General features: G+C 71.7%; 46 protein-coding genes and 2 pseudogenes (2 of these 48 cut by a window edge). 19 read left to right on the top strand and 29 right to left on the bottom strand.

From position 1 onward, the window contains the following. The 4 genes from QOZ89_RS12020 to QOZ89_RS12005 all read left to right on the top strand — a co-directional run. Window positions 1–1,269 carry the 3' portion of a WD40 repeat domain-containing protein gene (locus QOZ89_RS12020; protein WP_312623779.1) on the top strand. It extends 402 nt beyond the left edge of the window, so the window shows 1,269 of its 1,671 coding nt (coding positions 403–1,671); the start codon falls outside the window, past its left edge; its stop codon occupies window positions 1,267–1,269. A gap of 251 nt (window positions 1,270–1,520) precedes the next feature. Further along, window positions 1,521–2,495: an AfsR/SARP family transcriptional regulator gene (locus QOZ89_RS12015; RefSeq protein WP_071046559.1), complete on the top strand. Its 975-nt coding sequence runs from the start codon at window positions 1,521–1,523 to the stop codon at window positions 2,493–2,495. A 57-nt stretch (window positions 2,496–2,552) separates the two neighbouring features. Beyond that, complete coding sequence (locus QOZ89_RS12010; protein ID WP_312623778.1) at window positions 2,553–3,371, top strand: AzlC family ABC transporter permease; 819 nt, start codon at window positions 2,553–2,555, stop codon at window positions 3,369–3,371. Continuing rightward, a complete protein-coding gene (locus QOZ89_RS12005) occupies window positions 3,368–3,682 on the top strand; it encodes an AzlD domain-containing protein (protein ID WP_312623777.1) in 315 nt (104 codons plus the stop codon). The genes QOZ89_RS12010 and QOZ89_RS12005 overlap by 4 nt, the downstream gene beginning before the upstream one ends. 62 nt (window positions 3,683–3,744) lie before the next feature. Here the strand turns inward: QOZ89_RS12005 and QOZ89_RS12000 are convergent, their stop codons facing one another. Then, window positions 3,745–5,415 (bottom strand): AMP-binding protein, encoded by a 1,671-nt coding sequence (locus QOZ89_RS12000; protein ID WP_312623776.1) that lies wholly within the window; start codon window positions 5,413–5,415, stop codon window positions 3,745–3,747. 221 nt (window positions 5,416–5,636) lie between these two features. On the opposite strand from QOZ89_RS12000, the gene QOZ89_RS11995 reads away from it, so the two are divergent. Next, window positions 5,637–6,443 carry a methyltransferase domain-containing protein gene (locus tag QOZ89_RS11995; RefSeq protein ID WP_071046556.1) on the top strand — a complete coding sequence of 269 codons (807 nt, stop codon included), beginning with the start codon at window positions 5,637–5,639 and terminating at the stop codon, window positions 6,441–6,443. 88 nt (window positions 6,444–6,531) lie between these two features. Here the strand turns inward: QOZ89_RS11995 and QOZ89_RS11990 are convergent, their stop codons facing one another. The 7 genes from QOZ89_RS11990 to QOZ89_RS11960 all read right to left on the bottom strand — a co-directional run bounded on the left by QOZ89_RS11990 (window position 6,532) and on the right by QOZ89_RS11960 (window position 16,105). Further along, a complete protein-coding gene (locus QOZ89_RS11990; protein WP_241841458.1) occupies window positions 6,532–7,710 on the bottom strand; it encodes an alpha-hydroxy acid oxidase in 1,179 nt (392 codons plus the stop codon). Window positions 7,711–8,069: 359 nt separating this feature from the next. Continuing rightward, window positions 8,070–10,805, bottom strand: coding sequence for an AMP-binding protein (locus tag QOZ89_RS11985; RefSeq protein WP_083418057.1), 2,736 nt, complete (start codon window positions 10,803–10,805; stop codon window positions 8,070–8,072). A gap of 799 nt (window positions 10,806–11,604) precedes the next feature. After that, window positions 11,605–12,447, bottom strand: a complete 843-nt coding sequence (locus QOZ89_RS11980) for an SDR family NAD(P)-dependent oxidoreductase (protein ID WP_312623774.1) — start codon at window positions 12,445–12,447, stop codon at window positions 11,605–11,607. A 104-nt stretch (window positions 12,448–12,551) separates the two neighbouring features. Further along, window positions 12,552–13,361 (bottom strand): NAD(P)-dependent oxidoreductase, encoded by an 810-nt coding sequence (locus QOZ89_RS11975; protein ID WP_071046552.1) that lies wholly within the window; start codon window positions 13,359–13,361, stop codon window positions 12,552–12,554. Between the two features lie 73 nt (window positions 13,362–13,434). Then, complete coding sequence (locus QOZ89_RS11970) at window positions 13,435–14,277, bottom strand: NAD(P)-dependent oxidoreductase (protein ID WP_312623773.1); 843 nt, start codon at window positions 14,275–14,277, stop codon at window positions 13,435–13,437. A 43-nt stretch (window positions 14,278–14,320) separates the two neighbouring features. Beyond that, complete coding sequence (locus QOZ89_RS11965; RefSeq protein ID WP_071046550.1) at window positions 14,321–14,869, bottom strand: nuclear transport factor 2 family protein; 549 nt, start codon at window positions 14,867–14,869, stop codon at window positions 14,321–14,323. Window positions 14,870–15,049: 180 nt separating this feature from the next. Beyond that, window positions 15,050–16,105, bottom strand: coding sequence for a zinc-binding dehydrogenase (locus QOZ89_RS11960; protein ID WP_312623772.1), 1,056 nt, complete (start codon window positions 16,103–16,105; stop codon window positions 15,050–15,052). Between the two features lie 165 nt (window positions 16,106–16,270). On the opposite strand from QOZ89_RS11960, the gene QOZ89_RS11955 reads away from it, so the two are divergent. The 3 genes from QOZ89_RS11955 to QOZ89_RS11945 all read left to right on the top strand — a co-directional run bounded on the left by QOZ89_RS11955 (window position 16,271) and on the right by QOZ89_RS11945 (window position 17,852). Then, entirely contained in the window at window positions 16,271–16,909 is a 639-nt protein-coding gene (locus QOZ89_RS11955; RefSeq protein WP_071046548.1) for a TetR/AcrR family transcriptional regulator, read from the top strand. 158 nt (window positions 16,910–17,067) lie between these two features. Beyond that, window positions 17,068–17,724: a recombinase zinc ribbon domain-containing protein gene (locus tag QOZ89_RS11950; protein ID WP_071046547.1), complete on the top strand. Its 657-nt coding sequence runs from the start codon at window positions 17,068–17,070 to the stop codon at window positions 17,722–17,724. Continuing rightward, complete coding sequence (locus QOZ89_RS11945; protein ID WP_274536487.1) at window positions 17,721–17,852, top strand: hypothetical protein; 132 nt, start codon at window positions 17,721–17,723, stop codon at window positions 17,850–17,852. The genes QOZ89_RS11950 and QOZ89_RS11945 overlap by 4 nt, the downstream gene beginning before the upstream one ends. Before the next feature lie 432 nt (window positions 17,853–18,284). On the opposite strand, the pseudogene QOZ89_RS11940 reads toward QOZ89_RS11945, so the two are convergent. Both QOZ89_RS11940 and QOZ89_RS11935 read right to left on the bottom strand, forming a co-directional pair. After that, window positions 18,285–19,679, bottom strand: a pseudogene (locus QOZ89_RS11940) (replication initiator). A 455-nt stretch (window positions 19,680–20,134) separates the two neighbouring features. Beyond that, window positions 20,135–20,839 carry a hypothetical protein gene (locus QOZ89_RS11935; protein WP_312623770.1) on the bottom strand — a complete coding sequence of 235 codons (705 nt, stop codon included), beginning with the start codon at window positions 20,837–20,839 and terminating at the stop codon, window positions 20,135–20,137. Between the two features lie 11 nt (window positions 20,840–20,850). Between QOZ89_RS11935 and QOZ89_RS11930 the strand changes: the two genes are divergently transcribed. Then, the gene (locus QOZ89_RS11930; RefSeq protein ID WP_083418083.1) at window positions 20,851–22,236 is read left to right on the top strand and encodes an NsdA family TPR-like regulatory protein; all 1,386 of its coding nucleotides are present in this window, start codon (window positions 20,851–20,853) and stop codon (window positions 22,234–22,236) included. Window positions 22,237–22,616: 380 nt separating this feature from the next. Continuing rightward, window positions 22,617–23,207 carry a DUF4760 domain-containing protein gene (locus QOZ89_RS11925; protein ID WP_312623768.1) on the top strand — a complete coding sequence of 197 codons (591 nt, stop codon included), beginning with the start codon at window positions 22,617–22,619 and terminating at the stop codon, window positions 23,205–23,207. Between the two features lie 469 nt (window positions 23,208–23,676). Here the strand turns inward: QOZ89_RS11925 and QOZ89_RS11920 are convergent, their stop codons facing one another. From QOZ89_RS11920 to QOZ89_RS47290, 6 genes and pseudogenes are all read right to left on the bottom strand, one after another. After that, the gene (locus tag QOZ89_RS11920; protein ID WP_491723650.1) at window positions 23,677–24,705 is read right to left on the bottom strand and encodes a DUF6414 family protein; all 1,029 of its coding nucleotides are present in this window, start codon (window positions 24,703–24,705) and stop codon (window positions 23,677–23,679) included. Between the two features lie 658 nt (window positions 24,706–25,363). Further along, window positions 25,364–25,753 (bottom strand): hypothetical protein, encoded by a 390-nt coding sequence (locus tag QOZ89_RS11915; RefSeq protein ID WP_312623766.1) that lies wholly within the window; start codon window positions 25,751–25,753, stop codon window positions 25,364–25,366. Between the two features lie 4 nt (window positions 25,754–25,757). Beyond that, complete coding sequence (locus tag QOZ89_RS11910) at window positions 25,758–26,249, bottom strand: hypothetical protein (protein WP_312623765.1); 492 nt, start codon at window positions 26,247–26,249, stop codon at window positions 25,758–25,760. Between the two features lie 6 nt (window positions 26,250–26,255). Further along, a pseudogene (locus tag QOZ89_RS47295) lies at window positions 26,256–26,495 on the bottom strand (effector-associated domain EAD1-containing protein); the annotation flags it as partial. After that, complete coding sequence (locus tag QOZ89_RS11905; RefSeq protein ID WP_157910424.1) at window positions 26,492–27,331, bottom strand: trypsin-like serine peptidase; 840 nt, start codon at window positions 27,329–27,331, stop codon at window positions 26,492–26,494. The gene QOZ89_RS11905 and the pseudogene QOZ89_RS47295, both read right to left, overlap by 4 nt. Window positions 27,332–28,583: 1,252 nt before the next feature. Then, window positions 28,584–29,165 (bottom strand): GNAT family N-acetyltransferase, encoded by a 582-nt coding sequence (locus tag QOZ89_RS47290; RefSeq protein ID WP_397428725.1) that lies wholly within the window; start codon window positions 29,163–29,165, stop codon window positions 28,584–28,586. Window positions 29,166–30,187: 1,022 nt separating this feature from the next. Here QOZ89_RS47290 and tuf point away from each other — a divergent pair. Then, window positions 30,188–31,366: an elongation factor Tu gene (gene tuf, locus QOZ89_RS11900; RefSeq protein WP_071046648.1), complete on the top strand. Its 1,179-nt coding sequence runs from the start codon at window positions 30,188–30,190 to the stop codon at window positions 31,364–31,366. A 124-nt stretch (window positions 31,367–31,490) separates the two neighbouring features. Here tuf and QOZ89_RS11895 read toward each other — a convergent pair whose 3' ends face one another. After that, entirely contained in the window at window positions 31,491–31,904 is a 414-nt protein-coding gene (locus tag QOZ89_RS11895) for a hypothetical protein (RefSeq protein ID WP_071046654.1), read from the bottom strand. A 163-nt stretch (window positions 31,905–32,067) separates the two neighbouring features. Between QOZ89_RS11895 and nhaA the strand changes: the two genes are divergently transcribed. Next, window positions 32,068–33,387 (top strand): Na+/H+ antiporter NhaA, encoded by a 1,320-nt coding sequence (gene nhaA, locus QOZ89_RS11890; protein ID WP_071046647.1) that lies wholly within the window; start codon window positions 32,068–32,070, stop codon window positions 33,385–33,387. Between the two features lie 52 nt (window positions 33,388–33,439). On the opposite strand, the gene QOZ89_RS11885 is transcribed toward nhaA, so the two are convergent. After that, entirely contained in the window at window positions 33,440–34,276 is an 837-nt protein-coding gene (locus QOZ89_RS11885) for a hypothetical protein (RefSeq protein ID WP_083418085.1), read from the bottom strand. Between the two features lie 242 nt (window positions 34,277–34,518). Continuing rightward, on the bottom strand, window positions 34,519–34,767 hold the full coding sequence (locus QOZ89_RS11880) for a hypothetical protein (protein ID WP_071046646.1): 249 nt from the start codon (window positions 34,765–34,767) through the stop codon (window positions 34,519–34,521). A 172-nt stretch (window positions 34,768–34,939) separates the two neighbouring features. Between QOZ89_RS11880 and QOZ89_RS11875 the strand changes: the two genes are divergently transcribed. Both QOZ89_RS11875 and QOZ89_RS11870 read left to right on the top strand, forming a co-directional pair. Then, window positions 34,940–37,522 (top strand): histidine kinase, encoded by a 2,583-nt coding sequence (locus tag QOZ89_RS11875; RefSeq protein WP_131803729.1) that lies wholly within the window; start codon window positions 34,940–34,942, stop codon window positions 37,520–37,522. Next, complete coding sequence (locus QOZ89_RS11870; RefSeq protein ID WP_312623763.1) at window positions 37,513–38,223, top strand: LuxR C-terminal-related transcriptional regulator; 711 nt, start codon at window positions 37,513–37,515, stop codon at window positions 38,221–38,223. The genes QOZ89_RS11875 and QOZ89_RS11870 overlap by 10 nt, the downstream gene beginning before the upstream one ends. A 176-nt stretch (window positions 38,224–38,399) precedes the next feature. On the opposite strand, the gene QOZ89_RS11865 is transcribed toward QOZ89_RS11870, so the two are convergent. The 5 genes from QOZ89_RS11865 to QOZ89_RS11845 all read right to left on the bottom strand — a co-directional run bounded on the left by QOZ89_RS11865 (window position 38,400) and on the right by QOZ89_RS11845 (window position 44,635). Continuing rightward, on the bottom strand, window positions 38,400–38,705 hold the full coding sequence (locus QOZ89_RS11865) for a nucleoside triphosphate pyrophosphohydrolase family protein (protein WP_198543050.1): 306 nt from the start codon (window positions 38,703–38,705) through the stop codon (window positions 38,400–38,402). A 107-nt stretch (window positions 38,706–38,812) separates the two neighbouring features. After that, the gene (locus tag QOZ89_RS11860; protein WP_312623762.1) at window positions 38,813–40,465 is read right to left on the bottom strand and encodes an acetyl-CoA acetyltransferase; all 1,653 of its coding nucleotides are present in this window, start codon (window positions 40,463–40,465) and stop codon (window positions 38,813–38,815) included. Window positions 40,466–40,501: 36 nt separating this feature from the next. Further along, window positions 40,502–42,184, bottom strand: a complete 1,683-nt coding sequence (locus QOZ89_RS11855) for an acyl-CoA synthetase (protein ID WP_312623761.1) — start codon at window positions 42,182–42,184, stop codon at window positions 40,502–40,504. A gap of 147 nt (window positions 42,185–42,331) precedes the next feature. Next, window positions 42,332–43,144, bottom strand: coding sequence for a crotonase/enoyl-CoA hydratase family protein (locus QOZ89_RS11850; protein ID WP_071046641.1), 813 nt, complete (start codon window positions 43,142–43,144; stop codon window positions 42,332–42,334). Between the two features lie 300 nt (window positions 43,145–43,444). Continuing rightward, window positions 43,445–44,635: an acyl-CoA dehydrogenase family protein gene (locus tag QOZ89_RS11845; RefSeq protein ID WP_312623760.1), complete on the bottom strand. Its 1,191-nt coding sequence runs from the start codon at window positions 44,633–44,635 to the stop codon at window positions 43,445–43,447. Between the two features lie 211 nt (window positions 44,636–44,846). On the opposite strand from QOZ89_RS11845, the gene QOZ89_RS11840 reads away from it, so the two are divergent. Then, window positions 44,847–46,046, top strand: a complete 1,200-nt coding sequence (locus QOZ89_RS11840) for an acyl-CoA dehydrogenase family protein (protein ID WP_071046639.1) — start codon at window positions 44,847–44,849, stop codon at window positions 46,044–46,046. 96 nt (window positions 46,047–46,142) lie between these two features. Here the strand turns inward: QOZ89_RS11840 and QOZ89_RS11835 are convergent, their stop codons facing one another. Further along, window positions 46,143–46,850: an SDR family NAD(P)-dependent oxidoreductase gene (locus QOZ89_RS11835; protein WP_071046638.1), complete on the bottom strand. Its 708-nt coding sequence runs from the start codon at window positions 46,848–46,850 to the stop codon at window positions 46,143–46,145. A gap of 102 nt (window positions 46,851–46,952) precedes the next feature. Between QOZ89_RS11835 and QOZ89_RS11830 the strand changes: the two genes are divergently transcribed. Further along, on the top strand, window positions 46,953–47,792 hold the full coding sequence (locus QOZ89_RS11830; protein WP_071046637.1) for a helix-turn-helix transcriptional regulator: 840 nt from the start codon (window positions 46,953–46,955) through the stop codon (window positions 47,790–47,792). 140 nt (window positions 47,793–47,932) lie between these two features. Here the strand turns inward: QOZ89_RS11830 and shc are convergent, their stop codons facing one another. The 3 genes from shc to QOZ89_RS11815 form a co-directional block, all read right to left on the bottom strand. Next, complete coding sequence (gene shc, locus QOZ89_RS11825; RefSeq protein WP_312623759.1) at window positions 47,933–50,515, bottom strand: squalene--hopene cyclase; 2,583 nt, start codon at window positions 50,513–50,515, stop codon at window positions 47,933–47,935. 202 nt (window positions 50,516–50,717) lie between these two features. After that, complete coding sequence (locus tag QOZ89_RS11820; protein ID WP_071046635.1) at window positions 50,718–51,674, bottom strand: TetR/AcrR family transcriptional regulator; 957 nt, start codon at window positions 51,672–51,674, stop codon at window positions 50,718–50,720. 369 nt (window positions 51,675–52,043) lie between these two features. Then, entirely contained in the window at window positions 52,044–53,231 is a 1,188-nt protein-coding gene (locus QOZ89_RS11815) for a Kelch repeat-containing protein (RefSeq protein WP_071046634.1), read from the bottom strand. A 394-nt stretch (window positions 53,232–53,625) separates the two neighbouring features. Between QOZ89_RS11815 and QOZ89_RS11810 the strand changes: the two genes are divergently transcribed. Then, on the top strand, window positions 53,626–54,348 hold the full coding sequence (locus QOZ89_RS11810) for a DUF732 domain-containing protein (RefSeq protein ID WP_071046633.1): 723 nt from the start codon (window positions 53,626–53,628) through the stop codon (window positions 54,346–54,348). 28 nt (window positions 54,349–54,376) lie between these two features. Here the strand turns inward: QOZ89_RS11810 and QOZ89_RS11805 are convergent, their stop codons facing one another. Then, window positions 54,377–55,318: a hypothetical protein gene (locus QOZ89_RS11805; protein WP_071046632.1), complete on the bottom strand. Its 942-nt coding sequence runs from the start codon at window positions 55,316–55,318 to the stop codon at window positions 54,377–54,379. 686 nt (window positions 55,319–56,004) lie between these two features. On the opposite strand from QOZ89_RS11805, the gene QOZ89_RS11800 reads away from it, so the two are divergent. Both QOZ89_RS11800 and QOZ89_RS11795 read left to right on the top strand, forming a co-directional pair. Continuing rightward, on the top strand, window positions 56,005–57,423 hold the full coding sequence (locus QOZ89_RS11800) for a CoA transferase (protein ID WP_241841464.1): 1,419 nt from the start codon (window positions 56,005–56,007) through the stop codon (window positions 57,421–57,423). Beyond that, window positions 57,420–57,671: the beginning of a hotdog family protein gene (locus tag QOZ89_RS11795; RefSeq protein ID WP_312623756.1), read on the top strand. Its footprint extends 786 nt past the window's final position; only the first 252 of its 1,038 coding nucleotides appear in the window; the start codon lies at window positions 57,420–57,422; its stop codon lies off the right edge, out of view. Before QOZ89_RS11800 ends, QOZ89_RS11795 begins: the two co-directional genes overlap by 4 nt.

Below are 57,671 nucleotides of genomic sequence, written 5' to 3'. Positions count from 1 at the left end.
GGTCCCGAGCCCTGGCGGGGCCAGGCCGACCCCGCCAGGTACCCGGCGCCGGGTTATCCCGCGGCGCCGGGCTATCCGACAGCGCCGGGTTATCCGACGGCTACTGGATATCCCCCGGCGCCGGGGGAGCCCGCGGCGCGACCGTCCGAGGGACGGTCAGGCCGCTGGGGGTTCGGCCGCTGGGGGTTCGTCCTGCTCGTCCTCGCCGTGTGCGTGCTGCTCGGCGCCGCCGCGACTGGCATCACCATCCTCGCCACCCGCGACAAGAAGGGACCGACGACCGCGCAGGCTCTCATCGTCGCCCCGCCGGCCCTGGTCGCGCAGCTTCCCGCCGACCCGGACAAGTCCAGGGCGGTGTTCGGGCTCGCGTTCTCCGCCGACGGCAGGCGCCTGGCTGTCGCCGACGGCGGGGCGACAATCGACTACATCGGCCAGGCGGCGCTGCGCCAGTGGCAGGTGAAGGGCGGTGCCACCCCGGTCCAGATCGGCCGGTCGACGATCGCCCGCCCCGACTGGTGGGGCATCGCCGTCGCCCCCGACCTGAAGACGGTGGCGGTGGGCAGCTCCGACGCCGTCCTCCTGGACATCCGCGATCCCGCGCGGATGACCGCCCTCAGCGAGCCGTTCGGCCAGCATGCCGGCCTGGGGCACCTCGCGCGCTTCTCGCCCGACGGCGACGTCCTCGCGATCGCCGACCCCGACGGCACCCTGCGGCTGTGGGACGTCAGCGACGGCGCCGCCCCGAAGCCCACCGGGGGACCATTCGGCGGCGACGCGAAGGCGCTCGGCCTCGACTTCTCGCCCAACGGACGCACCCTCGCCGTGGCCGACTCGGACAGTCTGGTCCACCTGTGGGACATCTCCGACCGCGCCCACCCGGTGGCGCTCGGCCAGCCGCTGACCGGCCATGTGAGCGGGGTGTGGAGCGTCGCGTTCGCGCCCGACGGGAAGACCCTCGCGACCGCCGGCGGGGACCGGACCATCCGCCTCTGGGACGTCACCGACCTCGCCAGCCCGCGGCCACTCGGCCCGCCGCTCACCGGCCACGCCGACGGCGTGCTGTCCGTCGGGTTCTCGCCCGACGGCACGGTGCTCGCCAGCCACGGGTCGGACAACGTCGTGCACCTCTGGAACGTCGCCGATCCCGCCCACCCGTCGGCGCTCGGTAAGCCCCTGGCGGACCAGTGGGGCGCGAAGTTCTCGCCGGACGGGAACCTCCTCGCCACGGTCGGAACCGACAACTCCGTCCGCCTCTGGCGGCTGCGCTGACACCCGGGCCGCTCGACGCCTGCTGACCGGGCGCCGCGCCTGCTGACCGGGCGCCGCCGCCGGCGCGCTGACCGGGCGCTGGCTGGCGGCCTGGCCGGGCGCGCCGGCCGGCGCACTGACGCATATGCGACACCGCGGGTACAGGGGCTGTACTGGTCGCGGGCCGTCGGCTGGCCGGAGTCTTGAACTCGGATGGCGGACGACGGGCGCGGGAGCCAGCGGGGGACCTGCATCGAGGCGGAGGACGGGCGATGGCGACGACGGGGACGACCCCGCGCGACCTGGGCTTGGCGGCCGGGGAACGGACGGCCCCTGGGCGGGCCGTCGAGATCCGGCTGCTCGGGGAGTTCGGCGTCCTGGTAGCCGCGGCGCCCGTCGCCGGGCGGTCGGAGGTGGTCTCGGCGCCGCTCGAGCCACGGGCGGCCGTGGCCGCGCCGGGCGTCACCGCCCAGGAGGCCGCCCGGCGGGGCCGTCTCGTACTCGTGCCGGAGACGGCCTGGTGCCGGCGGCACGCGATGTCGCTGGTGAAGCTGCTGGCGCTCGCGCCGATGCGGCGGTTGCACCGGGAGGTGGTCCTCGACGCCCTGTGGCCCGAGCTGCCGCTCGCCGAGGTGGTGCCGCGGCTGCACAAGTGCGCCCACTACGCCCGCCGGGCCCTCGGCGGCGCCGGCGCGGTCGTGCTGCGGGGCAACGTCGTCGCCCTGTGCCCCGGCTGGGACGTGACCGTGGACGCCGAGGTGTTCCGACGCGCCGGCATGCGCGCGCTCGCCGGCCTCGCCCGCCCCGGTCCCGGCGTGGGCGGCCCCAGCGCGGCCGCCACTGTGGGCGGAGACACGGACTGGGCGGGCAGTATGTCCGGCCGGGTCGTGAGCCTCGACCGCTGGGTCGACAAGGCGTCGGCCGCGCGCGCGGCCGACGCCTACCGCGGGCCGCTGCTGCCCGAGGACGCCCACGAACCGTGGACCGAGCCGGACCGCGACCAGCTGCGGCAGCTCTACCTGCGCATGCTGCGGGCGGCCGGGCGCTGGGAGCGGCTGCTGCTCGAGGATCCGGCCGACGAACGCGCCCACCTGGCGATCATGCGGCGGCACGCGGCCCGCGGCGAGCGGGTCGAGGCGCTGCGCCAGTTCGACCGGCTGGCCGCGGTGCTGCACCGCGAGCTCGGCGCCACCCCCTGCGAGGACGCGCTGACCCTGCGAGCCGCCGTCCTCGGCGTGTCCGCCTGAGCGGACCGACGAGGAACCGAGCGGCCAGACCGGAACCTACGAGGAAAGGGCGGGAACGTGAACAGCGCCTGGTGCGGCAGGGAGGCCCGCGCCGAGGCCGGGGCCGGTGCGCGCGCGATGCTGCCGTGGCTGGCCGGCATCGGGCCGTTCGGATTCGTCATCGGGGTGAGCGCGGCCCGCGCCGGCATCCCGCCGCTCGCGGCCTGGCTCACCGGGCCGCTCATCTTCGCCGGCAGCGCCCAGGTGGCCGCGCTGGCGCTGCTCGGCGCCGGGGCTGCCGGCGCGGTCGTCGTCGTGACCGTGCTCGCGATCAACGCGCGGCTGGTGCTCTACTCGGCGGCGATGGCCCCGTACTGGCGCGGCTCACCGCGCTGGTGGCGGGCGCTGGCCGCCTACCTCATCGTCGAGCCGTCGCTCGCGGTCGGGCTCGACCGCTACCGCCGCTCGGCACCGGACGACCGACAGCCCGCCCACCTCTACTACCTGGGCGGCGGGCTGGTTCTCTGGGCCGGCTGGCTCGCAACGATCGCCCTGGGGCAGGTCGTGGGCACGCGGGTACCGGCCGGGCTGCACCTGGAGTTCGTCGTCCCACTGTTCCTCGTCGGGGACCTGGTGCCGCGGCTGTCCGTGCGAGCGGCGGGCTGGGCGGCGCTCGCGGCGGCGGCCGTCGCGCTCGCCGCCCGGCCGGCACCGGCGCAGACCGGCATCATGCTCGCGATCCTCGTCGGCGTCACGGTCGGCCTGCGTGCCTCCGGCGACGCCGACCCGGTTCCCGTTCCTGCCGCCGTTCCCGAGTCGCTTCCTGACTCCATTTCGGACCCGGTTTCCGACCCGGTTCCCGCGCCGGCAGGCGCCCGGTCAGGGGATGCACGATGATCGTCTGGCTTGTCATCGTGGCCGCCGGTCTCGGCAGCTACCTGCTGCGGATCAGCATGGTCGTCCTCCTCGGCCGGGTCGGGACCCCGGCGGTACTGGAGCGCTCCAAGCCGTTCGTCGTCCCGGTCGCGTTCGCGGCGCTCGCCGCGACGAGCCTCGCCGGTCAGGTCGAGGCGAACCTCGCGGGCCTGCTCCCGCCGCTCGCCGCCGTCGCCGCCGCGGCCCTGGCTGCCCAGCGCACCGGCCGCCCCTACGCCGCGATCCTCGCCGGCATGCCCGTGTTCTGGGCGCTGACCGCGCTTCTCGCCTAGGAGCCGTCGGGCCATCCGCAGCCCTGCCCTGACTCGCCGTGCGCTGTGACAGCGCGGGAAGGTCAGGTGGCCGGTTCGGCGGCGAGGGCGGCCTGGCGGGCCCAGGTGTAGTCGGCCTTGCCGGTGGGGTGGCGGCCGATGCGGTCGCAGAGCAGGACCGCGCGCGGGGCCTTGAAACGTGCGACGGAGCGGGCGGCGTACTCGCGGACCTCGCCGGGGGAGAGGACCACGCCGGGGCGGGGCTGGACGAGCGCGACCACCTCCTCGCCGAACCGCTCGCTCGGCCGGCCGACGACCAGGGCGTCGAGGATGCCGGGATGGCGGCGCAGCGCCTCCTCCACCTCCTCGACGAACACCTTCTCGCCGCCGGTGTTGATGACCATCGCGTCGCGGCCGAGCATGACGATCCGGCCCGAGCCGTCCGGCTCGTAGCGCGCCCGGTCGCCGGGGACGGTGACGCGGACGCCGTCGATGACGGGGAACGTCTCCTCGGTCCTGGCGGGGTCGCCCAGGTAGCCGAGCGGGACCCGGCCGACCCGGGCTGTCCACCCAACCTCGTCCGGCTCGTGGGGGGTGAGGAAACTGGTCCTGTCCGCCGACAGGACCGCGCCGCCGGCCGACAGGGTGAACTGACGGGTCTCGGCGTCCTTCGTCGAGCTGCCGAAGGCCATCCCGCCGGTCTCGGACGCCCCGTAGCCGTCGACGACGGTGAGGTGGGGGAGCAGGTCCAGCAACGCGTGCTTGAGCGCGGCGCTGGTCGTCGCGCCGCCGGTGGCCAGGCGCGCGAACGCGGACAGGTCGTACGGCCGGGCGCGCAGCTCGTCGACGAGCGGGCGTGCGTAGGCGTCGCCGACGATCGACATCAGGCTCACCCGTTCGCGCTCGGCGGCGGTGAGGATCGCCCGGGCGTCGAACGGGGCGCTGTCGTCGTGCAGGACCAGCGTCGCGCCGAGGACGAGCGCGGCGAACGCGGTCCACTGCGCGGCGCCGTGCATCAATGGCGGCGCCGCTAACCAGACGCCGCCCCGGCCGGTCACGGCGATGGCCCCGATCCGGCTGGCGGTGGCCGATTCGAAGCCACCCATCGCTGCGACATAGACGTCGGCCTGCCGCCACAGGACGCCCTTGGGCCGCCCGGTGGTGCCGCCGGTGCAGACGAGGTAGAGGTCGTCGGGCGACGGGGTGGGCAGCCGGTCGAGGTCGGCGTCGGCCGCCGCGGCGACGGCCGCCTCGAACGGGACGGACCCGGGCAGCGGCGCGACCCCCGAGCCGTCGTCCACGTCGACGAGCAGCCGGCCACCCGGCACGCCATCACCGGCGCCACCGCCGAGGCCGGAGGCGGCGAGCAGCGGGGCGAGCCGGCGGTGGTAGACGACCGCCTCCGCGCCGATCTGGTCGAGCAGCGCGGCGACCTCGCGGGCGTTGTAGTGGTGGTTGACGTTGAACGGCACGGCCCGCGCGCGGTACGCCCCGATCATCGCCTCGAGATACTCGGGGCAGTTGGACAGCAGGACCGCGACCGGGCTCTGGCCGCACTCCCACCGTCCCAGCTCGGACCGCTCGCGCCGCGCGCCGAGGCCGCGCTTCTGGAAGAAGGCGGCCAGCCGCCGGGTGCGGTCGCGCACCTCGGCGTAGGTGCGCCTGACGTCCTTCCAGACCAGCATCTCCCGGTCGGGCGCGGCGTCGGTGACGACGTCGAGCACCGCCGGTAAGGACCACTCGCTGTCGGTCATGCCCCGCCGCACCTCCGCCGCCACCCGCCAGCCCATCGCTGACGCCGCCTGTCGGAGCAAAGATATCTAGATGAATCGGTGCCCGCCACTGGTCTGGCCGGCGGGGCCGCCGGCCCCCGGCGCCAGCGGGGAGGGACGGCGCGAGGCCCTTGCGGCGGAGTGGAACGGGCCGGCCGCCGCGCCCCGGATGACGACCGCCGGGCGCGTCGTATCGTGCGGTCATGGAGTACGTGCACGGCTACTCGGACCAGGAGCAGGTCCGGTTGGCCGACCAGGCCACGACGTTGACCGACCTCCTGCACGCGGACACGCGCTACCCAGCGGGAAGCCGGGTGCTGGAGGCCGGGTGCGGAGTGGGCGCGCAGACGGTCATCCTCGCGGCGAACAGCCCGGGCGCCGTCGTCACATCCGTCGACATCTCGGCGAACTCGGTCGCCGCCGCCCGCGAGCGGGCCGCGCGGGCCGGGTTGACCAACGTGAGCTTCCTGCGGGCCGATCTCTTCGAGGCGCCGTTCCCGGCGGCGTCGTTCGACCATGTCTTTGTCTGCTTCGTGCTGGAGCACCTGGTGGACCCGGTCGGGGCGCTCGCGGCGCTGCGTGGGCTGCTGCGGCCGGGCGGCTCGATCACGGTGGTCGAGGGTGACCACGGCTCGGCCTACTTCCATCCCGACAGCGTGGCGGCGCGCCGGGCGATCGGCTGCCTGGTCGACCTGCAGGCCCGCGCCGGCGGGGACGCGCTGATCGGGCGACGCCTCTACCCGCTGCTGGTCCAGGCGGGCTATCACGACGTCGCGGTCTCGCCGCGGGTCGTCTACGCCGACGCCAGCCGCCCGCACCTGGTCGACGGCTTCACCCGGCGCACCTTCACCGCCATGGTCGAAGGCGTCGGCGAGCAGGCTGTCGGCGAGGCGCTGCTCGACGCGCCCACCTGGGCCGCCGGCATCCGCGCCCTGCACCGGACCACCGAGCCCGACGGCACCTTCAGCTACACCTTCTTCAAGGCCACCGCGACCAGCCCGCCGGACTGACAGCTGGGAAGGGGGCGTGCCGGGCTGGCCGGGACAGTGCCGCACGCCCGTTCGGGCTCTGGCCTCGATTTCCCCGCCGAGATCCGACCTACCGCTGCGGGGGCGGGAAGGCGCCGGGGATGCGGGCGCCCGAGACGAGGGTGCGGTCGAGGTCCGCGACGGTCGCGGCGCCGAGCAGCGCCATCGCGCGGTCGAGCTCCTCCCGCAGCAGCTCGATCATCCGGAGGACGCCAGCCTCGCCGCCCGCCGCCAGGCCGTACAGGTACGGCCGGCCCACGAACACGGCCGCGGCGCCCAGGGCCAGCGCCTTGGCCGCGTCGTTGCCGCGTCGGATACCCCCGTCGAGGAAGACCGTGAGCCGGCCAGCCGCGGCGTCGACCACCTCCGGCAGCACGTCGATGGTCGCGGGGACGCCGTCCAGCTGCCGTCCGCCGTGGTTTGACACCACGACACCGTCGACGCCCAGCTCGACGAGCCGGTCGCACTCGTCCCCGCGCATCAGTCCCTTGATGACCAGCGGGCCGTCCCACAGCGACCGGATCCGCTCGACGTCCTCCCAGGTGACGCAGTCCGACGCCGCCGTGATCGTTTCCCGGGTCTGGTCGAGGCTCAGCTGGGACGGGGCGTCGGGGCGGGCGGCACCGAGCCGGCCGCGCAGGTAGTCGGCCTTGCCCCGCAGGAAGTCGGTCGCCCATGCCGGCTTGCCGGCCCCCTGGAGCACGATCCTGGGTCGCGGCGGCCGGCTCATGAGCCTGTTGCGTATGTCCCGCTCGCGGTTGCCCAGGATCGACGTGTCGATGGTGATGGCCAGGGCCCGGTATCCCGCCGCCGCGATCCGCCGGAGGAGGTCCCCGAGCTCGGCGCGGTCCGGGGGCAGGTAGAGCTGGTACCAGAGGGAACCGGTCGAGCTCGCGGCGACGTCCTCGAGCGGGAAGGCCGCGACGGTGCTCTGCATGTACACCACGTCGGCGCGCGCCGCGGCCCGCGCGACGGCGATCTCCGCGGCCGACCGCGCGAGGCGGCTCGCGCCCGTGGGCGCCAGCATGATCGGCATCGACAGCCGCTCGCCGAACACGGTCGTGGACAGGTCCCGCTTGGCGACGTCGGCGAGCGGCCGGGGACGGAACTCGATGCGGTCGAACGCGGTGCGGTTGCGCCGCAGGGAGACCTCGTCGCCGGCCCCGCCCTCCAGGGCGTCGAACACCGCCCGGGGAAGCCTGCGGCGCGCCAGCCTGCGGAAGTCCTCAACGTTGACTGCGTCCTGCATCCTCACTCGCCTTGATCCCTTCGCTGGCGCTGCGCTGTTGCTTGTGCGCGCCTCGCGCTGTTCGCGGGCGCTGCGCTGGGCTTGCGTTTCAGGCTCTGTGGTCGAGGCCTGGTCCGTAAGTTTGGCGTGGTCCGGGGGTTGGCCTGCCGGCGCCATCCTCACGAGCCTGGGTCCTTTCGCGGCGCTGCGCTGTTGCTTGCGTTTCAGGCTCTGTGGTCGAGGCCTGGTCCGTAGGTTTGGCGCGGTCTGGGGGTCGGCCTGCCGGCGCCGAGCAGGTGACGGTTGGGCCCACGTCGCGGGATCGCGTTCATCCAGTCGCCAGGATTGTCCGTCACACCGGGAGCGTCCCTGGCGGCTGGTCACGCCTCGTCGGAGGTGGCGAGGCCGGCGAGGACGGCCCGGATGTCGGCCGCCACCTCGCTCACGACGGGCTCGCGCAGCACGGTGTCGTGGTCGCCGCCGACGGTGCGGAACGTCGCCTCGCCGGTCAGCAGCGGGTGCCAGGCCTCCGTGCGCCGCGGCGGCGAGGCGGCCGCCGTGTAGACGAGCGCCCGCCCGTTCCATGGCCTGGGCCGGTACAGCCTGGTCAGCAGCCGCGACTGGTTGTAGAAGACGTCGTACTGGTTCATGCCCTTGAACTGGACGACGCCGGCGAGGGGGAGCTGGGCGGCCTGCCTGGCCCGGCCGAGCAGGACCCGGGCCATGGTCGCGGCACGCGACGGGCCGCCCGTGGCCAGCCCGTCCACCTGGTCCAGCGCGGAGACCGGATACGGACCCGTGGTCGGGCCGCCCGGAAGCTGGGAGGGCAGCACTCCGCCGGCGAAGACGCCCGCGGACATGTCGGGCAGAAAGCTGTCGATGAGGACGAGCAGGCCGACGTGGTGGCCGGCCTCGGTGAGCAGCCTCGCGGTCTCGAAGGCGACGAGGCCGCCGAACGAGTGGCCCACGAGGTTGTAGGGGCCGGCGGGCTGGACCAGGCGCAGGGTGCGGGCGTGGCGGCGGGCCGCCGTGTGGATCGACCAGTCGGGGAGGCCGCGGTATTCGAGGCCGTGGGCCTGGACGCCGTAGACGGGGCGGTCGCCGTCGAAGTGGCGGGCGAAGCCAAGCACTCCGACGGCGAGGCCGCCGGCGCCGCAGAAGAAGAACAGCGGCCGGCCGCCGCCGGTGGTGCGCAGTGGGACGACGGTGGGGTGGCGTAGGACGTCGGCGCCGGCGTTTCGAAGCCGGGTGGTGAACTCGGCGACGGTCGGGGCGTCGGCGACGGTCGAGGTGGGAAGCCTGACGCCGAGCTCGTCGGCGACCCTGGCGAGGAGCTCCTCGGCGATGAGGGAGTCGCCGCCGAGCTCGACGAAGTCGTCGTGGACGCCGACGTCGTCGAGGTGCAGGGCGACGGCCCACACGCTGGCGACGGCCTCCTCCCACTGGTCGCGGGGCGGGTCCTGGCCCGGGCACGGACCGGCGGGGGCCGGGGGCAGCTTCAGCCGGTCGATCTTGCTGCGGTCGGTCCTCGGCAGGGCCGCGACCAGCATGACGGTGGCCGGCACCATGTAGGAGGGCAGCTTGGCCCGTAGCAGGCGCCTGATCGACGCCGGTGAGACCCGGGCGCCGGCCGCGGGAACGACGTAGGCGACCAGGCGGGTCCGTTCCGGGGCGGCGTCGGCCACGACGACGGCCTCGAGCACGTCCGGGCTCGCCAGCAGGGCGGACTCGATCTCGATCGGTTCGACGAGGTAGCCGCGGATCTTCACGGCCGCGTCGTTGCGGCCGACAACCGTGAGCTGACCGCCGGCGTCGACGCGTCCGAGGTCCCCGGTGCGGTAGGTCGGCGTGCCGTCCGGCTCGACATCGAAGCGCGACGCAATCGCTTCTGGCGCACGCCAATAACTGCCCGTGATGAAGTGGCCCGTCACGACGATCTCGCCTGTCTTGCCCAGCGGCATCTCGGCCCCGTCCGGCGAGACCACCCGGACCCGGACGTCGACCACCGGCCGCCCGGCCGGCATCACACCGTCGGGGAGGACCTCGTCCGGCCAGATCGGGTCGCAGGTCGTCGTGCCGAGCTCCGAGGCACCGTAGGAGACCAGGAACGCCGCGGTCGTCGGTATGTGGTGGCGGGCCAGTTCGATGTCGCGGGCGTAGATCGGCTCGCCGACCGACATGACGAACCGAAGGCTGTCGAGCACCTCGTCCGGATCGAGGCAGCCGAACACGGTCCGGATCAGTACCGGGGTGGCGACGAGGCCGGCCGGCCGGATCGCGCGCAGCCAGTCGGCCAGGTCGCGGACACCGCGGACCCGGGGGTCGTACATCTCGATGGTGGCGCCGAAGACGAGGGGGCCGACCGTCCGGTTCATGCCCGAGATGAAGGAATACGGCAGGAAGAGCGGCAGGCGGTCGCCCGGACCCGGCTGCATCACGCCCTTCACCTGGATGGCGTAGTGCTGACCCAGCAGGGCGCGGTGGTGCCACACGACGCCCTTCGGCACTCCGGTCGACCCGGAGGTGAAGATGAGCACCGCCGGATCGGTGTCGGCCCGGCGCGGCGCCCTCGACGCGACCCGCTCGGCGAGCGCCGAGGACCAGGCGGCGGCGGGCCTGTCACCGACGTCGACGGTGGCCACGATCCCTGTCAGCGCGGCGGCGGTGCCCGCCTCGGCGGAGCCAGGCGGCCCGGTGACGCACACCGAGGCCCCCGCCAGTCCCGCGACCTGGGCGAGGCGGTCCGGGGGATACATCCTGTCGAGGGGCACGCAGGGCCGGCCGCTCGCGATGACACCCAGGACGGCGGCGATCCCGCTCGCGTCGTGGGGCAGCAGCACCGCGACGGGCGCGTCCGGGTCGGCCGCGGCGGGTTCCCGTAGGACGCGGTCGGCGACGACGTCCGCCCAGGCGACGAGCTGGGCGTAGGTGACGGCGCGGTGTTCGTCGCGAACGGCAACCAGGTCGGGGCAGACCGCGGCGACGGTGCGGATCCGGTCCACGAGGTTGCCGAACCGGTCGTCGGGGTGCAGTGGCGGCACCGGCGTAGCCCGGGTGGCCTGGCCTTTCCACACGTCAGCCCGGTCCATGGGCCCAGGGACTATCGGTGCTGCCATGACGCCTCCCGGGCGGGCTTCGGTATGAGAGCCATGACCGTGTGCTCAGGTCCATCTCGGATTTAACACGAAAGGCTCTGCCGCCTGCCAACCGCGTCGATGTCAGGTCATTGGCCTACGTCCGGTTGCCTTAAGCGTCCGGCCGTCCATATCGCCGGTCGACACTAACGTAAGTGTATGGTTACGTGGGCGAATGGAGATGTCGCGGCCGGTGGCGTTTGATCTCGGTTGTGCCTCTGTTTGTGGCGGATCCGTGTAACACAATCTAGCAGTGACTGCCTTTGGCTTGACACGGGGAGAACCCTTTGCCACGATGGCCACCCAGTCCAACGCGCCGATGCTGGCGACGTGCTGTCGGTGGTTGTGCCGTCACCGGAACATAGGCCCGGGGCTGGGCGGGTGATGCCGCCTCCGTGAACGCGCCTGTCGACGTTCCAAGTGCGAACTTTCGATGATGGTGTACCGGGGAAGGCCGACCGGGGACACGTCCGCTGAATCCCGGTCCTCGCGCGTTCAGGGCGCTTGACCGCCCATTCGCGGCCGGCAGGAGCCGCCAGCCGCGGGGCAACACGCGCCGGCCCGACGCGGCCCGGTGCCGCGAACCAGCTGGTGCTTGCGGGCGACGGCGAGAACACGGCCACTTTTACGTCATGGACCAGGACTACCTCACCGGCACCGTCCACCTGGTGGACGGCGGCACCGCCGCGGCCTGACGGCGCCCGTGGCCAGGCCTCGTCCGCGTGGGCCGCGGGGCGCCTTCTCGACCGTCACCTCAGTACGGGTCATACACGAGTACGGGTCATCCACGCCGATCGTCGGCCGCCGGCGGAGCATTCGTCTCGTCCGCGTGGGTGGTGGCGGCGCCGCGGCTCATCGCGAGCACGGCGTCGCGGCGAGGCAGCGCGCCGAAGGGCGAACCGCCGGTCGGTTCCGGGGCGCCGAAGATCCAGGTGGGCCCGTCCGGGAGGTGGTCGAGTGCCTGGCGGGCCACGTCCTCGGGGTCGGCGAGGTCGCCGTATGGCTCGCCCTTGGCGTCGAACACCCGGCGCATCGACGGTGTGTCGGTCCTGCCGAGGACGAGGCTCAGGACGTCGACCCCGCCAGAGCGCCATTCCGCCCACAGAGCCTCGGCCAGGATGAGGTCGAACGCCTTGGTGGCTCCATAGGTGGCGAGCGTGGCGCCGCCGGCCCAGGCCGCGCCCGAGGTCACGAGCACGACGCCTCCCCGCCCGCGCGTGACCATCGGCCCGCCGAAGCGGTAGGCGGCCTCGAGCACGCTGTCGCAGTTGCGGTGGATCAGCTTCAGGTGGGTGTCGAGGTCCTTGTCGAGGAAGGGCATGCTGAAGTCGTCGCCGCCGGCGTTGTAGACGAACAGCCCCACCTCGACGTCGGACGTCGCGGTCGCGAGCTCCGCCAGCGCGCCCGGGGCGCTGAGATCGAGCGCGACGGTGCGGACCTCGACGCTGTGCTTGCCGCGGATCTCGTCGGCGAACGCTTCCAACACGGGAATCCGCCGCGCCACCAGCACGACGTTCAGTCCCCTGGCAGCCATCTCGTGGGCGAACGCGGCCCCGACTCCATCGGACCCGCCGGCCACGATGCCCCAGGGCCCGTACTTGTTGTTCGTCGCGGCGTCAGTCATCGTGTCTCCTCGTCTCTCGGGGCCAGCGGCCCCGATGGGTCTGCACCGGTCTGTGGTCCGCGGCCCGGCCGGCGGACGCCAGGGCCAGGAGGCCACGTGCCCCTTCAGCTGGACTGGATCGCGGCGACGAAGCGCCGCGCCACCTCGACGAGTTCCTTTCCGGGGGCGTTGCCGAGGACGTCCGCCATCAGCGTGACGTCCTTGGTGAGCGTCAGGTTGGCGGGCGAGGCCGCGAGGCCCGCGACGGAGCCGGCGCGCAGCCGCACTCCGGAGGCCACGCACGCCGAGCTGCTCGTCGCCAGGACCGCCGCGAGGCCGGCGGGGTCGACGCCGAGCGATTCCCCCGCCTTCATCGCGTCGTCCGCGAGGGCGATCTGCGCGGAGAACATCGTGTTGTTGATGAGTTTCGCGTGCGATCCGGCCCCGATCCCGCCGAGATGCACGACATGGTTGGACAGCGTCGACGTCAGGCCGGCGACGTCGGCGAGAGCCGAGGCGTCGCCGCCGACCATGATGGTCAGCTCGCCGGTCAGAGCCCGTGGGGCGCCGCCGCTCACCGGCGCGTCGAGGACACGCAGGCCATGTTTCGCCGCCCGCTCGGCGATTTTCCGGATCTGCGCGGGCGCCACCGTGCTGTGCACGAGCACCACCGATCCGGGTTCGAGTGTTTCCGCCAGGCCGTCCGAGCCGAACAGCACCTCCTCCACACCCGCCGCGTCGAAGACACAGATGCCGACGGCCTCGACCGCCGTGCCCATCTCGGCCGGTGTCGCCGCGATGGTGGCGCCGGTGCCCGCGAACGGTTCCAGCGACGCCGGCCGCCGGGCATAGAGGGTGAGGTCGTGGCCCTCGGCCTGGATCCGCTGCGCCATCGGCAGGCCCATGCTGCCGAGCCCAATGAAGCCAACCTTCACAATGCCCTCCTCGTGGTAGCTCTCAACGTCGCGTCGCGCGGACCGGGGACGGCCCGGATCCTCTCGGCCACGGTCAGGGCGTGGTGCCGGGTGCGCTCGGCGGGCGGAGCACCTTCTTCTCGACGGCGTCCGACGACAGGACCGTCCCGATGATTCCGAGGTCGGCGCCGGCGCCGCGGGCGACCTCGCGCACCACGGTGATGTCCTTGAGCATCAGGTCGCCGATGCGGCCGGCGACGGCGTCGACGGAGCCACCGCTGGCGACGACGCCGAGGCCGCGGCTGGCGCCGCTGCCGTGCTGCAGGGCCGCGAGGATCGCCTGCTCCTCGATCCCGAGCGAGCCCGCGAGGCGCACCGCGTCGATCGCCAGCCCCACCTGCGCCACGAACAGCGCGTTGTTCACGAGCTTGACCCGCTGGCCGTTGCCGAGCTGCCCGACGAACATGACCGGCGACGCGAACGCGGCGAGGACCGGGCGCATCCGGTCCAGCAGGGTCTCGTCGCCGCCGACCCACAGGGTGAGCCTGCCCGCGGCGATGTCGTGCGGGCCGCCCGAGAGTGCGGCGTCGAGCACCCCGACCCCGTGGCCGGATCCCGCCTCGGCGAGCAGCCGGGCGGTCGCGGGGTCGGACGTCGTGTGCTGGACGAGCGTCGCGCCCGGCTTCATGGCCGCGATGGCGCCCTGAGGGCCGAGGCACACCGAACGGACCTGCTCGTCCTTCAGTACGACGACGAACACCGCGTCGGCGTCGCGGACCGTCGCCGGCACCGTCGCGGCCCAGGTCAGCCCGTCGGCCTCGGCCGCCGCCCTGGCCTCCGGGCGGCGCACCAGGACGGTGACGTCGTGGCCCGCGGCCCTCAGCTGGTCGAGTATCGGCCGGCCCATGCGGCCCGGCCCGACGAAACCGATCTTCATTGATCCTCCAGACGGCGTGCTGTCCGCACCGTGCGGCCGCGGCTCAGGCCGACGCGCGGCCAGCGGCGGCAGCGGTCGAGGTCGAGGCCGGCGGTTCCGGCTGTGCGGGTGGCGCCAGCATCTCGCGGTGTTCGGGGGTGCCGTCGAGGTTGGCGTTGACCCGCTCGCTGATGCGCCAGCCCTGGGCGGTGCGCACCCAGCGCCAGGTGTTCGCGGAGACCCGGGCGACCCAGAACCGGTCGGCGTCGGCGTCCCAGCGGATGTTGAGCGCGTAGCTGCGGCCGGTCGCCTCGTCGCCGTCGACCACGATGTGCGGCACCGTCAGGACGTGGCCGCAGCCGTTGCGGATCAGGCTCTGGTGGCCGCCGTTGACCATGTCGACGATGTCGCCCCGACCCCGCATCCGCAGCTGGGGGACGGCGTCGAAGGTGCCGTCCTCCGTCCAGAGCGCCGCGGTGGCCTGCGCCGAACCGCTGTCGACGGCGGGCCCGTACTGGGCGACAAGCTGCATGATCTCGACCTGGTCCTCGAGGGCGTGGACCCTGGCCGCCAGCTTCTCGACCACGGCACGAAGCTCGTCGATCTCACTCATACGCGGTAGCCCTTTCCGGACGGACGCTGGACGCGCGCTCCGCGACCGGCGCGGGCCGCGGCGGCGAACTCGGTCGCGCGATGGCTGCTGGTGCCGCCGGCCCCGGTGCGCCGAACTCAGCTCGGGGACGACGGTTCGGTTCAGGGACGACGGTTCGGTTCGGGGACGACAGAGCCTGGTTCAGGGGAATACGACGATGCGTACCGGCCCGTTGGCGTCGCGCGACGCGGCGAGCGCGTCGCCGACCCCGTCGAGCCCGACGGTCCGGCCAAGCATCGGCGTGACGTCGAGGCTGCCGGAGCAGACCGCCTCGAAGGCCTCGTCCCAGTGCCGCATCGACGGGCCGCCGCCGAACTGGATGTTCAGGCCCTTCCGCTTGGCGGTCAGGGTGTGCAGGCGGTCGCCCTCAGGCGGGCCGCCGACGGAGAGGATCCGGGTGCCACGCTCGCAGCCCTTGATGATCGAGTCGAGAACTCCGGGGATGCCGACGCACTCGAACACGACGCAGCCAGGCAGGCTGGCCAGCGCCAGCACCTCCTTCATCGACTCGGCCGACCCGTAGGCCACGTCCCGCCAGGCCTGGAACGGGGAGATCTCGGCGGGATCGACGACCACGTCGGCGCCCATCGCCAGCGCCGTCTCCCGCCGCGACGCCACGAAGTCGACCGCGATGATCGGGCCCACCCCCAGCCGCTTCAACTGCGCGATCGCCGACAGGGCGATCGCGCCGCAGCCGATGACGAGCGGCACCTCCTTCGCCGTCACCGCGGCACGGGACGCCGCCGACCATCCCACCGAGATCGCGTCGGCGACGCACACGACCTCGCTCGGGAGGTCCGACGCCGCGACCCGGGTGATCGCCTCGTCCAGCAGGAGGTACTCGCCGAACCCGCCGGGCGTCTCGGGATTCTGCCCGATGATCTTGCGGCCGGCCGCGGTGGAGAGCACTGGCAGCGAGCTCACCCGCGTCCCGACAGGGATCCGCCGCTCGGTGCCGGGACCGTAGTCGACGACCTCGGCGCAGTACTCGTGGCCCATCACGATGTCGACATCCGGATCGTAGGTCGACATCCCGCTGTCGTCGTCGGCCCCCGCTTCCAGGTGATCCATGTAGTGGAGGTCCGACGCGCAGATCCCGCACGCCAGTGACCGGACAAGGAGCTGCCCGCGTGCCGGCACCGGGTCGTCGATGACGCGCGCCTCGACCGTTCCGCCTCGCAGCACAGCGGCTCGCATCGGCCTCTCCCTCGGGTTCGCGGCCAGGACACATCCCCGTCACGCGACTGTAGCGGCGACCCGCCAGTTACAGAAGTATCTGTCCTGAAACTTTATAGAAGATCTTGTCCTGAAACTCGATGACGGAGGTGCCTTGCGGAGCTGGCGCCCCATAAGATCGCTGACATGGCAGACGCTGATCCGGCAGAGCCTCCCCGCCGCCGCCCGGGGCGCCCGCGCGACAGGAGCATCGATGAACGGGCACTCGCGGCCACGCGCGAGCTGCTCGTGCGGCGCGGCTTCGACGCGACGACGATCCACGCGGTCGCCGCGCACTCCGGCGTCCACGCCTCCGCCCTGTACCGCCGCTGGGGGTCGCGGATCGAGCTGATCGAGGAGGCCACGTTCCCCGGCCTCAGCCCGCTCAGCGTCCAGCCGACCGGCGACCTGCGCCGCGACCTGCGCCGCTTCGTGCGCGCCTACGTGGCCGCGTTCGACGCGCCCGCGGCCCGCGCCGCCGCGGCCGGCCTGCTCGCGCACCACCAGACCGTGAGCCGGCAGCGCCCGCCCGAGTTCTACCTGCGGGTCTCGGCACGGCCGCAGTTCCAGGACATCCTGTGCGCCGCGCCGCCTGGGAGCGTCGACCCCGCGGTGAACCCGGACGACGTGTTCGACATGCTCCTCGGCGCCATCCTGACCCGCACGCTGCTGGCCACCGTGACCGCCCGACGCCGCCCCATCGAGCGCACCGTCGAGATGATCCTCCGGCTGTTGCAACCCCAGGCCAGCCAGAGCACTCTTGAACCCGGCGGCCAGCCCGCGTGACGCCGGCCAGCGAGTCCCGCACCGTCCACCTGGTGGATGGGGGCACCACCGCGAGCTGACGGCGCGGGTCGCCGGCCTGATCCACGGGCCGTCGACAACCGTCGACAACCCGCGAAGCATCGGCCATTGCTGTTCGGCGGCGATCGAAGCTCAACCTGTTGGACTATGTCGCGGTGGACGCGAACGGGGAGCCCGTGGTCAGTCAGCCGCCGGTGTGTGACCGGCCGACGTGGCTGCGGATGGTCCGCGAGCTGGAAGCGCGGAGCACGACGAAGACGACCACGCGGCAGCCCTGGGGCGCGCATGGCTGGCTGCTGACCGGGCTGATCCACTGCGGCACCTGTAATGGCCGGCTGTACGGGCACGAGGCGCAGCACGCGCGGGTGGACGGGACCGTGGTCCGCCGGTACGCCTACCAGTGCCAGGCCAACCGCCGCCACGGCGCGGGAACCTGCATACAGCCGTCCCGAGTGCAGGCCGAGCAGGCCGAGACGTTCGTGACGGGCTGGCTGTTCGCGTTCCTGACCGACGACCGGTTGGCCAAGGTCCGTGCGGAGCAGGCCGCCCGCCAGGCCGCCACCCCCACCAGCGGTCTGTTGGCCGAGTTGGACGAGGCCCGCGCCGAACGCGACACCCTGATCGCCCAGCAGGACAGCGGGATCTACAAGGGCAAGATGGTTGCCGTCCTGCTCGGCATGATCGCCGACGTCCAGGAGCGTATCGAGAAGCTGGAAGCCAGCTCGACACCGCCACCGTTGTCGAGGGCCTTCCGGTCGCCTCCCATGCCGACCTTGCACGCCAGTGGCCGGACATGACCCTGGCGCAGCGGCGACGCCTGCTGGCCCGGGTGATCGACCGCATCGACACCTTGACCGACCAGCAGGCATCGGTGGAGGACCGCGTGGTTGTCAGGCCGCATCCGCAGCTTGGACCGGCCGACTAACACCGTCGATCATCGCGACCACATCCGCGCCACTTCATCCGGCAACGGCCCCGCCGCAACCGCAGCCCGACGCCCCGCCAGCCAGCCCGCCACATAATCCGCCCGCGCCGAGGCAGGCACCCAGGTCGGAACCGTCACCTGCACGCCGTCCGGTTCCGCGGAACCGAGCCCCGCCGCCGCTACGCCGCTCGCACCGTACTGACGGCCCGTTTCGGATCCTGCCGGGAGGCGGTCCCACCCCGCCCACCCCCACCGGTCGCGCGCAGTCCTCCTCGACCGCCACAGCAGGGAAGGACGACGAGGCGGAGCCTGCAGTACCCGTCCTCTCGACGGCCACGTGCCCCGCCAGGTCCGCTGTGCTGCTCGTTTCTTCGTGGTCGTCGAAGGGCAGCGCGATCTGTCCGGCCAACGGTCCAGATCCGCGCCGCCTGGTCACGGCCCCGCCCCGGACGCATCCTCAGCTCCACCCGGATCACGGCCGCGTCCGGTGTAGCGCCACTGCCCGACGATCAGGGTCCCGGGGTCGCCGTCGGGACGGCCGAACTCGTCAAGCACCACCGGCCCGTCATCGCCGTCCTGGCCGAGGGGACGGCCTGACAGCGCGGCGGACAGCAGCCTCGCCCACCGGCATCGTACTGAGCGCACCGCGCCGAACGTCGTGGAGTATCGCCGTGACTTCGACAACCAGTGCCCACCGAAGCCCCAGCTGTGCGACCAGCGGATCAGCCCCGACGTACGCCCCGCTGGACGGGCCGCCGCCGCGTCGAGCGCTTCCGTGAACGCACGATCCGCGCCCAGGCGCCAGCAGGTCTCGACGAGCCGCCGCGCGTGATCGCGCAACCCGAGGCGGGCTAGCTTGCGCAGCGAGCGCACCGGCGCATCCAACGCCCCGGAATCGGTGACGGACTTCGTGAGGTACTTCGCCAGGTAGTTCCCGACCTTCACCGCATCGGTATCGGACCCGAGCCGGACCCGGCGGATATCAACCTGATCACCCCAGCGCACCGCCCACCCGTCCGCCAACGGCGCTGCTGGCAGAGCGCCCGACGCGTCGAGCAGCGCGACCGTCGCCGGGTCCGGCGCGGCCACCGATACCGACGTCAGCACCGCCCGCAGGCACTCCGCGACCAGATCCCCGCCCGCCCATTCCGGCGGGGCGACCAGGTCTCCGGACGGGTCGCGGCCGTCGATCCGGATCACGACGTGCAGATGGACCAGGCCCCGACGTTGCATTTCGGCGACCTTGACGAAACTGACCCGCACCTGACGGCGCAGTCCAGCGACGGGCAGCCCGACGGCCGAGGCCACGCGGATTCGAGCCGGTCACGGGTCGCCTTCCACAGCGCCGGCACCATCGCGTTCCAGACCACAGCCCGGCCGTAGTCGAAACAGGCCGGGCACAGCGGCTCACCAAGACGACGATCATCGGCGCTGTGCCGCAGGTGGCAGGACAGCGCCCGGCCGTGCTCGCATGTTCCCCGGCGCTGCCGACACACCCGACCCTCGGCACCCTTGCCAGCCCGGCGGGAATGCACCGGCCCGAACGAGGGAGCGGTCAAGGTCACGAACCACGCCGGAGCACCGGCTACCGGTCCCGTCGCTGCCGCTGTCCAGGCCGCGTACGACGATGCGGCGCGCGTCGCGTTGGTAGAGCTTCGAGCAGTCCGGGCAGGCCGACGCCCGCCGGTTGTTACACCGCACATGCACCACCGGCGGCGCTGACACCCGGCGGACATCGCCTGTTGCGAGGTCTACGTGGTCTGAGCGGCCCGCGAGCCGGACCGGCCGGCTACACCCAGCCGCCGCCGGCGGACGTTCCTGCGCCATGGGAAGCGTGCCTCCACCCCGGGAAGCAGGCCCGACCGCGCACCCCACCACCCCTGCCACAGCCGGCGAACCGGCCCGGCACGAGGCATGGCAAGAAGAACGGGCGCAGGCGGGACCTGCAAGCCACCCGCCGAAGCGGGGCGCGCCCGGGATACCCACCGCTCGTGCACGCGGAGGTCACACCAGACGCCAAGGTGGTGGCACCGAAGCCCCAGACCCGAACCGCTCACGCGGTCCGCTCCCATGGCCGACTTCCCTCAGTGGCGACACCCGTCCATACGTGGTTTGAGCCAACAGTGTGGAGACACCGAACTCAGTGGCCAAGAGCAACCTTACCCAGCGCGTAGCCGAGGCAAACATAGGAAAACGAAGGCATAGGACCAAAGACCCGCGCCTCATGCGTCCATCGCCGTACATCGGAGCTAACGAGGCTCACCGCCGACCCGTGCCAGTGGTCAGGCCGGCACCGCCACCGGCCACCCGACCACCGGCCCCAGACGCGTCAGCCAGGCCGCAACATCAGGCGTCTCGCTGATCTCCCAGACCACTCGGTACTGGGCACCACTGCGGGCATGGACCGTGACTGGGTGCGGCACGATCACTCCGCCCGACTCCCAGGCACACCGCGGCCGGACCGCGCACAACGCCACCGGCACCGACCCGGCCCCCACCGCAAGCCGCTGTTCGACCAGGAGCCGGCCGACGGCCAGCGCCAACACCGAACAGGCAGGCGACACCAGCGGCGGACAGGCCACTACCACCCGCGCCGCACCTCTCGCCGCCAGCCGCAGCGCCGCGCCATCCGCCGGGAACCGGCCCGAAGGCACGAAATCCGGCCACGGATAGGCGTCCAACAGCACCCCGCCCTGACGAGGCAGCCGCACCGGCCCCAGTTCCACCGGCACCGGACCCAGCTCGCCGCCGTCCAGTTCCACTCTTATGACCGTCACCGGCACCCCCAGAGCATCGACGCCATCACCGCGACGATCGGTCACGAGTCGATTCCGGAAAGCGGCGATGATCGGGATATCGCCAGCGCCCCTCACCGGACCGGGATAGGGACTTTTCAGGGACTTCTCCGGGACATCCAGGCGGTCGCAGCTACCAGGTCGTGACACCACGCTGTGGGCGGGCCACGATCGGCACAGGCCGCCGGACACCCAAGGACGTCATGCCCCCACAGCCCCGACCCCGCACTCTCCTCGCGCACCTGCTGGTCCAGCGACGTTGGACCGTCGAGGATTTCTGTCGCCACTACGCCGACACGGCCGCCGCCATCGGCGCCGACACGTATGGCGTTACCGACCGTCAGGCGAAACGCTGGCTTGCTGGCACCGTCGCCAGGCCCTATCCGGTCGCCCGGCGCGTCCTGGAAGCCATGTTCGGCATCGACAGCGACGTCTTGCTCTCGCCCTCCGACCGGCCGTCCGGGCGTGACGCGGCTTTCACCCTCCAGCGCAGGATGGTGCCCGCCTGGATACCGCGTGACGATGGACACGCCACCCAGGTCGAGGAGGCGAGCCCGACGGACCGACGAGACGCCCTACGCCTACTGGCCCTGGGACCCGCAGCAGCCGAACTCTCGCATCGCATCGCACGTGCGGATCCCGACCCGCTCACCCTGGACCAGTACGAAGCCGATCTCCACCATGTCGCGGACACCTACCGCAACACACCCCATGCCACCCTTGCCGCGACGGTCGGAACCAGGTGGCAGACCATCGAAGACGTCCTCGACGGCCGGGTCTCACCCCGCGTACGCGGGCGGATGACCCTCCTCGCCGGGAACTTCGCGTTCTATCTGGGCACCCTCGCGTTCGATCTGGCCGATGACCGCTCGGCCCGGTCGTTCTTTCACGTCGCGACCCAGCACGCCGACGAAGCGCGCGACCTGCTACCTACGCACACCTCCACCCGGTCAGACGTCACCCTGCTGGCCGGGTCGGTTGCCGCCATGCGCTCCTCAGTCGCCTACTTCACCGGCGCGTACGCCCAGGCCGCTGACATCGCCGCAGCCGCCCGACCCGACGCCCACCCGTTCACCCGGCCGATCCTCGCCGGCTGCGAAGCCCGCGCCATAGCCCTGGCCGGACGGCCCGACGACGCGCGCACCGCCCTGGCCGACATGCAGGAACACGTCTGGCACGGCGGCATCATGCCCGGACCCAACCCCGGCGGCCCAGCCTTCGTACAGGGCTTCCTCGCCGGAACCCTCGGCCACCTCGGCGACGGCCACACCGCAGAACAACACGCCCGCACAGGCCTCGACGCCGAGATCGCCGCCGGACCCGGCCACTACGTCCAGATCGGCGGCAGCTACAACACCCTCTGCCGCGCCTACCTACGCCGAACCAACCCCGAGCCCGAACAGGCCGCCGACGCCGCCACCCGCGCACTCACCGTCCTCGACGGCCGACCCAGCCGCACCGTCATCCAGAACGCAGGCCAGATGTGGCGCGAGATGCACGCACGCTGGCCCGACCTACCCGCCATCCGCGACCTCGGCGAAATCGTCACCGTCTCCCGCAACGCACTACCCTCCCCACGCACCACCTGACCAGCACAGACACACAGCACAGATCGCCACCGCCGACGATCCACGCGGGGTTAGCGAGAAGAAGATCATCCGTCGAACTTGCCCGTTCGTTGACTGCCCGGATTGCCAGATCTGGGGTCAAGGGACCTCCGCCGCGTCGCGCGACGGCTGCGCGCGGCCCTGGGGCGCCGTGCTCGCCGGCGCGTCGCAGGAGGCCGGCGCATCCAACGCACGACAACCTCCAGGTAGGTTGATCGCGTCTTGCTATCAAATTGGGGGTAACCATCAGTGGCGATTCAGAAGGTCGAAGGTGACGGTAAGATCACCCCCCACGTCTTGGTAGCTTCCGAGTGCTCTACTTCCTTCGGACCTATCGTCACCCATGAGCTGGATGTCGCCAAGTGAGTGCTCTTTTAAATTTCGCCGCCGTCGTCATTTCATTGGCGGCGCTCCTGGCGTCAGTTTTGACCGCCAGGCAGCGATCTCGATTTTCTCACGGCGCCAACATAATACCGATCATCGTCGAAGCATTCCGGGAGACCCGCCAACCCGAGTTTACCGAAGCACGCCTCTACATTTACGGGAGGCTCAGCCTGGAGCATGATCCGGCTAGCGGAATATTGGCGCTGCCGCCTGACATTGTCCAGTATATTCAGCTTGTTGGCATATTCTATGATGATCTGGGGAAACTGGTCGCACACAAGATCATCGATGGGGATCTCGTGATTGGCTCCTACGGCACGGGCGTAACGCAGACGTGGGCTGTTCTTAAACCGTATATCGAGAACGAGAGAGTACGTTGCAGGACAAATACTTTCGTATATTTTGAGGATTTGGCGATACGAATCTCCGAACGCGAGCCCGCCGACGTTTATAAAAGGCTCGGCATGCGGTCCAATTTCCACAATATCCACCAATTGCGGGCTCGTAAGAACGGCGCCGTAGGGTTACCACCCGGACCCCGATCGTGCAAGATCCGCACGAGCGATTGAAAGATCAAGTAGCGCTGGCGGATCTTGCACTGCCGGGATCCCGGCGGGTATACGAAGCCGTGTTCGCAACCAGCGGCGGCGGACGTCTGTGGATGTCGGCAGACGACGCACCGAAGATTCACAATTTCCTGGTCACTGAGGTCACGTACTCTGCGTCATTCCGCCTTGGTTGCGCGACGCCCCTGTAACCAACCGTGTAGCCCAGCTGGCGGACTGACATGGACGACGGTGGACGCCAGTGGAATCGATTTAGAACCCAAGCAGAAGCCGCAGACGACCACCGACGCCCCTGGACGACCCGGACCGACTTTGCAAGACAGGGGTTAGAGTTCGGTCCCTCTCGCCATTTGCTGCTTCGCCCTGATCGTCAGTATTCACACGACGTCGCCACCCGACGAATATTTCGCAGAGATTTCCGATGGCGGTCCGTGCTGCTCGATTTCACAGCCGGTTGATCGCGATTTAGCGCTTAAGATGGCTTCCTGGCAGCACTCGGCGCCCAAGGCGTCACAATTCTATAAATGCCGAGTGGCGTGACAGCAAAATTGTTACCCTGAGGAGCTTCGGCGAATCCAGTCGCTCCGATTAGTGCCATCAATCCAAGGATAACATCAACTATCTTGGCGCGGTCGAGAACACCGTTGGTATCGGTTATCGTCAGATCAGTCTCGGGTACCAATGAGTCGCGGCTTCCGACTAGCCCAACCATTGTCCACTGTGAGTAGCCGACTCCGTAGCGCGAGAAGAGCGCATTGCGGTCCTTCTCTAGATACTCCGACGTCGCCGAGCAGCGTGCGGAGATCAGCACATCGCGATCGGGACCGAGGCGTTGAATTGCCCAGATGCCGTCCGGGAACAGGCCCTCAACTACTTCCGCGAGAGAGCCAATGCTTGATGGCTCCATGCCGTCAAGCATCTTGGAAACCATTGCGTCTCGCTCGTCTGGCTCAATACCGCCACGTGCGCGACCTAGTCCGTTCTGCCTCGGACGCTGGCCCTTATTCTGCCCGGTCCGGACCACGGGAGCGTCGCCACCACCGAGTGAACTTAGACCTCGGGCGACATTTATGATATTTTTGAAGCTGGACCGAAGGTAACCCGAGTCGAACAGGCAGGTTGGACCTGTTATGCGCACGAGCGTCCCGGCTGGAATTTCGCCACTAACCGACGCCGCATCCTCTGACTGCATCTGCTCGGAGATATCGACGAGAAGTCCACAGGACTCGGCCAACTCCTCGAAGTGACCGAATAGCGAATCATGGAACGCTCGCTCGTACTCCTCGCGCACCACAGATTCCGAGTTCTTCCCAAGGTAGTTAGCGCGTGTAACACCCGCCCGACCCTCGCGTCTTTGTCCTTCGGTGGTCTCGGTCGTTCTTTTTTCGATTACGCCCTCGTCGATCTGAGCGAGCAGAGAACGAGTGCGCGAAACATCGACATAAAGATAGTCGCGAACGAAGCGCGGAAGCCCGCCTGAAACTAGCTCTAGTTCTGCCACAACACCCACTTTAAAAAATTTGTCGCGATAGCCCCGATTAGGACGACAGTCCGACCATACATGTTCCTTGGAGGACACTTAGTGGTCTGCATCGACTCTCCGTGGCCCTCGGCCGTGGCAGTAGAGCTATCCGTACAGCCAAGCCCGCGGACACTGGCCGACATCAGCGGACGATGATGGACGCGGGCGGAGCCGTGAGCAGGACCTATGGACGCTTGTGGACGTCTGTGGACGTCTGTGGACGTCTGTGGACGACGCGGGCCGATCTTGTGATCGGGAGGTCGACTGCCTAGATGCTGTCGCGCCGCTTCGTTCCTCGGCGTTGACGCGCCTGCAGTACGGGTCGGCCTACCAACGAAGATCGCACTCGGCGGTCGCGTGTGTAAGGGTCAGCGTTCGACGCTCGGCCCGCGCGGTGCCGAGGTCAGGTTGCCGGTCCGTGGCAGCCAGGTTGGCAGCCAAGCCGGCCGACAGCAGCGGACGACCACGGACGTCCGTGGAATCCAGACGGCTCAGGACCAGGACCGGCGGACGTCGGTGGACGAATACAGCGGAGTATCTAGCAATCTCATAATCCCCCGGTCGTGGTTCGAGCCCATTTCACCAGGGAATGATGCTGCAGAGGCGGGGAAATATGGCAGGTGGCTGACGAGTGCAGTTACCTTGTAACCCGCTCAAGATATTCATTGAGTTCCTCTAAGGCTTTCTGATAGTCAATCCACAATCCCTTCCGCTGTTTAGCGGCCTGGGCACGCTGATTCGGCGTCCCACTCTTACCAATGCCGAGCTGAAATTCAAACAAAGCGCCAGCGGCACCAATAAACTCTCTTCTCATCTTCCGCAGCGCATTCCTGACGGCAACATCTTGCATGTCGCCTTCTATTTCTTTCAAAATAGAAATTAGTTCGTCGAGCTTAGACTCGAGTCCGCCGATCTCTTTGTGTGAGAGAAGTACGACCCTGCGCGATACTGTTTCAAATTCCCCAAGGATCTCCAGCGCGGCGTCTCTGGACGGGTCGCGCTCCGACCATCGAGCTGCCGCGGCCATCTAGTCAGGTTATCGATCTACGCTGATTAGTAATTCCGACTAGCCAGCCACGAAATTGTTCACAGGAGTCGGCGCAGCGGGCTAGCTCCGAGGCATTAGTGCCAGCGGTAACGGCATTCTGTAGGCATCGACGAAGCTCGTCGACAATCTCCGCAATTCTGTCAGGCTGCACTGGGGCACGTGGGTGAGCACCCAAGAGCATCATTCTAAGAGCCATGGTGTCAGCGGCGAAGGTGGCGGGATCTCGGCTGTCGAAAGAGGTACCGAGCAATACATCAAAAAAGTTGTGCCAGAGGTCCGGAGGGTTCTGGCCGGGCGAACGCACGCCCTCGCGGCGTGGGCGAAATTGAATTACCTCGCCTAGTTGCGATTCGTTCGCTTTGCCTGCGACCGTGCCCGCTTTTTCTTGATCACGACTATCGCTGATGGTCTGGTCCAACCTCGATACAATGTCGATGATTTTTTGGCGAAATCCAGCTACCTGTGCGTCGTCCACAACGCGCCCTACCAAAGATCGCAGTACTCCGGCTGCGGCGGCGTTCCGCAGAACATCACGCCACAAATTCTGTGCAGCCGCATCCCAGACAACTTTCTCTGTTGGGAAACCAGACACCTCCTCTGCCAGTCGTCGGACTGCACCACTAGTTTGGTATGCCTGCCCCAGCAGATCCTCTAGAATCCGGACTCGCTCATCGTCGAACGTTAGGCGAGGTTCATCTAGGATCCGATTTCTGGAGTTCATCGCATCGTCTCAAACGGGACTTGGGCATTCCCCAGCCCACGGATGACTGCACCTATCAGTGTGCCACGATTTACAATCTTTCTTGCACTTCCAATCCGCTCATTACCGGACCCTTTGTGGAGTGCCACAACCCGCCACTGCTCGTCGAAGACCGGGCTGCCAGAAGAACCTTCCTCAGTATCTGTAAAATAGCTGACCGTGCTACCCGCAATTGATACGACTGCATTGTGCTGCAGGGAGATCTGTTTTGGCCGACCATTTGGATGCTGAATAATTGATACCGCATCTCCGACCTCAAGTTCCGAATCTGTGGGCAGCCGAAGGTAACCGAACGTCTCAGGAATCGGCGCGTGAGTGCTTATGACACACCAGTCAAGCGCCCTGTCACCGATCGCACTCTCGGGGGTCAAATTCAGTTTTATCGGATCCCGAACAAGACCTCCCGAAGATGTCTCATAGCCCAACCAAGCAACTCCTGACGTCAAGCGCCGTTCTCCGTTATCCCAGTCGTAGATAACGTGATGGTTTGTCAAAATAGTGTTACGTGAGATGCAGACACCAGTCGCGGTGTAAGGAACGCGGCCAAAGTGAACGACCAAGCGCACAACGGCCGGCGATACACGCAACGCGCCCCGGAGAAGCGAAATATCTATTAGCGTCGAGCGGTCGCCCGTTTGCCTCTCAACGAGTTCTAGGACATCGGGAGATATGACATCGGTATCCTCGATGGGCGCATCGATTGTCTCTGGCACCGATGTCACAGGGCTATCGCGGAGTAGTTCTTCGATCCTCGCGTGGTGCGAGACGACTTTCTCATCCTGCAACACAAGGCCCATCAGCATTTCCAGCGTACCGCGAGATCTCGTATCAATGAGAAGCTGATGCCATGTTTCGTCCGAATTTTGACCAAAATGCACTGAGCGGCGAGGTAACCCAATAGCGTCTGTCAGTGCAAATACGTCTGAGTCTCTATAATAAAGACCCGCTAGTAGGTCCCGGAGCTCGCGAGCCTCTGGATAAGAGTAGTCGAAAGGAAGTCGATCAAGCAGGCAGCCCACAGAAGCCTCCGATTGCGCCGGACTACCGCTGATAGTCCCGCGATCCGTACGGGGCGTCTACCACCATTGCAAAATTCTACAAGATTGATTTGCCGATTTAGCGTAAGTTGTACTTTTTGTTCCGATTCGTGCCGTAGATCTACGCCGTTTCTTGGCTGTCGGGTAGCCGTAGTGACTCGATCACTTCTGCTGCACTCGAATGTGCTGTTCGAGCAAGCTCGCAGCTCCCAGCGCTCGACTGCAATTCGGGGGATCGTCGCACCGAAGACGCATAAATGTCGGGTACCCCGGTCCGCCAGTAAACCCTTGTCGATAGCCCGGACGGGGTTCCGAGGACTACGGAACATAAGGTTGCGGTGCCAAGGCGCTGGCCGCCGCGACCGGACGAACGCCGAGCCGAAGCAGCCGGGTACAGCCGGGGCACTGCACCCAACCGTGTATCCGAGCCGGGGGACGCCCCTGGACGGCCGTGGACGTCTGTGGACTCGGCGCGCTGGCAGGCCAAACTGCATGGACGTCCACAGACGTCCGTAGACGTCGCGCCGGCTCCTCCTAATCCCAGGGCCCGTCCTCCCGCCGGAGCGGTTGCCCTTCGACGTCGGTCTTGGGGCGCCGTGTCGGCCGGGTAGGCGCGTCGGTCTGCGACGGCACTCCCGAGCCGTCAGGGGACGCGGAGGTCGTCAGTGTCGATCTCCGCGTGGCCGTTCCTCCTGGCAGCGCGGGCGAATCTGGGCGAAGATCTGAGCGAAGATCGCTGGCGCAGAATTTCTACACGGTTTCAAGGCGTCCCTTCGGGGCGCGCGCCGCACACGCCACGCGCGGGCGGGTCCCGTCAGCCCCGCCACGCCCCGGGGCCCCGCCTCGCTTCGCTCGGCACCCCGGGCGCGTCGGGCCGCCACCCCGCCCGCACGTGGCGGAGCGGCGGCGCGTCGCAACCCACCGCCGTCGGCCTGGCGCCTTGTCGCGCAGTACCCGAATCCCAGAGTCTCCCCGTCCACGACGCTCATCCAAGCCCCGGATGAGCGAGAGTTCAGAGACGCCGCATGAGCCGTATGCTGTACGGTACATACCCAAGGCTGGCGAAGAATTGTTGCGCGTCCGTGTTGAAGCTCCCGGTACTTAGGCGTAAACCGTCCAGCCCCCAGCTGACCGCATGCTGCTCGGCGGCGGTCATTAGAGCGCGGCCGACGCCCCCTCTACGCCTGTCGGAACGTGTGCAGATTTGGTGGATCTCCAGGACGCTCGATCGCGGTCTGAAGAGGTTCGCTTCTCGATGTTGTTCTTCGGCGTAAAGATAGCCAACCGTCCGGCCGCCTTCTTCGGCGAGCAGCACCAACACGTTCGGCTGGTCCAACTTCTCGCGGAAGAACGAGGCGGCGGCGGTAGCGTCAGGCGCACAAAATTCGGTTGGATGAGTGCGGGCATGTAGTTCTTGTACGACGGCGTTCAACCTACCGAGCGCGACAACGTCTGCCGCTGTCGCAGGTCGAACCGCGACACTCCTGGTCACCCGGCCATTGTTGGCCCCCTCGCCTGCTGGAGCCAAACCATTTTGATGACCCCGAGCCGTGTCGGCGTTGGCCGCGCAATTTCGATCATGTCGTCGCGGCATCCGCTGGACGAGGCCCACGCGGGGCGCGAGCAGTTCCCATGTGGAAGCGGGGGCGCTGCCCCCGTGCCCCCGACCAGTCACCAAAGGAGGGGAGGGACGGCGGGAGTCCGAGTGTCTCCTCCGGCGAGCAGGCACCCGGAGGGTTGCCCCAGGAACCCCGACCGCGCAAGACCCACATCCGTCACGACCGGTGAAAGTGGCGCCGACGGGTCTTGCCCGGCCGAGAACCCTGGCGCAAAGCAGAGCTTGCCTGCCCGCCGGAGGAGCCCCGCTCAGCCCGAGGCATGAGAAGGGCCAAGGCCCCTCGGCCCCGAGACAGCCTACGGCGGCCGGCAACCCCATCAGGAGGGTCGCCGGCCGCCGTTGACCGAGAGAGACAGGCAGTTCAGGCGGGTCGCACACGTGACCGACGTCACGCAGATCTGCTGGCCTGGACTTGAGTAATTTCGTTTCCTCGCTCTGGCTCCCACAACTCCACCAGATCACCCACTGGTTCCGCCCAGCCGGCCACCAGCGATTTTCGTCGCCCCGTGTGGCCAGCCCAGGCCGGTTCTGATCACTAGTGACGGCGCGATCCGGGCGACCACCGCTGACGACTGCCGGCTGGCTCGGCGCTGGCGCCAGCCTCCTGACCCGGCTCTGTGGTGTCGGTGGTCGCCGAAGGCAAGGTGACGGGGTACTGGTTGGTCGCCTGGTCAACCGTCGTCGGGCCCGTGGTCCGTCTTACCGCGCCGGTGAAGCGCCCGTCCGGGAACGGCGCGGCGGCGGACGGTGCGGTGCGGTGCGGCGCGGAAAAGCATTCGCCAGCCCTTCCTCGGCCGGCCACCATGAGAGCCATGTTCCGGCACGACGCCTCGTCGCCCGCCCTGGTCGCGGGTGCTGTCGTGCTGCCCTTCTCGGCGCTGGCCGCCGACGCGCTGCCCGGCGGCGCGCGACGCTGACTCTTCCCGGATCGTCCGGAGCCCCGCAGGGAAGGGTCGGTAGGCCCAGGGGCTCGCGGCTTCGAGCACCGAGGAAGAACAATGGCCAAGCAGGCCTACGTCCGCACCAAACCGCATCTCAACATCGGCACGATGGGTCACGTCGACCACGGGAAGACGACGCTGACCGCCGCGATCACCAAGGTTCTCGCCGACACCGGCTCCGGCTCGTTCGTCCCGTTCGACCGGATCGACCGCGCCCCCGAGGAGATCGCCCGCGGCATCACCATCAACATCGCGCACGTCGAGTACGAGACCGCCAGTCGGCACTACGCCCACGTGGACATGCCGGGCCACGCCGACTACGTGAAGAACATGATCACGGGTGCGGCTCAGCTCGACGGCGCGATCCTGGTGGTGTCGGCCCAGGACGGCGTGATGCCGCAGACGGCCGAGCACGTGCTGCTGGCCCGGCAAGTCGGGGTCCGGCACGTCGTGGTCGCGCTGAACAAGGCGGATGCCGCGGACCCGGAGATCACGGACCTGGTGGAGCTGGAAATCCGCGAGTTGCTGGCGGGGCACGGCTACCCGGGCGACGAGGTGCCGGTGGTCCGCGTCTCCGGGCTGCGCGCCCTGGCGGGCGACCCGGCGTGGACGGCCTCGATCCAGGCACTGCTGGACGCCGTCGACAAGTACGTCCCGGTTCCTGACCGTTACACCACGGCGCCGTTCCTGCTTCCGGTGGAGAACGTCCTGACCATCACCGGTCGTGGAACGGTGGTGACCGGGGCGATCGAGCGTGGCGCCGTCCGCGTGGGCGACCGGGCTGACGTGTGCGGCCTCGGCACGCGGCTGGCGACGGTGGTCACCGGGCTGGAGACGTTCGGCAAGCCGATGGAGTCCGCCCTCGCCGGTGACAACGTCGCGCTGCTGCTGCGCGGCGTGCACCGTACGCAGCTGCGACGGGGCAACGTCCTCGCGGCGCCGGGGAGCGTGACGGTGCACCAGCGGTTCGCCGCCCGGGTCCACCTGCTCGCGCCGGGCGCCGGTGGCCGGCGCACCGGCATCGCGTCCGGCTACCGCCCGCAGTTCTACCTGCGGACCACGGACGTGGTCGGCGAGGTCGACCTGGGTGAGGTCGGCGTCGCGCTGCCAGGAGACACCGCCGAGATGACGGTGCGGCTCGGCAAGCCGGTACCGCTGGAGAACGGGCTCGGCTTCGCGATCCGCGAGGGCGGCCGAACGGTCGGCGCCGGCACGGTCGTCGCCGTCCTCGACTGAAAACCGGCGACCAACCAGCGCCGGGTCCTCCTCGGCCGGGTCCACCGCTGCCGCCGGGTGGGCGCGTACATCCACGCGTCCGCCCGGACGGCTCGCCCGCGGGCTGTCCGTGAGCTCGGCCGGTTCAGCCTGGGGGTGTGAGCAGCTCGGCCACGTGGGTGGCCCGCGGGGTCCGCAGGCGTACCTCCACGGTGCCAGACCTGGTGGGGTTGAACTTCCCGGCGTCGTAGGCGAATCGCACCCGGTCCGGGGGCTCGACGCCGATGTCGATCGCGGTCAGGAAGGGGCTGGCGAGCGGCACGTCGATGTGCTTGCCGCGCCCGGCCCAGACCACGAGGCGCCCGGCGCTCACCGCGATCGCGCCGGAGACCGCCTCCTTGCGCCAGCTGGAACGCTGACCGGGCGCCCGATAGTTGCGGTAGGTGATCGAGCCGGTGAGACCCTCCTCCAGGAGGACAAGGCCTTCTGCTTCCAGCGTGGCGCGCAGATCCGCGGGTAGCTGACCCGCGCCGAACAGCATCCGGCGCAAGGCGTTCATGGCCAAGATCATAGGCACATTTCCCCGGGGGTCGCCAGCCTGATCCGGGCACCGCCGGCCGCTCGACGGGCTCCGCGCTCGTTGGCCCGGCTACGGTGGGTCTGGTGTGCCGGGAAGTCTGGTCGGCAGCGTCTGACTCGACCCCTTGGCTAGGAGCACCGCCGTGAGCCAGACCCCGCCTCGCCGGTTCGGCCTGTTCGACCGCAGGTCGTGGCCGGAGACCCGCCGGATCGCCGCGATCCTGCGCAGGGAGACCATCGGCGGCGGCCTGCTGCTCGCCGCCACGGTACTGGCTCTCGTATGGGCGAACTCGCCGTGGTCGCACTCCTACCGGTCGATGCTGTCCTACCAGCTCGGCCCCTCCTGGGCGCACCTGAACCTGACCCTGGCCCAGTGGGCCGCCGACGGCCTGCTGGCGATCTTCTTCTTCGTCGCCGGGCTGGAGCTCAAACGCGAGTTCATCGCCGGAGACCTCCGCGACCCGCGGCGGGCCGTGGTCCCCGTCCTCGCGGCCGTCGGCGGCGTCGTCGTCCCGGCTGTCCTGTACACGCTGGTCAACCTCGGTGGTGACGCCGGACGCGGCTGGGCGATCCCGACGGCCACGGACATCGCCTTCGCGCTGGCGGTGCTGGCAGTCATCGGCCGGCACCTGCCGTCCGCGCTACGGACCTTCCTGCTCACGCTCGCCGTGGTTGACGACCTGCTCGCCATCGTCATCATCGCTGTCGTCTACACCCGCCACCTCTTGGTCCTCCCGCTGCTGGGCGCGCTGGTGCCGCTGGCGGTATTCACCCTGCTGGTGCAGCGCCGGGTGCGCTCGTGGTGGCTCCTGCTGCCCCTGGCCGCCGCCACCTGGGCGCTGGTCCACGCCTCCGGCGTGCACGCCACCGTCGCGGGCGTGCTCCTGGGATTCGCGGTGCCGGTGCGGCGCAGCACCCGTACCGGCGGGCCGGACGCGGGACCGGGGCTGGCCGAGCATTTCGAGCACCGCTGGCGGCCCCTGTCGGCGGGGGTGGCGGTGCCGGTCTTCGCGTTCCTCTCCGCCGGCGTCACCCTCGGCGGCCTGAGTGGACTGACCGACGCCCTGACCGACCGCGCCGCCCTCGGTGTCGTGGTCGGTCTCGTCGTCGGCAAGCCGCTGGGGATCATGGCCGCCACCTGGCTGGTAGCCCGCTTCACCCGTGCCACCCTCGGCGACGGGCTGGCCTGGGTCGACGTCCTCGGGCTGGCGGTCCTGGCCGGTATCGGATTCACCGTCTCCCTGCTTGTCGGCGAGCTCGCCTTCGGCGTCGGCAGCGCGCGCGACGACCACGTCAAGATCGCGGTCCTGGCCAGTTCGCTGCTCGCCGCCCTGCTGGCCGCTGTGGCGCTAGGTCTGCGCAATCGTGTCTTCCGCCGGCTTGAGGAAGCCGAAACGGCCGACCGCGACCACGACGGCATCCCCGACATCTACCAGGACATGGCCCGACCGGCAGTCGACTGACCCCACCCGCGGCGCACCGCCCACCTGGATGCCCAGCCTCGGCCGCGCCGGTTCACGGCCGGGGAACGGACTGGATGCGGATCCACAGGGAGGTCGAGGAGGCAAGCAGGCGGCCGTCGGCGGTGTACAGGGCGGAGGAGGCGCGCAGTTTGCGGCCGTCGGCGGCGTCGGCGCGGGCGACGACGACGTAGGTCTCGCCGGGCGTGACCGTGCCGGTGGCGGAGACGGCCTGCCGGGCCAGCAGGGCGGCCAGGCCGTCGGTGGGCATCGTCGCCTGGTGCGCCCAGAACGACGGGCAGTCCAGCGCCGACCAGAGCAGGTGCCGGCCGACCGTTCCGTCCGCCTCGGCGAGGGAGTGGTCGACGGTCCAGGCCGTGGCGACGAGGCCGGGCGGCCCGCCGGCGACCTGGCCGGGGAGGATCCGCAGGCCGTCGCCGACAGGCCGTCCCGTCCCGCAGCCGAAGCATCCCGGGAAGGGATGCGTCGACGTCGCGAAAAGGGCGGCCGCGGCGCGCTCGGCCTCGTCGAGCTCGATAAACGGCGGCGAGTCGCCGAGATCGGTGGACTCCGCCGCGTGCGCCTCGACGAGGACCGTCCCGCCCCGGACAAGACGCACCCCACCGTCGTCCGCCGGTTCGACCGCCAGCGGCACCTCCAGCGGGGTCGGCGCACGCAGCACCGCCTCTGCCACCCGGCCGGGTGCGGTGTCCGTGCCCGCATCGTCGAGGTACCCGGCGAGGGTTCCGGAGATCCATCCGCCGTTCGCGCTCCCGGGCGGCCCGTTGAACCGAGCCGGCACGACGATCGCGCCGACGGCCCCACCGCCACTGCCGGCGCCGGCCGTCGCCGAGATCTGATCCGCATCGGGGCGGGAAGTCGTCGCGTCCACCCGTCCGACGGTACGGCCCGGCCCATGGACCGCGCCGAGGTGGCAGCCGACGGATCGCGGACGCCGGTTTCTCATCCGCCGGCGGCGGGCGCCAGCCCTGGCCTGGCACGTCGGGCGGTGGCGGGCCAGGCCAGGACTGTTCGTCGACGCTGCGGGGTTGGTGTCGACCTCGGGCCCGAGGCCGGCGGTCGAAGGCCCCGATCAACGTCGCGCGCCGGCGCCTCATCGCAGCGTGCCCAGCGCTAGGCGTTCTGGGTGCGCTGGGCGCGCTTGCGCCAGAGCCGACCGAGGAAGAAGGTCAGCGCGGACAGGGGCGCGAGCACCAGGCTGAGCAGGACACCATCGGTGTAGCTGCCGCCGTGGTCCGGCGCGGTCAGTATGAGGGACGCGGCGGCCACGGCGTACAGCGCGATCTGGATGCCGACCGCGACGCGGATGGCGGCGAACCGACCGAGCAGCAGGCCGCCGAGCAGCGGAAGGATGGCGGTCATGGAAACCTCCTGTGACGAGAGGACCGACGGCGACGCCCGGAAGCGGCCGTCGGGTCCCGGTGGGACCGGGTTGTTGTCGCCGTGAACTGTCCGTCGCCACCCGGGTCGTCGGCGCCCGTGGCCGCGCGGGACTGCCCGCTCCGTGCTGCCACGGAGGCGAAGCCGCGACCCCGTGGGTGACCATGGGCAGGTGACCGAGGAAGGCCCGTCGCCCAGGCGTGCCCATGACCAGGTGCCGGAGCGGGCATCGGCGCGCGCCGCCGTCGCCCCGCTCGGCGCCGGTGGCCCCGTAACCCCCGGCCGCGCGGGGCCGACGGCCTGGTCGTGGCCGTCAAGGTCGCGGCGGGCGGACTCGTCGTCGCGCCTCGACTCGCTTGGGGGAACCGGCTCCTCGTCGGGCCCCGGTTCGTCGTCGCCGGCCGGCTCGCCTCCGGGCCTCGGCTCGACCGTGCTGGCCGGCTCGTCATCGCGCGTCGGCTCGCCTTCGGCCCTCGGCTCGTCCGCCGCCCTCGGCTCGTCGTCGCGAAGAGGCTCGTCCTTGGTCCCCGGCTGGTCGTGGCGGACCTGGGTGTCGTGGCTGCTGGCGGCGGGGTCCGTCGGCGTGACGGCGGTGGCGCTCGTCGTCGCGGTGCGCGACGGCCTGACCTGGGGGCGGTTCGTCAGCGGCGATCCGGGGTTCTCGGTGGTGCTGGCGGTGATGCTGCCGCTGCTGGGCACCGCCATCCTGTACCGGGAACCCGGCAACCGCCTGGCCTGGATCTTCGCGGTGGCCGGGGTCTCCAGGGCGGTCTTCGTCGCGGCCATCGTGTGGGCCGACCACGTCTACGTGACCGGCCCTGGAACGGGAACAGGCGGCCCGGTCGCCTCCTGGCTGACCCTCTGGTCCCGGCTGCCGGCACCCGTGCTCGCACCACTGATCTTGCTGTGGTTCCCGGACGGCCGCCCCCCGCCTGGCCGGAGATGGCGTGCCGCGCAGCTGACGGCCGCCGTCGGAGGCGCGGCGGTCGTCGTCGTCGCGGTGCTGAGCTGGCCGTTCCGCGGGCCGCGGACGCTGCCGGACGCCCCGACCCCGCCCGGCGTGCTGCCGGCCATCGTGGTGGGCGCCCTCGGCGTGGTGATCGTCGCCGCACTGGCCGGGCTCGCGGCGGGGCTCGCAAGCCTCGTCAGCCGGCTGCGCCACGCCGAACCGGTCACGCGTCAGCAGGTGAAGTGGCAGCTGTTCGGCGGCGTCGCCGGTGTCGTCCTGAACCTGGCCGGCGATCTCGTCACCCCCCGCGTCGGCCTCAACCTGGCCGGCACGCTGGCCGTCGTCGCCGCGATGCTCCTCGCGATCGAGCGCTACCAGCTGTGGAGCATCGACCGACTGATCAACCGCACCCTGGTCTACGGCACGTTGACCGTGCTCGCCGCCGCCACCTACGCGGGATGCGCCGCCGGCTTCGGCATGCTGACGGCCGGCCTCGCGCACGGGCGCAGCGTCGCGATCGTCGGCGCCACCCTTGCCGCCGCCGCGTTGGTCAGCCCGGCCCGGCGTACCGTCCAGGCGACGATCGACCGCTGGTTCGACCGGCGCCGGTTCGACGCGGTCGCCCGGGTCCGCGCCTACGCCGACCGGCTGGGGACGGCGCCCGCCGCGCCCGGCGAACTGCGCGGCGTGCTCGCCGCGGCGCTGCGCGACCCCGAGCTGGCCCTGCTGTTCACGCTTGCCGACGGCCGCCTGGTCGACGCGGCCGGCGCGCCCGCCGCCCTGCCCATCGACGCGGCTGGCCCCACTTCCACGGCCGGACCGGATGAGGTGGCGACGGGCGGCGCGCGCAGCGGCATCCGGGCGGTCCGGCGGCTTGGCAGCCGGATCGGTGTTGGCGGGGACGGCTCGGGCCGGGCCGCCGACGACACCGATAGCGGCGGTGGCGGTGGCGGCGAGCTTGGAGTGCTGGTGCACCGGCCGCTGCCGCCGCATGAGTGGGACCTGCTCGACGCGGTGCTCGCGGCGGCGGCGATGCCGCTCGAGTACGCCCGCCTGCAGGCCGAGCTGCGGGTTCAGCTGGCCGCCGTCGAGGCGTCCCGAGGCCGGATCGTGGCGGCGGCCGACGCCGAGCGCCGCAGGATCGAGCGCAACCTGCATGACGGCGCCCAGCAGCGCCTTGTCGCACTGGCGTTGCGGCTGCGTTCCGAGCAGCGCCGCCTCGGCGGCGCGCTCGACCCGGCGACCCTCCCGCTGCTCGACCTGGCCGTCGACGAACTGCGCGCCGCCGTCGACGACCTGCGAACGCTGGCTGCGGGGCTGCTGCCGGCGGCGCTGGCCTCCGAAGGCCTCGGCCCGGCGCTGCGCGAGCTCGTCGACCGCGCGCCCGCGGACGTCCGGCTGCTCGACCTGCCCGCGCACCGGCACGGCCCGTCGACCGAGGCGACGGGCTGGTTCGTCGTCGCGGAAGGCCTCGCCAACGCCGCCAAGCACGCCGCCGGCGCCTGGGTGACCGTCAGCGCCTCCTGCCGGGAGTCGTCGTTGACCGTCACCGTCGTCGACGGCGGCCCGGGCGGCGCCGTGATCGCTTCGGATGCCCCCGGAGCGCTCGCCGCCAGCGCGAGCGCCCCCGTCGCGGCGCACCCCGCTGCCGGCGCGGGCGCAGGCCCCGCCGCTGGCAGCGGGCTGCGTGGACTCGCGGACCGGGTCGAGGCCTGCGGCGGCCAGCTCGTCGTTGCCAGCCCGCTTGGTGGACCGACGGAGCTACGGGCGGAGCTGCCATGCGGATAGCGGACGACGGTGGCGACCTCGGCGGCGATCGGGGCCCGCGGGTGGTGGTCGCGGACGACGCGGTGCTGCTGCGCGAGGGCGTGCTGCGCATCCTTGCCGACGACCAGATCACCGTCACCGGAGTCGTCGGTGAGCCAGACAGCCTGCTTGACCACGTCGCCCGTGAGGCGCCCGACCTGGCCATCGTCGACATCCGCATGCCGCCGACGTTCACCGACGAGGGGCTGCGCGCGGCCCGCGCGATCCGGGCCACGCATCCCGGGACGGCGGTCCTGCTGCTGAGCCAGCACGTGCAGGTCGGTGGCGCGCTCGACCTTTTCAGCGACGGCGCGGGCGGGCTCGGCTATCTGCTCAAGGACCGCGTGATCGAGATCGACGACTTCCTCGCCGCGGTCCGCCGGGTCGCGGCGGGCGGGTCGGTCGTCGACCCGGTCGTGATCCGCGCCCTCGTCCAGCGCCGGTCGCCGGTCGGCACCGTCGCCACCCTCAGCGACCGCGAGCGCGAGGTCCTCAGCCTGATGGCGCAGGGACTGTCCAACACCGCGATCGCGGCCCGGCTCGTCGTCAGCCTGCGCACCGTCGAGACGCACGTCGCGAGCATCTTCACCCGGCTGGGCCTGCTGCCCGCCGCCGACGAGAACCGCCGCGTCCGCGCCGTCATCACCTACCTCAACGCCCCGCCCACGACCGACGTCGGGTAGGGGCAAGGTACGGAGGGGGAGCGCGGCGGCCACCGCGACCTCGGCGACCCTCGGATCTGAGGCGGACCGGAAACCAGCCCATCCCGGTGATCTTGCTGTCAGCCAGCCCGGTGATCAATGATCCTGGTCGGACTGGCCCTCCTGGGTGAGCTTTCCCGGGTGAGACCGGGCGCGAGTCACCCGACCGCGTCAGACTCCGTGACTGCCTGACCGGGGTCGAACAAAGGCGCCTGATCCGTGCGGTCGCGTAGCGCCTCCACCCAGGTGAGGGCGACGGCGGCGACCTGGATCAGCTCGTCGCGCAGGTGGCGGGGGTCGGCGCCCTCCAGCATGGCCCGGGCGACCTCGCCGACCTCCTCGACCAGCACGGGCAGCCGCACCGCGTCCGGCATCGCCGGGTTCAGGATCGACCGCTCCCCGTGCTTGCGGTGCGCCCGTGCCACCTCGGCCTCCACCGCCGCTACCGTAGCGGTACTGATCACGGGATTTTCGCCTGACGTCACGGTGGCCAGTGTCATCGGTCCACCGACCGGACGGGCCGGCGGGGCCCCACGACCGACGGCACCGGCTGTCGGGCCGGCGGGGCGCGTCAGGGCAGCAGGGTGCCGGCGCGGACGGTGACGGGGCGCCCGACCCATTCCTCACGGGTCATCGCGGCGATGACGTCGGGGTCGGCACTGGCCGCGACCGTGCGGATGGCGTGACCGTGGCCAGCGCCGTCACCTCCGGTGCCACCCTCATCTCCGTCGCCTCCTGCTCCGTCCCCCTCGGCGCGGGCTGGAGTGGCGCCGCCGAGGGTCACGACGGCGAGGGCCTGAACCGGGGCGCCCTGCTCGCAGGCGACGGTGAACCCGGCGACCACGCCGGCGCCGGTGCCATCCGGCGGCTCGTCGACGAGGGGGAGCGTCGTCTCGGCGGCGCGGACGTCGACCGAGACGTCCTCGGCGCGGAAACCCGTCGACGGCGGGCTGGCGCTCCACAGCAGGCCGGCCTGCTTGGTGACCATCCCGGAGACGCACGTGACGAGCCCGTGGGCGCCCGGCTCGGCGGCGCGCAGCACCCGCGCCATGGCCGCGGTCGACTGGAGGACGTAGTTGTTCAGCGGGCCACCCGCGAACGTCATGCCGCCCGTGACGGTCAGGTCGGAGCGTCCGGTCAGGCCCAGCTCCCGGACCTGGACGCGGACCGCCGCCGGGAAGCAGCTGTAGAGGTCCAGGTAGTCGGCGTCGGCCGGGGCGACGCCGGCGACGGCGGCCAGGCGTTCGCCCACGGCACGGAAACCGGGCGAGCGGGCGAGGTCGGGGCGGGCGGCCAGCGGCGTCATGACGTTGGACTCGGCGGCGGTCACCGGGAAGACCCACCGGTCCGGCGGCACGCCGAAGCGCCGAGCGGCGGCCGCGGAACAGATCAGCAGCGCCGCCCCCTGGTCCACGCCGGCCCGGGAACAGTGCGACCGCGTGTACGGCCAGGCCATCATCGGGTTGCGCTCCGACGGCGCCAGGCCGGCCGGGGTGACCGGGTCCCGTGCCCAGGCGTCCTCGTTTCCGGCCGCCACCCGGGAGAACCCGGCCCACAGCGCCGCGACCTCGGCGGCATGCGCGGCAAGGCCGAGCCCGCTCGCCGCCCGCAGCGCCGACTCGAGGACCGCGTACTGCCGCACTGGCAGGTGCAGCCCGCGGCGGATCTCCAGCGGCGCCAGAATGTCCGCGTCAGGGGCGATGATCTCGTCCGGACCGCTCCCGGGCCGCCCGCCCGCCCCCGCGTCGCCTTCCGCCCCGCCCGCCTCGCCCGGACCGCGCGTCACTGTGGCCCGTCCTGGTGGTCCGGCTTCGCCGCCCGCGCGACCCGAAGCGGCGTGGGCGCGGGAGGTGGGACGGCCGGGGGTGAGGCGGACTCGCCCCCGGTGGGCCGCCTCGGCGCCGAGGACGAGTACGACGCCTGCCCGGCCGGCGGTGACGTCGAGGCACGCGCGGGTGATGAGGCTCTGCTGCAGGATGCCCAGCTCGGCGACGACCGTGCGGGCCTCGCGGGCGCGGAACCGGTCGGCGACCTGGCGGCCCGGGTCGGGGCAGTCCCAGGTGCCGCGCGCGACGTACACGCGGTCGACGGCGGCGAGCAGGCCCGGTGCCCCGGCGTCCGCGGCGGCCGCCTCGGTGGCGGCGGCCATCAGCTCGACCGCGTCCGGCAGCCGGGCCGCCGCCGCGGCGCCGACCAGGACGGGCGTGGCCGGCGGCACGGTCACACGGGCCTCCGCTGGTACCGGATCCCCGCCACGCCGTCAGTTCTCGGCATTCTCGGTGCCCTGGGCGCTGGCTGTGTCCTCGGCGGCCCTGGCGGCGACCCGCCGGGCCCAGGCGAGGTCGGCCTTGCCGCTGGGGGTGCGCACGACGGTCTGGACGAGGGTCAGCACCCGGGGCACCTTGTAGCCGGCGAGGTGGGAACGGCAGTGTCGCTGCAGGTCGGCGAGGGTGGGCTTGGCGCCGGGCCGGGGCGCGACGACGGCGGCGACGGTCTCGCCCCAGCGTTTGTGAGGCAAGCCGACGACGAGGACGTCGTAGACGCCCGGATGGGTCTTCAGCACGCCCTCGACCTCCTCGGGGAAGATCTTCTCGCCGCCCGAGTTGATGGTGGCCGAGCCGCGGCCGAGCAGGGTGATCGTGCCGTCCTCCTCCAGCCGGGCGAAGTCGCCGGGGACGGAGTAGCGCAGGCCGTCCGGGCCGGTACGGAACACCTGGGCGGTCTTGGCCGGGTCACCGAGGTAGCCGATCGGGATGTTGCCCCTGCGGGCGAGCCGGCCGACCTCGCCGACCCCGAGCGGGGTGAGGTCGTCGTCGACGACGAGCGCGTCGTCGATCGGCCGGATGCGCACGCCGGCGTCACCGCGGACCCGGCTCTTGTCCGCGATGCCGACGCCGTGCGAACCGGCTTCCGACGCGCCGACGCCGTCCGTGACGACGACGCCCAGGCGCTGCATGAACGACTCCTTGAGGACGGGGGAGAACAGTGCGGCGCTCGACGAGAGCGCGTACAGCGACGACAGCTCCGGGCGGCTGCCCGCGCCCTCCAACGCGTCGAGGGTGTCGAGCAGCGGGCGCGCCATCGCGTCGCCGGTGATCATGACCAGGTTGACCCGCTCGGCCTCGACCAGCCGCCAGACCTCGTCAGGCTCGAACGTGTCGACGAGGACGGTGCGCTGGCCCTTGCTCAGGTTGGTCAGCAGGCACCACTGGGTGGCGCCGTGCATCAGCGGCGCGATCGGCAGCGCGGTGGTGACGCCGGCCGCGCCCTTCTCAGTGAGATCCTCCGGCCGGCCGGCCCGTTCGCCCGTCATCAGGTCGATGCCGCCGCCGAGGGCGAAGATGACGTCCTCCTGCCGCCACAGCACGCCCTTCGGCATGCCGGTGGTGCCGCCGGTGTAGAGCAGGTACCGGTCGTCGCCGGAGCGCGTCTCGAAGTCCCGGTCCGGCCGGGACGCCGCCAGTGCCTCCTCATAGGGCGTGGCGCCCAGCGCGTCGGCGCCGTTCTCGCCGGTGCCGGTGCCGGTGCCGGCACCGGGGATCGTGCCGTCCTCGATCACGACGAGGTGGCGCAGGCTCGCGATCTTCGGCGCCACCTCGGCCACCCGGTCGGCGAACTGCCGCTGGAAGACGAGCGCGACCGGCGCGGCGTTGCCGAGCAGGTAGGCCAGCTCCTCGGCTACATACCGGAAGTTGACGTTCACACACACCGCGCGGATCTTGTAGGCCGCGAGCATCGTCTCGACCCACTCGATCACGTTGTAGGCGTAGATCGCGACGTGGTCGCCGGGTCCCACCCCGGCGCCGGATAAGTGATGCGCCATGCGGTTGGCGCGTTCCTCCAGCTGGGTGTAGGTCCGCCGGGCGGGGCCGGCGATGACGGCCTCCCGGTTGGGGTAGCGGTCGACGGCGTGCTCGAACAGGTCGGCGAGGTTGAACTCCATGACGTCTCCCACTGGGCGACTGCGGCCGGCCGGGTCCGGGCCGGCGAGGTGGCTGGCAGACCTCCCAGATCGGCTTCGCCGATCCGGCAGGGACCCCGGGCACAGCGCTGATGCGCCGTTACGAGAGGTCACAGGCCCGCCGGGGGCTCAGCGGCCGCTGAACCGGGGGGTCTGTTTCGCGGCGAACGCGCGTGGGCCGATCTTCGCGTCGTCGCTGAGGTACACCCGCATGCCGAGCTCGGACTCGACGCGGAACGCCTCGTCCTCGGGCAGCGACTCGGTCTCCCGCAGTACGCGCAGCACGGCCTGCACGGCCACCGGCCCGTTCGCGGCGATCGCGCGCGCGATCTCCATGGCCCGCTCCAGGGCCGTCCCGTCCGGGACGACGTGGTTGACCAGGCCGATCTCCTTGGCCTCGGCCGCCCCGAGGTGCCGGCCGGTGAGCAGCAGGTCCGCGGCCACCGCGTAGGGGACCTGGCGGCGCAGCCGGACCGCGGACCCGCCCAGCGGGAACAGGCCCCAGCGGACCTCCGAGACGCCGAACCTCGCCGACTCGCCCGCGACCCGGATGTCGGTCGCCTGCAGGATCTCGGTGCCGCCGGCGATCGCCGGCCCCTCGACGGCCGCGATGAGCGGCTTGGTGAGGACGAACCGCTTCATGATCCATTTCATGACGGACAGGTCCATCGTGAGGCGGGTGCCGTCCCCGTCACCGCGGAACGCCTCGCCGGGCGGGCGAGCGGACATCTGCTTGAGGTCGGCTCCGGAGCTGAACGCGCCGCCGGCGCCGGTGAGCACGGCGACCCGGATCTCCGGGTCCGCGTTGACCTCGTCCCAGGCCTTCTCGAGGATGCCGATCATCTCGGGGGTGATCGCGTTGCGGGCGTGCGGGCGGTTCATCGTGACGACCAGGACATGGCCGTCACGGGTGACAAGCGCGTGCGGCTCGGACTCGGTCACGCGGACTCTCCTCGGACGCGCGAACCGTGTCGGATGGCCCTGCCTATAGGCAGGCTGATCCGACACGGTTCGAAACGGGGTCAGCGATGTGTGTTGGATGGGCCTGTCTATAGACGGGCTGATCTGACACGGTTCGGCGCTGGGGTGGGCGCGGCGGGCGGGTGGCACCCCTGAGCTGGGGTGATGCTCCCTTCCCGGCACCCCGGGCATCCCTGAACGGGGCCTCAGACGCCCGTTCAGCCGTGTCGACACCGCTACCAAAAGTGATCGACGTCGGGGGTGCCGCCGGCGGAGACGACCTCACCGCGGCGGGCGCGGCATGCCGAGGCCCAGCATCGCGATCATGTCGCGCTGGATCTCGTTGGTGCCGCCGCCGAAGGTGAGCATGAGGATCTGTCGGTAAGCGCGCTCGAGCCGGCCGGCGAGCACCGCGCCCGGCGAGCCCGACATGAGGACCGCCTCGTCCTCGAGGCATTCCATCAGCAGGCGGTATGCCTCGACGGCGAACTCGGTGCCGAAGATCTTCGTCGCGCTGGCCTGGGCCGGCCCGAGCTGGGCGCCGTGGTCGACGCCCCAGGCGATCTTCCAGTTGATCAGTTTGAGGAACTCGACCTTGGCGTGGACCGTGCCGAGGTTGCGCCGGACCAGCGGGCGGTCGATGACCCGGCCGCCCTCCGGGGCCTCGGTCGCCTCGCCCCACCGCCGCGTCCACAGCAGCAGCTGCTGGATGCCGGCGGCCGAGCACAGCGCGACCCGTTCGTGGTTGAGCTGGCCGGTGATCAGCTTCCAGCCGCCGTTCACCTCGCCGACCAGAGCCTCGGCCGGCACGTGGACGTCGGTGTAGAAGGTCTGGCTGGTGATGCCGCCGGAGATGGTGGGCACCGGCGTCCACGAGAACCCGGGGGCGTCGGTGGGCACGCAGAACACCGACAGGCCGCGGTGGCGCGGCAGGTCGGGGTCGGTGCGGGCGGCGAGCCACACGTAGTCGGCGACCTGGATGACGGACGTCCACATCTTCTGGCCGTTGATCACCCAGCCGTCGCCGTCGCGCTCGGCGCGGGTGCGAAGGCTCGCGAGGTCGGTGCCGGCGCCCGGCTCCGAGTAGCCGATCGAGAAGTGCAGCTCGCCGGCGAGGATTCTCGGCAGGAAGAAGTCCTTCTGCTCCTGGGTGCCGTACTCCATGATCGCCGGGCCGACGCTGTTCAGCGTCAGCAGCGGGATCGGCACCCCGGCCAGCGTCGCCTCGTCGCCGAAGATCAGCTGTTCCAGCATCGACCGGTTCTGGCCGCCGTACTGGGTCGGCCAGCCGATGCCGAGCCAGCCGTCCTTGCCCATCTGGCGGATGGCCCGGCAGTAGGCGCCGTCCTTGCCTTTCAGGGTCGACTCGCCGCCGGCGAGCTCGGCGCCGAGCTCGGGCGTGACCATGGCGGCGAAGTACTCGCGCAGCTCGCGGCGCAGGTCCTCCTGCGCCGCGGTGTAGGCGACTCGCATCGGCGCTCTCCTGTCGCGGCCGGCCGTCACGGCGTATCCCGTGAGCCCGGCGTACCCGACGAGACCTGATGGGTCATCAGGTCGCGGTTGACCCGATGCTAGCGCGGTACTAGAACAAGTTCTCGTTATTGGTTACTCGCCCGTCCGTGGACCACCGGGTCCTCGGCGGGTGGCCCGCTGACGACCAAGCCTTCTCGCGAGGAGCCACGGCATGGACTTCGCCCAGACCGAGGAACAGCGCGACCTGGCCGCGCTGGCCAGGCAGATCCTCACGGAACGGGTCACCCCCGATCGCCTGACCACGCTGGAGGCGGGCGTCCTCGCCGGCACCGGCGAGCCGCGGTTCGACCGCGAGCTGTGGGCGGAGCTCGCGAAGGCGAACCTGCTCGGCGTCGGCGTGCCGGCCGAGTACGGCGGCCTGGGCTACGGGGTCCTCGAGGAGTGCCTGGTGCTGGAGGAGGCCGGGCGGGTGCTCGCACCGGTGCCGCTGTGGGCCTCGGCGACAGTCGCCGCCGGCGCGGTCGCCGCCTACGGCACCGAGGCCCAGCGGCGTGACTGGCTGCCCGGCCTCGTCGCCGGCGAGAAGATCCTCACGGTCGCGCTCGCCGAGCCGCGGGGCGCGGACGCCGCCGCTCCGGCCACGATCGCGACCAGACTGGCTGGCGCCGGCCCAGGCCCTGACGGCGGCGTCGGCCCCGGCGGCGGTTGGCGGCTGGACGGGATCAAGACGGCCGTGCCGTTCGCGACGGTCGCGGACGCGGTCCTCGTCCCGGCGCGCACCGAGACGGGCGTCGGCCTGTTCCTCGTCGACCCGGCCGCCGCCGGGGCCACCGTCGAGCCGCAGCTCACCACGGCCCGCGAGATCGCCGGCCTGCTACGGCTGGACGGCGTCGTGGTCGGCGACGACGCCCTCCTCGGCGGCCTGGCGGCGCCCGAGGGCAACGCCGCGGCGGTGGCGCTGCGCGACCGGGCGACGCTCGGCCTGTGCGCGCTGCAGCTCGGCGTCACCGAGCGCGCGATGCGCGCGGCCGCCGAATACACGAGCAACCGCCACCAGTTCGGCCGCCCGATCGGCTCGTTCCAGGCGGTCGGGCACCGGCTCGCGGACTGCTACATCGACGTCGAGGCGATCCGCCTGACGATGTGGCAGGCCGCCTGGCAGCTCGCCGAGGGGTGGGACGCCTCGGCGGCGGTCGCCACCGCGAAGTTCTGGGCGGCCGACGGCGGCCACCGGGTCGCGAGCGCCGTCGTCCACGTGCACGGCGGCATGGGCATCGCCGAGGAGTACTTCGTCCACCGCTACTTCCTGCACGCCAAGCAGCTCGAGTTCACCCTCGGTGGCGCCGGCGAGCAGTCCCGCCGCCTCGGCGACCTGATGGCCGCCACCCCCGCCCCCGACCACGTCGTCTGACCGCCAGGAGCCGCGCGAAAAGGATCCACGGGAAAGCGTCCACGGGAACGCCCTGGTGTGCCTCCGGTTGGCGGTGCCCGCCGCCGGGACCCCGTGCTACCAGGGGACCGGGCCGGCGGCGGAGAAGTAGCCGCCGGTGGGGCCGTCGGGGCCGAGCTGGGCCAGGCGGACGATGATCTCGGCACCCTCCTCGACGGTCTGGGTACCCGTGCGGCCGTTGAGGTCGGTGTTCGTGAAGCCCGGGTCGGCCGCGTTGACCCGGATGGCGGGGAACGCCTTCGCGTACTGGACGGTGACCATGTTGAGCGCGGCCTTCGACGCCGGGTACTCGACGCCCGGGTAGTGGTAGGCGGGCACGCCGCGGTCGCTGGCCTGGGCGAGTGAGCCGAGGCCGCTGCTGACGTTGACGATGACCGGCGCGGCCGAGCGGCGCAGCAGCGGCAGGAACGCATGGGTGACGCGGACGACGCCGAAGACGTTCGTCTCGAACAGGTGCCGCATCGCGTCGGCGGTCAGCTCCGCGGGCGGGGGCACGGTGTTGCCGGCGCCGCGGGCCTCGATGCCGGCGTTGTTGACCAGGACGTCCAGCCCGCCGCCCTCCTCGACGGTCTTCGCGGCGGCGGCGACCGACGCGTCATCGGTGACGTCGAGCGGCAGCAGCAGCGCTCCCAGCTCGTCCGCGGCCCGCCTGCCGCGCTCGGCGTCCCTGGAACCGAGGTAGACGATGTGGCCGGCGGCGATCAGCCGGCGGGCGGCCTCGAAGCCGAGGCCCTTGTTCGCTCCCGTGACCAGTGTCGTTGTCATGCGTCCAGGCTGCGTCCGGTCTGCGAACCCTGCCAGGCGTCCCGTCTTCCTGGGAACACCGGTACCAGGTTGCCGCGGGGCGGACCCGCGCACACTGGGGACATGGCGACGGCGGAGTTCGGGCGGGCGGTGCGCCGCTGGCGTGACCGCGTCCCGCCCGACACGGCCGGGCTGCCGGCGGGTGGCCCCCGGCGCGCGCCCGGGCTGCGCCGCGAGGAGCTCGCCCTGCTGGCCGGGATCTCCGTCGACTACGTGACCCGCCTGGAGCAGGGCCGGGCGTCCAACCCGTCGGCGCAGGTTGTCGAGTCCCTCGCCAGGGCGCTGCGCCTCGCGGGTGCCGAACGTGCGCACCTGTTCCGGCTCGCGGGCCTCGCACCGCCCGGCCCGGAGACGGTGCCGGTCCACCTCACCCCCGGCGTCCACCGGCTGCTGGACCGGCTGGCCGGGACGCCGGTCGCGGTCTACGACGCGTCGTGGACGTTGCTGGTCGCCAACCAGCCCTACACGGCTCTGATCGGTGACCCGTCGGGGTGGCGTGGCAACGAGCGCAACGCCGTGTGGCGCCACTTCCACGGCCTGGGCGCGCCCGTACGGCACACGCCAGAGGCGCTGGACGCCTTCCAGCGGGCGATCGTGGCCGACCTGCGGGCCGCGGCGGCCCGCTACCCGGCCGACCAGCGGCTGCGGCGGCTGGTCGCGGACCTGCGGGCGGACAGCCCCCGGTTCGCCCAGCTGTGGGACTCGGGCGCCGTGGGCCACCACGAGTCGGCCCGCAAGACGATCGACCATCCGCGCGCCGGCGCGCTCACGCTGGACTGCGACATCCTCACCGTCGCCGGCGCCGACCTGCGGATCATGATCTACACGGCGGAGCGCGGCTCCGGGGACGCCGACCGCCTCGCCCTCCTCGCCGTCCTCGGCACCCAGACCCCCGTCGGCTAGCGCCGCCCCGGGCACCGGTCAGCCGGGTGAGCCGTGGGGTGTGGCGCGCGAGCACCGGGGGGCCCCGCCCCCCCCCCCCCGGGGGGGGGCCGCGCGCCCGGGGCGGGGGCCCCCACGAACCAGACCCAGGCGACCAGGGCTCAGTGGGCGTCGCCCGCGAGCGCCCGACGGTAGCGGCCGAGGGCCATGACCGGCCAGACCAGCCGGTACAGGTTGTAGTTGATGTAGAAGTAGCCGGCGAAGCCGGTGCCGGTGTAGTAGTCCTCGTCCCAGCTGCCCTCGTCGGTCTGGGTGGCGGCGAGCCACGCGACGCCGCGGGCGGCGGCCTCGCCCTTGGCCCCGTCTCCGACCCGGCCGGCGGCGATCAGGGCGAGCAGCGCCCACGCCGTCTGCGACGCCGTGGAGACGCCCATGCCGGCCGTCGACATGTCGTTGTAGGAGTAGCAGTCCTCGCCCCAGCCACCGTCGGGGTTCTGGCGGGAGACCAGCCAGTCGGCGGCGCGCTGGATCGCCGGGTGGGAGGCGGGCAGGCCCGCGGCGCGCAGGGCCGGGACGACGCCGCCGGTGCCGTAGATGTGGTTGACGCCCCAGCGGCCGTACCAGGAGCCGTCGACCTCCTGGGAGTGCAGCAGCCACTCGACCCCGCGCTTCGTGCGGGGGTCGTCGCCCAGGCCCAGCTCGCCGAGCAGCTCGACGACGTGGGCGGTCACGTCCGCCGACGGCGGGTCGGTGAGCATGCCGAAGTCCGCGAACGGGATCTTGTAGACGAGGTGGCCGGCGTTGTCGACGTCGAACGCGCCCCAGCCGCCGTCGGCGCACTGCATGCCGAACACCCACTGCAGGCCCCGGTAGGTCGCGGCCATGACCTTCTCCGGCCGGGGATGGGCGACTCGCATCAGCGCCAGCATCACCTCGGCGGAGTCGTCGACGTCCGGATAGGTGTCGTTCTCGAACTCGAAGGCCCAGCCGCCGACCGGCACGTCGGGGATGGGAACCGACCAGTCGCCGCGCCGGGCGGTCACCTCCTGGCCGACCAGCCAGTCGGCGGCGCGGACCAGCGCCGGGTCGTTCGTGGCGAGGCCGGCGTCCGCCAGAGCGATCGTCGCCAGGCAGGTGTCCCAGACCGGCGACTGGCAGGACTCCTGCATCCGCGAGCCGTCCGGGCGGGTGACGCTGTACAGGTCGAGGGAGCGCAGCGCCGCGGTGATGACCGGATGGTCCATCGGGTAGCCGAGCACACGCAGCGCGATGATCGAGTAGGCGGTCGGCGGCTGGATCCCGCCGAAGCAGCCGTCGGCCTCCTGACGTACGACGATCCACCGCTCGGCGATGCCGAGGGCGAGTGCGCGCAGCGGCCGGACCGGGTGCCGGTGGTAGATGTGCAGCGCCCGGTCGACCCGGTGGAACATCCAGTCCCACGGGAGGTGCTCGAGCGCGGCGGACTTGAGCCCGCGGGCGGCGCGGGTGCCGGTCCTGCGCAAGAGGCCGCCGGGCAGCGGAACGCCGGGCCCGCCGCCGTCCTTGGCCCGGCCGGCCACGTCCGGCGGCTCCGGTGCGGCGTCCCGGCCGCTTCGGCGCTTCGGCGCGTCGACCGGCGCCGCCGGGGTGGCGAGGCGGGCCGCGGGTGCGCCGCCCGCCGGTGGGTGCGCCGCCAGGGAGCCGTTGCCGTCCACGTCACCGTCGCCGACGTGGAAAAGGCCGTCGATGGTCGTGTCCACCCAGGCACCCGCGGCGCGGCCACGCCGACGGGACTTCGTGGACGGGGCCGGAGCCGGGAAGAGCTCGTCGATCGGGAACGGCGGGGTCCCCGTCGGCCGGCGGGCCATGAGCACGGTGATCGCGACGATCGTCTGCCGGCCCCACGAGGCGAACTTGTAGATCGACAGCGGCACCTTCGCCGGTAGGAGCATCAGTTCCGGCGGTAGTACCGGCAGGTCCTCCCAGCGCCACCAGCCGAACAGCGCCAGCCAGATGCGGGTGAAGATCCGGGCCGCCGGCACGCCGCCGTGGGCGCGCGTCCACGCGGCGGCGGCGCGCATGTGCGGCGCGTCCGGGCTGTCGCCGACGAGGCGCAGCGCGACGTAGGACTCCACCGTCGGCGCGAGGTCGCCCGGCCCGGCGTGGTAGATGGGCCAGGAGCCGTCGGCGTTCTGCCGCGACCGGATGAACCTGGCGGTGAGCTCGGCCTGCTCCTGGTTCCAGAGGCCGAGCCACTTGCGCAGCATCAGGTCCTCGGCGTCGATCGAGGTGTTGCTCTCCAGGTCGCCCTTCCACCAGCCGGCGTCGTCCTGCAACGAGCGCAGCTGCGTCACGGCGCGGTCCAGCATGTCGTCGAGCACGTCGCCGTGGATCTCGGCGCCGGCCGGGGCGACGGTGGGCACGACCAGGGCGGACGCGGCGGGCCGAGCCACGGGCGCGGCCCGGGACGCCGTCGCGGCGGGGGCCGGGACGGCCGCGAGGGTGGGCGCGGCCGTGGTGGGCGCGGCGCTCGCCGGGGTGCCGGCGGGCGGGCGGAGGCGGGCGGGCGCGGTCCGAGCCCGGGGTACGGCCGTGGTGGTGGCCGAGATGGCGCTGGTGGTGGCCGAGACGGTTGCGGTGGCCGCCGAGACGCCGCCGGCGGTCAGGCCGGCGGCGAGGTCGTCGTCCGCCGCGCCGCGCGGCGCGGGGGCGAACGCGGTGGTCGGCGACCCAGCGGCGAGCGTCGCCTCGTTAGTGGTGGTCACGAGAATGCCCTTTCTCCGCGCAGACGCGGCATGGCCAAGGCGACTGGCGACTACGTGACATAACGGGATATAAGGGACGGCAGCGGGCGGGGTTCGGCCGCGCTGGCCGCTACTCGACCGCCGAGCGGGGCGGTCGGGCATGCTGTGAGGCCCCAGGAGGGCGGGGCAGGGCGATGGTGACGGACGCGGCGGCCCGGCCGGCCTAGCCTTCGGCGGGGTTGCCGCCGGCCGGGCCGCCGACGCCCAGGCCGGCCGGTGGGCCGGTGGGCTGGGCGGCCGTAGGCACCGAGGTCGGGCCACAGGCCGCGCCGGCCGGGGCGGGCCGTACCGGCTCCGGCCGTTCGGACGTGGGATGAGTGGAGTCAGCAGGGACGAGCTGGTCGATGCAGTACTCGACCATCGCGAGCATTTCGTCGAGATCGTGGCCGCCGCGGGTGAACCAGCCGCGCACACCGACCTGCACGGCGGCCAGGAACGCCGCGGCGGTCAGCTGGGGGCGCAGGTCGATGCCACGGCCCGGCACGCGGCCGGTCTGCGGTGGGAAACGGGGGGCGATCGCCGCGGCGAGCCGGTCGCCGAGGCGCATCATCCGCTGCAGCATCGCGGCGCTCACCGCGGGCGCGGCGTCGGCGATGAGCAGGTGCTCGACGTAGCCGCGGAACGCCGCCGGGTGCGGCGCCATCGTGGCCCAGGCGTCCAGCGAGGCTGAGCGCAGCGCCGCGAGCGGCGGCTCGTGGGCCGGGCGGCGCGCGAGCGCCGCGAGCGCCAGCTCGCCGACCTCGTCGAGCGGGGCGAGTGCGACCTCCTCCTTGGTGGCGAAGTACCGGAAGAAGGTGCGCACCGAGACCTCGGCGCTGACCGCGATCGCCTCGATCGTGGTCGCGTCGTAGCCGTACTGGGCGAACAGCGCGTGCGCGGTGTCGACGATCGTGCGGCGGGTGCGCAGCTTCTTGCGCTCCCGCAGCCCGGCCGGGACCCCTTCGTCCAGGTCCCCGGGTTCGCCGGTAGATACCGCGCCGCCCGCGGGCTGCCCCCGCTCGGCGGGTGACGCCGCGGTCTGCCGCCCGACCGGGCGGATCACCGGGGTTCCCGCGGCCGGGGCGGTCAGGCCGGCCAGCAGGCGACGCGCCGCGGTGCCCTTCGAGGTGCCCGTCGCCATGCGTCCTCCCCCAGGAGGGTGGCTCGCCGCTGGACGGCCGCCACCTTGTCTGAGGAGATCGTATGACAGGAAATGGCAGATGGCACCAACTGCCACTTTTTTGACAGTCCTTGCGCGCGAGGTGAATCGGCCAGCGTCACCACCGCTACCTCATGCTCCTGTGGTGAAGCATGCGGTAGCAGTTTGGATGGAGAACTGTGGCTTCGTCGCTTTCTGTGTGTTGATCAGATGTATACGCTACGACGCCGCGGCGTTACAGCGTGACGGTCGGCTCGCGAGTAGGCCCCCTCCCCGACACGGGAGGGGGCGTGGGCCGGTGGGCGCCGGCCGGGGAGGAGCCGCGCCGGCCGGGCGGCCGGCGCGGCCGGGTCACTTCGGCATGAGCTGGGTGACCGCGTTGGAGACCTTGCCCTTGACCTCGCCACCGGCGAGGTAGGCCTTGTCGCCGGTGGCCGCGGCCGCCGCGTTCTGGACGCCGTCCGGCAGGTCGCCGGCGTCGGTGACCGAGTTGTCGCTCGGGTCAAACTTGTAGATCTTCGGAGACGCCTGGCCGCCCGCCTGGCCGCCCGCCAGGTAGGTGGTGCCGTTGACGGTGAAGGCCGAGGCGCCCTTAAGGTCCTGGGGCAGCTTGCCGACGGTCGAGGTCTTGCCGGTCGACGGGTCGAACTGCTGGATCGCGTCCGTCGCGCCGTTGTCGGACTCGCCGCCGAAGACGGTGACCTTCTGGTCGGAACCGGAGCCGATGGTCGCGACGGCCGCGTTGCGCACCGGGGTCTCCAGCTTGCCGACGTTCTGGAACGTCTTGCCGTCGCTGGTAGCCAGGATGCCGCTCTGGATCTTGCTGCCGTCGTCGCCGCCGACCAGGTAGGTCTTGCCGTTCGCCGTGGCGGCGCCGTGGTTCTCCCGCGGCGCGGGCAGCTTGCCGACCTCCTGGCTGGTGCCGTTCGAGAACGTCTGGACGACGTCGGTGACGCCGCCAGCCCCCGAACCGCTGGTGTTGCCGCCGAAGACGGTAGGTGTTCCGTTCACGACCGCGGCGCTGGCGTTCGTCACCGGCTTGGACAGCGTGCCGGCGGAGGTCGCCGTGCCCGCGTCCGGGTCGATGGCGGTCACCTGGTTGGCGGCCTTGCCATTGGTGTCCTTGCCGCCCATCACCAGCACCTTGCCGTTGTCCGAGACGGCGCTGGCTTCGGTGACCGCGGTAGGCAGGGTGAACGGCGCGTTCGAGGCGGTCAGCGCGCCGGCACCAGGGCTCGCCGTGCCGGAGGGGCTCGCCGTGCCGGAGGGTGAAGCGGTGCCGGTGGGTGAAGCAGTGCCGGTGGGCGTGCCGGTGCCGCCGGGGGAGGCCGTCCCGGTCTCGGCGGGGAACATGGTCGTCGGTGTGCCCGGGCCGCCCGTCATGAAGGTCTGGGCGGAGGCGCCAGGCTGGCCGTCACCACATCCGGACACCAGCGCGGCCGCGAGCACGCAGCTGGCGACGCCCGCGGCGGCGGTCGTCGCACGGGTCGCCGGCCCGCGTCGGGGCCGGCGGGGCGATGATCCGTTACGTCTGTCCACCTCGGCATCCTCACTCAGGGTGACGACGCAGACGAGTCGACCATGACCGAGCGGAGGAGGCCGCGAGCCGCGAGCCGCGCGGCGGCTGGCCGGTGGCGGGCGGCGGGCGGTAGGGCTGATCGGTGTGACTGGTGGCCGGGACGTGACGACCGCCGGGCGTCCGCCGGCATGGCCGAGCAGTTCCCGCGGCGTTGTCCACGCCGTTGACGCCCCGCGTCGATGGTCATGATCATCATCGGCGGCGTCCTTCAGCCGACACCGATCAGCGGGCGCCGCCTGATAGGTCCATGATGGTGGCGTCTAATGCCCGATTCGTTCCCCGGCCTGGCGCCCGCGCTGCGTTCTTCTCCTACCGCGGCCGCCCGGGTTTCGGAGCGCTGCAGGAAGGACGGCGATGCGGCCGTTGGGGCTGGCGGCGCGGACCGCCACCGGGGTGCTCGTCGGCATGCTGGCGCTGGCGGTCGCCGGCTGCTCGCCGAGCCTGAAGGACGACATCCCACCACAGATGACCGCGAGCCCGGCGTCGACGCCGCCTCCCTCGGCGGGCACGGCGGCCCCCCAGCCGACGGCGAGCGCCTCGTTGCCGCCCGGTGACAAGGCATACCTGGCCCAGCTCGCCCGGACGCTGCCCGACCTGGACGCCGAGGAGCAGTGGAAGATCGACCAGGCGACCTGGACCTGCACGCTGCTCGACGCCGGGATGACACTGCGCGGGGCGGCGACCACGTCGGCGCAGGTCTCCGATGACAGGCTGACCGTCGGGGACGCGGCGATCCTCGCCAAGGCGGCGGTGCCGAACTACTGCCCCAACCACACCGCCGAGCTGGCCACCGACGGCAACGCGCCGCTCGACAGGACCCTCGACGCCTACGCCCAGGGCGCCTGCTTCTGGCTCGACTACGCCCGCGAGCTCAATGACGGCGGCAAGCAGGTCGGCGACATCGACCTCGCGTACGCGGTGTACATCGCGGGCGTCGAGGCCAAGCGGTCGATGCCGCTGGACTTCCGCAGCGCCTGGCTCGCCATGACCAGCGACATCAGCACCGCGCAGGGCCTCTCCGAGCGGCGCACCCTGTGCGAGCAACACGGCTGGGGCGGCGCCGGGCAGCCCGCCTAGGCCGGTCACGTGACGGACGCCCGAGAAGCTAGTCCAGGGGGGATGCGGAGAGGTCGGTCTCCGTGGCGTGGAAGATGGGGGTGGATGACGCCGCGCGGAGGGTGCGGCCGGTCGGGCCGGTGGCGATGGTGGGCAGGCCGGGGTCGTAGGCGGCGAGCCGCCGGGGCCAGCCGTCGGCGGTGACCGTCATCAGCAGCCGCCGGGTGGCCGGCCGGTTCCACAGCGCCGCGAGGCCGTCGCCGAGCTCCTCGTAGCCCTCGCGCCGCCAGGCCTCCTCCAGGAGGACGGCGAACGACGAGTACAGCATCGCCTGGCGGATCTCGGCCGCCGCGATCTCGGGCGGCAGCTCGTGGTGGCCGCGGATGCCGGCGCTCACCGCGGCCTTCTCCGCGTTCCCGGCGTCGGTCAGCGCGAGCCTGCGGGCCTCGTCGACATAGGTCGGGACCGCGCCGAGTGAGGTGCTCACCCAGCGGTAGCGCCCGACGACCGACCACTCCAGTCCGCTCGCCAGGTCGTACTCGGGCGAGGTGGCGAGCCAGCCGCGGATCAGCTCGGCGCGCCGGCCGAGCGAGCGGTTGAGGTTGTCGTGCTGGCTGTACTCGCGCAGTTGGCGGGTGATGCCGGCGAGCTCGTGGAACAGCTCCGCGTCGGTCGGGGCCGGCTCGGTCAGATAGCGCAGCCGGCCCATCATCGTCAGCAGCGCCTCGGCGTCGGCGGTGTCCGACGAGCCGCGCCGTGCCTCCCGCCAGGCCTCCGTGACCCGCCGGTGCATCGCGCTGACCATGCCCGGGCTCGCGAGTGGCGGCATCGAGGCGCGCAGGTCCCGGTCGCGCCGGCGCCACTCGTCGAGGTCGATCCGGCCGTCGTAAGCAGCGCGTGACAGGCCGCCGATCTCGTCGATCAGGGGGACGGGCCATCCGAACAAATAGGCCGGCGGGGCCTTGATGAGTTCGCGAATGTCATCATCCACGCGTCTCAGGATGAACCGTCCTCTTGTCGCACCCGACGCCGGGGCGATCGACATGCCCGTCGGCAGTCAGCCCGCGCTCGGCCGGTCACCCACGGGTGGTCGGCGGGCACAGGATTACCGTTCCTGACCGGCCGGCCGGGCCTCCTCACCACCGGGTCGAGTAGGTACCGGAGGTCGAATAGGTACTGAAGACAGCGGCCTGTCGTGGCCGATACGGGCCTTCCACGCGGGCCAGGCGCCCGACGGCGGGCGTGGCCCCGGTGTCATGACGGCGCATCGGCGCCGCATCAACTCAACGCAGCCACCAAGGCGGCCCGGGCCTGGACGGCCCGGTCGTGTGCATGGGCCGGAACCCCCCTCGGTCGGGCGCCTGGCACCCCGGACCTGCCGGATCGGCTTCGCCGATCCGGCAGGAACCCCGCGCGGGTGCCTCGAAACCCGCCATACGATTCGTCCCGCCTGCCGTTCCACCTGCGGTGTCGTCACCGCCAGCCGTGGGCGGCGCCTCCGTGAGCTGAGGAGCCCGACGTGCCCACCGTCGTAAGACCTGACCACCCGTCAGCAGCCGCCGTCGCGACTGTCGCGCCAGCCGCCGCCGGAGCCGGCGCTTCGGCGGCCGCCTCGGCTGTCGCTGTCGCTGTCATCGCCGTGACTCCCGGCGCGGCCGCCGCCCCCGGGCGGGCCGCATGATCGCGGCGGCGGGCGCGCGCCCACTGGAGGGGCTGCACATCGTCGAGTGCGCGAGCTTCGTCGCCGGGCCGACCGGCGGGATGACGCTCGCCCAGCTCGGCGCCGACGTGGTCCGCATCGACCCTGTCGGCGGCGGCAGCGACTACCGGCGCTGGCCGGTGGCGCCGACGGGGGAGAGCTACTACTGGCACTCGTTGAACAAGGGCAAGCGCTCCGTTGCGCTGGACATGCGCTCCGCCGAGGGGCGCGAGATCGTTACCGCGCTGATCACCGCGCCGGGGCCGGACCGCGGCATCCTCATCGACAATGTCGTCGGCCGCCGCTGGATGGCGAGCGACCTCCTCACCGCCCGCCGGCCGGACCTGATCCACCTGCGCGTCCAGGGCTACCCGGACGGCAAGCCGGCCGTCGACTACACCGTCAACGCCGAGGTCGGCCTGCCCGGCATCACCGGCACCGAGGAGGGCGGCGCGCCGGTCAACCACGTGCTGCCCGCCTGGGACCTCGTCACCGGCCTGTCCGTGTCGACCGGTGTGCTCGCGGCGCTGCACGCCCGGTCACGCACCGGCGAGGGCGCGTACATCGAGCTGGCCCTCTCGGACGTCGCGCTCGCCGGCGTGGCCAACATGGGCTGGCTGTCGGAGGCCGCCGCCAGCGGTCACGAGCGGCCGCGGCACGGTAACCACGTCTACGGCAGCTTCGGCGTCGACTTCGCCTGCCGCGACGGCCAGCGGGTCATGGTCGTGGCGCTGACCGAGGGGCAGTGGGCGGCGCTGTGCTCCGTCACCGGCACCGGCGCGGTCTTCGCCGCGCTGGAGACGGCCCTGGACGCTGATCTCACGCTGGAGGACGAGCGTTACCGGCTGCGCGAGACGATCGCCGCCGTGCTGCGGCCCTGGTTCGCGGCCCGGGACTCCAAGCAGGTCGCCGACGAGCTCGACGCGGCCCGGGTCCTGTGGGGCCGTTACCGGGGGATGACCGAGGTCGTCGCCGCGCACGCCCGCGGGGTGCACCCGGTGCTCGCCCACGTGCTGGTGCCGGCGGACGACGCGCCGCGGCGCGAGGTGCCGTCGCAGGGCCTGCCGGCGATCACCGCGCGCTCGCCGATGCGCTGGGACGGCGCCTACGGCGCCCCCGGCGAGGCTCCCCGGCTCGGTGAGGACACCGCCGCCGTGCTCGCCGAGGTACTCGGGATGAACGACGCCGAGATCGGTGGGCTCGTCCAGAAGGGCGTCATCGCCGCCACCGACGGCGCGGGCGGCGGGAACGGGAAGGGCCGCGAGAGCGGCGCTGGCCGCGCTGGCGGCCAGGCGGCGCGCGCCCCCAAGGCCGGCGCGGCGGGCGCGGGTGCGGACGCCGCGGGCGTCAGCACGGCGAGCGCGGACGCGGCGACGACCGGCGGGGAGGGCCGATGACGACCGGGGCGGCTCTGGGCACCCTGGTCGCCGAGGGGCCGTACTTCGACGAGCTGACGGTCGGTCAGGTGTTCCGCTCGGCGCCGGGGGTGACGCTGACCAGCGGGCTGGCCGACGCGCACCGGGCGATCGTCGGCGGCCGGCTCGCGCTCGCGCTGGACGCGGCGCTGTGCGCGGACGTCACCGGCACCGCCGCGGCCGTGCCGCCGCTCGTCCCGCCGAACGTCGTCTGGGATGTCGCCATCGGC

It is taken from the genome of Pseudofrankia coriaricola, assembly GCF_032027725.1.
In the GTDB taxonomy this organism is placed as follows: Bacteria; Actinomycetota; Actinomycetes; order Frankiales; family Frankiaceae; genus Pseudofrankia.
Note: the sequence above shows the minus strand (reverse complement) of the source record. Positions and strands in the feature narration are given on the sequence as shown.

Excerpts from the sequence above, each read along its gene's own strand:
- QOZ89_RS12015 (WP_071046559.1), top strand. The coding sequence starts at position 1,521 with ATGGCGACGACGGGGACGACCCCGCGCGACCTGGGCTTGGCGGCCGGG.
- QOZ89_RS12005 (WP_312623777.1), top strand. The coding sequence starts at position 3,368 with ATGATCGTCTGGCTTGTCATCGTGGCCGCCGGTCTCGGCAGCTACCTG.
- QOZ89_RS12000 (WP_312623776.1), bottom strand. The coding sequence starts at position 5,415 with ATGACCGACAGCGAGTGGTCCTTACCGGCGGTGCTCGACGTCGTCACC.
- QOZ89_RS11995 (WP_071046556.1), top strand. The coding sequence starts at position 5,637 with ATGGAGTACGTGCACGGCTACTCGGACCAGGAGCAGGTCCGGTTGGCC.
- QOZ89_RS11990 (WP_241841458.1), bottom strand. The coding sequence starts at position 7,710 with ATGCAGGACGCAGTCAACGTTGAGGACTTCCGCAGGCTGGCGCGCCGC.
- QOZ89_RS11985 (WP_083418057.1), bottom strand. The coding sequence starts at position 10,805 with ATGGCAGCACCGATAGTCCCTGGGCCCATGGACCGGGCTGACGTGTGG.
- QOZ89_RS11980 (WP_312623774.1), bottom strand. The coding sequence starts at position 12,447 with ATGACTGACGCCGCGACGAACAACAAGTACGGGCCCTGGGGCATCGTG.
- QOZ89_RS11970 (WP_312623773.1), bottom strand. The coding sequence starts at position 14,277 with ATGAAGATCGGTTTCGTCGGGCCGGGCCGCATGGGCCGGCCGATACTC.
- QOZ89_RS11965 (WP_071046550.1), bottom strand. The coding sequence starts at position 14,869 with ATGAGTGAGATCGACGAGCTTCGTGCCGTGGTCGAGAAGCTGGCGGCC.
- QOZ89_RS11960 (WP_312623772.1), bottom strand. The coding sequence starts at position 16,105 with ATGCGAGCCGCTGTGCTGCGAGGCGGAACGGTCGAGGCGCGCGTCATC.
- QOZ89_RS11955 (WP_071046548.1), top strand. The coding sequence starts at position 16,271 with ATGGCAGACGCTGATCCGGCAGAGCCTCCCCGCCGCCGCCCGGGGCGC.
- QOZ89_RS11945 (WP_274536487.1), top strand. The coding sequence starts at position 17,721 with ATGACCCTGGCGCAGCGGCGACGCCTGCTGGCCCGGGTGATCGACCGC.
- QOZ89_RS11930 (WP_083418083.1), top strand. The coding sequence starts at position 20,851 with ATGCCCCCACAGCCCCGACCCCGCACTCTCCTCGCGCACCTGCTGGTC.
- QOZ89_RS11915 (WP_312623766.1), bottom strand. The coding sequence starts at position 25,753 with ATGGCCGCGGCAGCTCGATGGTCGGAGCGCGACCCGTCCAGAGACGCC.
- QOZ89_RS11905 (WP_157910424.1), bottom strand. The coding sequence starts at position 27,331 with ATGGGCCTTGTGTTGCAGGATGAGAAAGTCGTCTCGCACCACGCGAGG.
- QOZ89_RS47290 (WP_397428725.1), bottom strand. The coding sequence starts at position 29,165 with ATGCCGCGACGACATGATCGAAATTGCGCGGCCAACGCCGACACGGCT.
- tuf (WP_071046648.1), top strand. The coding sequence starts at position 30,188 with ATGGCCAAGCAGGCCTACGTCCGCACCAAACCGCATCTCAACATCGGC.
- QOZ89_RS11895 (WP_071046654.1), bottom strand. The coding sequence starts at position 31,904 with ATGAACGCCTTGCGCCGGATGCTGTTCGGCGCGGGTCAGCTACCCGCG.
- QOZ89_RS11880 (WP_071046646.1), bottom strand. The coding sequence starts at position 34,767 with ATGACCGCCATCCTTCCGCTGCTCGGCGGCCTGCTGCTCGGTCGGTTC.
- QOZ89_RS11870 (WP_312623763.1), top strand. The coding sequence starts at position 37,513 with ATGCGGATAGCGGACGACGGTGGCGACCTCGGCGGCGATCGGGGCCCG.
- QOZ89_RS11855 (WP_312623761.1), bottom strand. The coding sequence starts at position 42,184 with ATGGAGTTCAACCTCGCCGACCTGTTCGAGCACGCCGTCGACCGCTAC.
- QOZ89_RS11845 (WP_312623760.1), bottom strand. The coding sequence starts at position 44,635 with ATGCGAGTCGCCTACACCGCGGCGCAGGAGGACCTGCGCCGCGAGCTG.
- QOZ89_RS11840 (WP_071046639.1), top strand. The coding sequence starts at position 44,847 with ATGGACTTCGCCCAGACCGAGGAACAGCGCGACCTGGCCGCGCTGGCC.
- QOZ89_RS11835 (WP_071046638.1), bottom strand. The coding sequence starts at position 46,850 with ATGACAACGACACTGGTCACGGGAGCGAACAAGGGCCTCGGCTTCGAG.
- QOZ89_RS11830 (WP_071046637.1), top strand. The coding sequence starts at position 46,953 with ATGGCGACGGCGGAGTTCGGGCGGGCGGTGCGCCGCTGGCGTGACCGC.
- QOZ89_RS11820 (WP_071046635.1), bottom strand. The coding sequence starts at position 51,674 with ATGGCGACGGGCACCTCGAAGGGCACCGCGGCGCGTCGCCTGCTGGCC.
- QOZ89_RS11810 (WP_071046633.1), top strand. The coding sequence starts at position 53,626 with ATGCGGCCGTTGGGGCTGGCGGCGCGGACCGCCACCGGGGTGCTCGTC.
- QOZ89_RS11800 (WP_241841464.1), top strand. The coding sequence starts at position 56,005 with ATGATCGCGGCGGCGGGCGCGCGCCCACTGGAGGGGCTGCACATCGTC.